General features: G+C 70.5%; 55 protein-coding genes and 3 pseudogenes (1 of these 58 running past the window's edge). 29 read left to right on the top strand and 29 right to left on the bottom strand.

Features of this window, described 5'->3' with window-relative positions:
• The 5 genes from ABZT93_RS23450 to ABZT93_RS23430 all read right to left on the bottom strand — a co-directional run.
• Positions 1-503: the 5' portion of a hypothetical protein gene (locus ABZT93_RS23450; protein WP_356107529.1), read on the bottom strand. The gene continues 121 nt to the left of window position 1, outside the view; the window shows 503 of its 624 coding nt (coding positions 1-503); its start codon is at positions 501-503; its stop codon lies off the left edge, out of view.
• A 70-nt stretch (positions 504-573) separates the two neighbouring features.
• Positions 574-1,173, bottom strand: a complete 600-nt coding sequence (locus tag ABZT93_RS23445) for a histidine phosphatase family protein (RefSeq protein WP_356107526.1) — start codon at positions 1,171-1,173, stop codon at positions 574-576.
• A 111-nt stretch (positions 1,174-1,284) separates the two neighbouring features.
• Complete coding sequence (locus tag ABZT93_RS23440; protein WP_356107523.1) at positions 1,285-1,680, bottom strand: hypothetical protein; 396 nt, start codon at positions 1,678-1,680, stop codon at positions 1,285-1,287.
• Positions 1,681-1,689: 9 nt separating this feature from the next.
• A complete protein-coding gene (locus tag ABZT93_RS23435; RefSeq protein ID WP_356107520.1) occupies positions 1,690-3,993 on the bottom strand; it encodes a hypothetical protein in 2,304 nt (767 codons plus the stop codon).
• A gap of 102 nt (positions 3,994-4,095) precedes the next feature.
• Positions 4,096-5,304, bottom strand: coding sequence for a pyridoxal phosphate-dependent aminotransferase (locus tag ABZT93_RS23430; protein ID WP_356107518.1), 1,209 nt, complete (start codon positions 5,302-5,304; stop codon positions 4,096-4,098).
• Between the two features lie 87 nt (positions 5,305-5,391).
• Here ABZT93_RS23430 and ABZT93_RS23425 point away from each other — a divergent pair, with 87 nt between their 5' ends.
• Positions 5,392-6,018 (top strand): winged helix-turn-helix transcriptional regulator, encoded by a 627-nt coding sequence (locus tag ABZT93_RS23425; protein WP_356107515.1) that lies wholly within the window; start codon positions 5,392-5,394, stop codon positions 6,016-6,018.
• A gap of 44 nt (positions 6,019-6,062) precedes the next feature.
• Here the strand turns inward: ABZT93_RS23425 and ABZT93_RS23420 are convergent, their stop codons facing one another.
• Genes ABZT93_RS23420 through ABZT93_RS23410 form a run of 3 tightly spaced genes read right to left on the bottom strand, consistent with a single transcriptional unit; the run spans position 6,063 to position 9,670 of the window.
• Positions 6,063-6,875: a hypothetical protein gene (locus ABZT93_RS23420; protein ID WP_356107513.1), complete on the bottom strand. Its 813-nt coding sequence runs from the start codon at positions 6,873-6,875 to the stop codon at positions 6,063-6,065.
• Positions 6,875-8,140 carry a VWA domain-containing protein gene (locus ABZT93_RS23415; RefSeq protein ID WP_356107510.1) on the bottom strand — a complete coding sequence of 422 codons (1,266 nt, stop codon included), beginning with the start codon at positions 8,138-8,140 and terminating at the stop codon, positions 6,875-6,877. Before ABZT93_RS23415 ends, ABZT93_RS23420 begins: the two co-directional genes overlap by 1 nt.
• 45 nt (positions 8,141-8,185) lie before the next feature.
• Positions 8,186-9,670 (bottom strand): IucA/IucC family protein, encoded by a 1,485-nt coding sequence (locus tag ABZT93_RS23410; protein ID WP_356107507.1) that lies wholly within the window; start codon positions 9,668-9,670, stop codon positions 8,186-8,188.
• 74 nt (positions 9,671-9,744) lie between these two features.
• On the opposite strand from ABZT93_RS23410, the gene ABZT93_RS23405 reads away from it, so the two are divergent.
• Positions 9,745-11,262, top strand: a complete 1,518-nt coding sequence (locus tag ABZT93_RS23405) for an IucA/IucC family protein (RefSeq protein ID WP_356107504.1) — start codon at positions 9,745-9,747, stop codon at positions 11,260-11,262.
• A gap of 27 nt (positions 11,263-11,289) precedes the next feature.
• On the opposite strand, the gene ABZT93_RS23400 is transcribed toward ABZT93_RS23405, so the two are convergent.
• Both ABZT93_RS23400 and ABZT93_RS23395 read right to left on the bottom strand, forming a co-directional pair.
• Positions 11,290-11,946 carry a hypothetical protein gene (locus ABZT93_RS23400; protein WP_356107502.1) on the bottom strand — a complete coding sequence of 219 codons (657 nt, stop codon included), beginning with the start codon at positions 11,944-11,946 and terminating at the stop codon, positions 11,290-11,292.
• Complete coding sequence (locus ABZT93_RS23395) at positions 11,943-12,821, bottom strand: ABC transporter ATP-binding protein (protein WP_356107500.1); 879 nt, start codon at positions 12,819-12,821, stop codon at positions 11,943-11,945. The genes ABZT93_RS23400 and ABZT93_RS23395 overlap by 4 nt, the downstream gene beginning before the upstream one ends.
• Before the next feature lie 199 nt (positions 12,822-13,020).
• On the opposite strand from ABZT93_RS23395, the gene ABZT93_RS23390 reads away from it, so the two are divergent.
• Both ABZT93_RS23390 and ABZT93_RS23385 read left to right on the top strand, forming a co-directional pair.
• On the top strand, positions 13,021-13,428 hold the full coding sequence (locus ABZT93_RS23390) for a hypothetical protein (RefSeq protein WP_356107498.1): 408 nt from the start codon (positions 13,021-13,023) through the stop codon (positions 13,426-13,428).
• A gap of 72 nt (positions 13,429-13,500) precedes the next feature.
• Entirely contained in the window at positions 13,501-15,129 is a 1,629-nt protein-coding gene (locus tag ABZT93_RS23385; protein ID WP_356107496.1) for a multicopper oxidase family protein, read from the top strand.
• Between the two features lie 197 nt (positions 15,130-15,326).
• Here ABZT93_RS23385 and ABZT93_RS23380 read toward each other — a convergent pair whose 3' ends face one another.
• The 11 genes and pseudogenes from ABZT93_RS23380 to ABZT93_RS23330 all read right to left on the bottom strand — a co-directional run bounded on the left by ABZT93_RS23380 (position 15,327) and on the right by ABZT93_RS23330 (position 26,911).
• A complete protein-coding gene (locus tag ABZT93_RS23380) occupies positions 15,327-15,722 on the bottom strand; it encodes a metalloregulator ArsR/SmtB family transcription factor (protein WP_356107494.1) in 396 nt (131 codons plus the stop codon).
• A gap of 34 nt (positions 15,723-15,756) precedes the next feature.
• Positions 15,757-16,485 carry a spermidine synthase gene (locus ABZT93_RS23375; RefSeq protein WP_356107492.1) on the bottom strand — a complete coding sequence of 243 codons (729 nt, stop codon included), beginning with the start codon at positions 16,483-16,485 and terminating at the stop codon, positions 15,757-15,759.
• 105 nt (positions 16,486-16,590) lie between these two features.
• Positions 16,591-18,276 (bottom strand): ribonuclease J, encoded by a 1,686-nt coding sequence (locus ABZT93_RS23370; protein WP_356107490.1) that lies wholly within the window; start codon positions 18,274-18,276, stop codon positions 16,591-16,593.
• A 351-nt stretch (positions 18,277-18,627) separates the two neighbouring features.
• A complete protein-coding gene (locus ABZT93_RS23365) occupies positions 18,628-20,022 on the bottom strand; it encodes a YibE/F family protein (RefSeq protein WP_356107488.1) in 1,395 nt (464 codons plus the stop codon).
• A 461-nt stretch (positions 20,023-20,483) separates the two neighbouring features.
• Complete coding sequence (locus ABZT93_RS23360) at positions 20,484-21,242, bottom strand: TIGR03943 family protein (RefSeq protein WP_356107486.1); 759 nt, start codon at positions 21,240-21,242, stop codon at positions 20,484-20,486.
• Positions 21,239-22,264, bottom strand: coding sequence for a permease (locus tag ABZT93_RS23355; protein WP_356107483.1), 1,026 nt, complete (start codon positions 22,262-22,264; stop codon positions 21,239-21,241). Before ABZT93_RS23355 ends, ABZT93_RS23360 begins: the two co-directional genes overlap by 4 nt.
• A gap of 175 nt (positions 22,265-22,439) precedes the next feature.
• Positions 22,440-23,612, bottom strand: coding sequence for a GTP-binding protein (locus tag ABZT93_RS23350; RefSeq protein ID WP_356107480.1), 1,173 nt, complete (start codon positions 23,610-23,612; stop codon positions 22,440-22,442).
• Positions 23,613-23,617: 5 nt separating this feature from the next.
• Positions 23,618-23,788, bottom strand: a complete 171-nt coding sequence (rpmF, locus tag ABZT93_RS23345) for a 50S ribosomal protein L32 (RefSeq protein WP_261708872.1) — start codon at positions 23,786-23,788, stop codon at positions 23,618-23,620.
• Positions 23,789-23,864: 76 nt separating this feature from the next.
• Positions 23,865-24,488 (bottom strand): annotated as a pseudogene (locus ABZT93_RS23340) (metal ABC transporter permease); the annotation flags it as partial.
• Between the two features lie 1,019 nt (positions 24,489-25,507).
• Entirely contained in the window at positions 25,508-25,900 is a 393-nt protein-coding gene (locus ABZT93_RS23335; RefSeq protein ID WP_356107475.1) for an SCO5389 family protein, read from the bottom strand.
• Positions 25,901-25,951: 51 nt separating this feature from the next.
• Complete coding sequence (locus tag ABZT93_RS23330) at positions 25,952-26,911, bottom strand: ATP-binding protein (protein WP_356107472.1); 960 nt, start codon at positions 26,909-26,911, stop codon at positions 25,952-25,954.
• Between the two features lie 294 nt (positions 26,912-27,205).
• Here ABZT93_RS23330 and ABZT93_RS23325 point away from each other — a divergent pair, with 294 nt between their 5' ends.
• The 7 genes and pseudogenes from ABZT93_RS23325 to ABZT93_RS23295 all read left to right on the top strand — a co-directional run bounded on the left by ABZT93_RS23325 (position 27,206) and on the right by ABZT93_RS23295 (position 32,953).
• Entirely contained in the window at positions 27,206-27,454 is a 249-nt protein-coding gene (locus tag ABZT93_RS23325; protein WP_356107470.1) for a hypothetical protein, read from the top strand.
• Between the two features lie 157 nt (positions 27,455-27,611).
• Positions 27,612-27,771: pseudogene (locus ABZT93_RS23320) on the top strand (peptide ABC transporter substrate-binding protein); the annotation flags it as partial.
• A 137-nt stretch (positions 27,772-27,908) separates the two neighbouring features.
• On the top strand, positions 27,909-28,331 hold the full coding sequence (locus ABZT93_RS23315) for a hypothetical protein (RefSeq protein ID WP_356107467.1): 423 nt from the start codon (positions 27,909-27,911) through the stop codon (positions 28,329-28,331).
• Between the two features lie 273 nt (positions 28,332-28,604).
• Complete coding sequence (locus ABZT93_RS23310; RefSeq protein WP_356107464.1) at positions 28,605-29,609, top strand: permease; 1,005 nt, start codon at positions 28,605-28,607, stop codon at positions 29,607-29,609.
• Positions 29,606-30,337 (top strand): TIGR03943 family protein, encoded by a 732-nt coding sequence (locus tag ABZT93_RS23305; protein WP_356107461.1) that lies wholly within the window; start codon positions 29,606-29,608, stop codon positions 30,335-30,337. The genes ABZT93_RS23310 and ABZT93_RS23305 overlap by 4 nt, the downstream gene beginning before the upstream one ends.
• A gap of 273 nt (positions 30,338-30,610) precedes the next feature.
• Positions 30,611-31,130: pseudogene (locus tag ABZT93_RS23300) on the top strand (FAD-dependent monooxygenase); the annotation flags it as partial.
• A 1,481-nt stretch (positions 31,131-32,611) separates the two neighbouring features.
• On the top strand, positions 32,612-32,953 hold the full coding sequence (locus ABZT93_RS23295; RefSeq protein ID WP_356107458.1) for a hypothetical protein: 342 nt from the start codon (positions 32,612-32,614) through the stop codon (positions 32,951-32,953).
• A 189-nt stretch (positions 32,954-33,142) separates the two neighbouring features.
• On the opposite strand, the gene ABZT93_RS23290 is transcribed toward ABZT93_RS23295, so the two are convergent.
• Complete coding sequence (locus ABZT93_RS23290) at positions 33,143-33,520, bottom strand: STAS domain-containing protein (protein ID WP_356107455.1); 378 nt, start codon at positions 33,518-33,520, stop codon at positions 33,143-33,145.
• 134 nt (positions 33,521-33,654) lie between these two features.
• Here ABZT93_RS23290 and ABZT93_RS23285 point away from each other — a divergent pair, with 134 nt between their 5' ends.
• Positions 33,655-34,134: an ATP-binding protein gene (locus ABZT93_RS23285; RefSeq protein ID WP_356107453.1), complete on the top strand. Its 480-nt coding sequence runs from the start codon at positions 33,655-33,657 to the stop codon at positions 34,132-34,134.
• A 112-nt stretch (positions 34,135-34,246) separates the two neighbouring features.
• Here ABZT93_RS23285 and ABZT93_RS23280 read toward each other — a convergent pair whose 3' ends face one another.
• The 3 genes from ABZT93_RS23280 to ABZT93_RS23270 all read right to left on the bottom strand — a co-directional run bounded on the left by ABZT93_RS23280 (position 34,247) and on the right by ABZT93_RS23270 (position 37,570).
• Positions 34,247-34,492: an ANTAR domain-containing protein gene (locus ABZT93_RS23280; RefSeq protein ID WP_356107450.1), complete on the bottom strand. Its 246-nt coding sequence runs from the start codon at positions 34,490-34,492 to the stop codon at positions 34,247-34,249.
• Positions 34,493-35,165: 673 nt separating this feature from the next.
• The gene (locus ABZT93_RS23275; protein ID WP_356107447.1) at positions 35,166-36,218 is read right to left on the bottom strand and encodes a nuclear transport factor 2 family protein; all 1,053 of its coding nucleotides are present in this window, start codon (positions 36,216-36,218) and stop codon (positions 35,166-35,168) included.
• Positions 36,219-36,301: 83 nt separating this feature from the next.
• Positions 36,302-37,570 carry a multidrug effflux MFS transporter gene (locus ABZT93_RS23270; RefSeq protein WP_356107443.1) on the bottom strand — a complete coding sequence of 423 codons (1,269 nt, stop codon included), beginning with the start codon at positions 37,568-37,570 and terminating at the stop codon, positions 36,302-36,304.
• A 138-nt stretch (positions 37,571-37,708) separates the two neighbouring features.
• Between ABZT93_RS23270 and ABZT93_RS23265 the strand changes: the two genes are divergently transcribed.
• The 14 genes from ABZT93_RS23265 to ABZT93_RS23200 all read left to right on the top strand — a co-directional run bounded on the left by ABZT93_RS23265 (position 37,709) and on the right by ABZT93_RS23200 (position 49,019).
• Complete coding sequence (locus ABZT93_RS23265; RefSeq protein ID WP_356107441.1) at positions 37,709-39,166, top strand: MFS transporter; 1,458 nt, start codon at positions 37,709-37,711, stop codon at positions 39,164-39,166.
• A 126-nt stretch (positions 39,167-39,292) separates the two neighbouring features.
• Positions 39,293-40,525: an ATP-binding cassette domain-containing protein gene (locus ABZT93_RS23260; RefSeq protein WP_356107796.1), complete on the top strand. Its 1,233-nt coding sequence runs from the start codon at positions 39,293-39,295 to the stop codon at positions 40,523-40,525.
• Positions 40,522-41,745: an ATP-binding cassette domain-containing protein gene (locus tag ABZT93_RS23255; protein WP_356107438.1), complete on the top strand. Its 1,224-nt coding sequence runs from the start codon at positions 40,522-40,524 to the stop codon at positions 41,743-41,745. The genes ABZT93_RS23260 and ABZT93_RS23255 overlap by 4 nt, the downstream gene beginning before the upstream one ends.
• A complete protein-coding gene (locus ABZT93_RS23250; RefSeq protein WP_356107435.1) occupies positions 41,628-42,035 on the top strand; it encodes an ATP-binding cassette domain-containing protein in 408 nt (135 codons plus the stop codon). The genes ABZT93_RS23255 and ABZT93_RS23250 overlap by 118 nt, the downstream gene beginning before the upstream one ends.
• Before the next feature lie 9 nt (positions 42,036-42,044).
• Complete coding sequence (locus ABZT93_RS23245; RefSeq protein WP_356107431.1) at positions 42,045-42,503, top strand: MarR family transcriptional regulator; 459 nt, start codon at positions 42,045-42,047, stop codon at positions 42,501-42,503.
• A 2-nt stretch (positions 42,504-42,505) separates the two neighbouring features.
• Positions 42,506-42,721 carry a hypothetical protein gene (locus ABZT93_RS23240; protein WP_356107428.1) on the top strand — a complete coding sequence of 72 codons (216 nt, stop codon included), beginning with the start codon at positions 42,506-42,508 and terminating at the stop codon, positions 42,719-42,721.
• 9 nt (positions 42,722-42,730) lie between these two features.
• Positions 42,731-43,177, top strand: a complete 447-nt coding sequence (locus ABZT93_RS23235) for an ATP-binding protein (RefSeq protein WP_356107426.1) — start codon at positions 42,731-42,733, stop codon at positions 43,175-43,177.
• Positions 43,178-43,384: 207 nt separating this feature from the next.
• Entirely contained in the window at positions 43,385-43,741 is a 357-nt protein-coding gene (locus ABZT93_RS23230) for an STAS domain-containing protein (protein ID WP_356107424.1), read from the top strand.
• The gene (locus ABZT93_RS23225; protein ID WP_356107421.1) at positions 43,741-44,673 is read left to right on the top strand and encodes an anti-sigma factor RsbA family regulatory protein; all 933 of its coding nucleotides are present in this window, start codon (positions 43,741-43,743) and stop codon (positions 44,671-44,673) included. Before ABZT93_RS23230 ends, ABZT93_RS23225 begins: the two co-directional genes overlap by 1 nt.
• Positions 44,674-44,783: 110 nt before the next feature.
• Positions 44,784-45,632, top strand: coding sequence for an RNA polymerase sigma factor SigF (locus ABZT93_RS23220; protein WP_356107418.1), 849 nt, complete (start codon positions 44,784-44,786; stop codon positions 45,630-45,632).
• Positions 45,633-46,755: 1,123 nt separating this feature from the next.
• Complete coding sequence (locus tag ABZT93_RS23215; RefSeq protein ID WP_356107416.1) at positions 46,756-47,583, top strand: hypothetical protein; 828 nt, start codon at positions 46,756-46,758, stop codon at positions 47,581-47,583.
• Positions 47,556-47,750 (top strand): integrase, encoded by a 195-nt coding sequence (locus tag ABZT93_RS23210; protein ID WP_356107413.1) that lies wholly within the window; start codon positions 47,556-47,558, stop codon positions 47,748-47,750. Before ABZT93_RS23215 ends, ABZT93_RS23210 begins: the two co-directional genes overlap by 28 nt.
• Before the next feature lie 79 nt (positions 47,751-47,829).
• Entirely contained in the window at positions 47,830-48,735 is a 906-nt protein-coding gene (locus ABZT93_RS23205; RefSeq protein WP_356107411.1) for a HipA family kinase, read from the top strand.
• Positions 48,732-49,019: a SelT/SelW/SelH family protein gene (locus ABZT93_RS23200; RefSeq protein ID WP_356107408.1), complete on the top strand. Its 288-nt coding sequence runs from the start codon at positions 48,732-48,734 to the stop codon at positions 49,017-49,019. Before ABZT93_RS23205 ends, ABZT93_RS23200 begins: the two co-directional genes overlap by 4 nt.
• Before the next feature lie 12 nt (positions 49,020-49,031).
• Here the strand turns inward: ABZT93_RS23200 and aceB are convergent, their stop codons facing one another.
• A complete protein-coding gene (aceB, locus tag ABZT93_RS23195) occupies positions 49,032-50,666 on the bottom strand; it encodes a malate synthase A (protein WP_356107405.1) in 1,635 nt (544 codons plus the stop codon).
• A gap of 184 nt (positions 50,667-50,850) precedes the next feature.
• Positions 50,851-51,450, bottom strand: a complete 600-nt coding sequence (locus ABZT93_RS23190; protein WP_356107403.1) for a nucleotidyltransferase family protein — start codon at positions 51,448-51,450, stop codon at positions 50,851-50,853.
• A gap of 206 nt (positions 51,451-51,656) precedes the next feature.
• On the opposite strand from ABZT93_RS23190, the gene ABZT93_RS23185 reads away from it, so the two are divergent.
• Entirely contained in the window at positions 51,657-51,941 is a 285-nt protein-coding gene (locus ABZT93_RS23185; RefSeq protein WP_356107399.1) for a DUF5955 family protein, read from the top strand.
• Here ABZT93_RS23185 and ABZT93_RS23180 read toward each other — a convergent pair.
• Both ABZT93_RS23180 and ABZT93_RS23175 read right to left on the bottom strand, forming a co-directional pair.
• Positions 51,938-52,642 (bottom strand): DUF6304 family protein, encoded by a 705-nt coding sequence (locus ABZT93_RS23180; RefSeq protein ID WP_356107396.1) that lies wholly within the window; start codon positions 52,640-52,642, stop codon positions 51,938-51,940. The two genes, ABZT93_RS23185 and ABZT93_RS23180, sit on opposite strands and share 4 nt — an antisense overlap.
• A complete protein-coding gene (locus ABZT93_RS23175) occupies positions 52,639-53,433 on the bottom strand; it encodes an IclR family transcriptional regulator (RefSeq protein ID WP_356107394.1) in 795 nt (264 codons plus the stop codon). The genes ABZT93_RS23180 and ABZT93_RS23175 overlap by 4 nt, the downstream gene beginning before the upstream one ends.
• 263 nt (positions 53,434-53,696) lie before the next feature.
• On the opposite strand from ABZT93_RS23175, the gene allB reads away from it, so the two are divergent.
• Complete coding sequence (gene allB, locus ABZT93_RS23170; protein ID WP_356107391.1) at positions 53,697-55,034, top strand: allantoinase AllB; 1,338 nt, start codon at positions 53,697-53,699, stop codon at positions 55,032-55,034.
• Positions 55,035-55,065: 31 nt separating this feature from the next.
• A complete protein-coding gene (gene alc, locus ABZT93_RS23165) occupies positions 55,066-56,217 on the top strand; it encodes an allantoicase (RefSeq protein ID WP_356107389.1) in 1,152 nt (383 codons plus the stop codon).
• Positions 56,218-56,237: the final 20 nt, after the last annotated feature.

The raw sequence follows: 56,237 nt of genomic DNA, 5'->3' as shown, positions 1-56,237 counted from the left end.
GGCGCGTGCACGGCCACGGCCTCGGGCTGCGGGGTCGCGCGCACCCGGTAGCCGGGCGAGCCCCCCGCTTCGGGCCGGTGTCCGGCCGCCTCCAGTGCCAGCGCGGCCGCCTGCACCAGATGGGCGCGCTCCCAGCCGCAGGGCCGGTCCGTGGCCCCGTCGGGGTTGGTCATCCGGCGCAGCTCCAACAGCCCCTGCCAGGCGCTGTGCACCTCACGCACCCGGGCCGGACCGGCGTCCGCGGCTTCCTGGGTACCGCCGATGTGCGCCGCGAACACACCGGTGGGCGGGTCGGCGGCCTGCTCGGGCTTCTCCTCGACCGTCTCCCGTACGCGGTGCCCGACCGGTGTCAGGAAGTGATCGTGCGGCGGCCGCGGATGCCGGAAGGCCAGCCCGCGCTTCACCAGCGCGTCCAGCTGGGCCTCCGTGCCCCTCAGCCGCCCGGTGACGGGATCGGCGGCGTCGATGACACGCCGCTGCGCGGCGGTGGGCGGTCGCGTCACGGCGTGCTCCTTCCACGGAAGGGGCCCCTACGACGACCGTACGGATCACCGACCCCATCCGCTTCGAAGGCTACGACGAGGGTCTGACATTCCACCCGGCGATCACCGGCCGCCCGTGCTCGGTCCCCAGCCGGCACAGCGTCCCCGTCGCCAGCTGGAACAAGGCCCCCGCCGACGCGGGCAGCCCGAGCCGGCGGGCGGTGAGCACTCGCAGGAAATGGCCGTGCGCCACCAGCACCACGCACCCCTCGGTGTTCGCGTGCGCCGCGTCCACCTTGGCCAGCACGCGGTCGGCCCGTTCGCCGACCTGCTCCGGGCTCTCCCCGGGGTGGTCGGACGGGCCGGGTGCCACGCCGTCCGTGAACAGGAACCAGCCCGGACGCTCCCGCTGGATGTCGACGGTGGTGACGCCCTCGTAGCCGCCGTAGTCCCACTCGCGCAGATCGACGTCGACCCGCAGGTCGTGCAGCCCGATGAGTTCCGCGGTCTCCCGGGCCCGCTGGAGGGGGCTGACGAAGGCGGCGCCGATGCGGTGGGAGCGGATCAGCGGAACCAGGCGGCGCGCCTCCTCCCGGCCTCGCTCGGTCAGCGGTACGTCCGTCCAGCCGGTGTGCCGCCCGGACCGCGACCACTCGGTCTCACCGTGCCGGACCAGAAAGAGATCACCCATGCGCGCAGCCTTCCCGCTCGCCTCCCAGCACCGTGCCACACGGCTCCCGGGCCCCGCAGAACGGACTGGGCCGGACGGTCGCCTCCTGGACCCGCGGACCCGCAGGACCGCTCAGAGCCCGGGCAGGCCCTGGACCGACTGCGCCAGCTGCCCCACCGCGACCACGAGCGGTGTCACCGGCTGCACGAACTCGTTGAGGCGGTCGAGGGCCCGTCGCAGGACCGTCGGCTGCGGCTCGGCCTCGTCGAGTTCCTCGCGCAGGCGGCGCAGCTCCCTGCCGGTCGCGTCGGGATCGGCGAGGGCCGCCCGGTGCTCCTCCAGCAACCGCTCGACGTGGGCGAGGAGTTCGGCCGTACGCTCGGCGTCCTGCGGCTGGAAGGAGACCGACCCGGAGAAGGCCTGGGCGCGGTGTCCCACGGCCTGGTTGCCGACGTAGTGGGTGCCACCGCTGATCATGAGGCCGTTGTTGACGGGAGGGTCCTGGCGACCGTCGTCGTTGCCCGTCATGAGGACCTCCTACTTGCCGGGGCCGGAACCGGCGACGGGCGCCGCCGCGCCGGACTGCTGCGGGACGTGCTGGGTGGCGGTCGCGCCCGTGCCGATCGCCTGGTTGCCGATGATGCTCATGCCGCCCTGCTGGATGAGGCCCTGGTTGAGAATGGTCTGCTGCTGGGCGCGGAAGTCGGCGATGTCGTAGCCGCGCGCGTCGAGGAACTCGCGGATCGCGGCGAGGGTGTGGCGTTCCACCAGCGACGTGATCCGCGCGGCGTCCACGACCTGGAAGTAGTTCTGGTAGTTCGGGCTCACCGCCAGCTCCCGGACGCTGAGGCGGGCGCCGAAGTCGTAGACCGGGTCCTGCTCCAGGGCCTTCAGCTCGTCGGCCATGCGTCTGCTGTGCCGTTCCTCGAAGCGGGACTGGCGCAGCGCCCGGAACGGGGCGGCGAAGAAGGCCCTGGCGGTGCCGGGGACGGCGTCCAGCAGCAGCCCACGCCGTGCGGCGGGGGAGAGGGGCCCGCGCAGCCCGTCCACGACGTGGAAGTCGGCTCTCACCGGGCCGAGCACATGGTTGCTGCAGTGCAGATGGAGCGTTCTGCCCTCGGTCGAGAAGTGCAGGAACACCGTCGGCACCACGTCCCCGCCCCACAGTGGCACGTGGATCGCCAGACAGTGCCGGACGGCACCGGTAGGACGCTCCATGATCCGCTCGACCTGGTCGGCCGACAGCCGGGCGACCGGGGCGAGGCTCGTGGCCCTGATGAACCGCTCGTCGTCGCCGACGGCCGTACCGACGGCGAAGACCCGGTCCTCCACGACGAGGGAGCCGAGGGGCGCCTCACCGTCCACCGCCGCGTCGGCCACGCCACGCGTGGCGGTCGCCCGCAACCGCGCGCGTGCGTGGTCGACGAGTTCGGTCACGGTGAACGGCTGCGGCCCGGCGGCCCGCGCCCTTCGGGCAGGATCCTCGGCGGGCAGCAGCGGCACGGCGATCGACCACTGCGAGGCGGCCGGCGCATAGCCGAGGAAGGGCGTGTACCCGCTGTACACCGTGACGTTCCCGTCCTGCGCCTCCCGGATGGCCGCCAGCCGCTCGGCCATCCACTTGCGTGGCGGCACGGTCGGGCGCGGCTGCCGGCGGAACGCCTCGCGGGTCATGGTCGTGCGCAGCAGCCGGTCGACGGCGAGCTCATGGCGTACGACCGTCACGTACGCGAGCGCCACCGCAGTGACGGACACCAGGGCGGCCGGCACCCCGGCCAGGTAGGAGCCCAGCAGCCAGCTCACGAACGTGGGGGCGGGCAGCGACGAGAGGGCGACGCCGAAGGAGAACGCGAAGAGCACCGCGATGCCCGCCGCGACAGCCGTGCCCATCAGCACCCTGCCCCCGGGCTGGTGCCGGCCGCGGGTGGCCAGGCTGGGCCGGCCGCCCGCCTGCCGGGTGATCGACAGGAACAGGGAGACGAACAGCAGCCACAGCGGCGCGAACACCGCCACGAGGGCGAACGCGCCGGTCAGCCGCTGGTCCCGGCGGTGCCGCAGCTCCTGTGCCGTCAGACAGTGCCCTACGACCGCCACCAGGTCGACGTCGGGCGAGGGGGCCACCGCGCCGGCTTCGTCGGCCAGGACCTCCTCCACCACGCGGTCGGCGAATCCTTCGTCCACGTAGGCGGCGGCGCACAGGTACCGGGTGACGTCACCCGGCGCGTTCCCGACCGGCATGTGGACCGGCGCGGTGGTCATGGCGATCCCTCCCTCTCTCCAGCGGCGCAACGGCGCCGTCACGGCGCCCTTGACTGTTCTCGGCTGACCGACGGTCAGGAGTGCGAGCAGGGTGCCGACCGCGAGGCCGAAGAGGAGGGCGCCGCGCAGCAGTTCCTTCACCAGGATGTCGGCCGGTGGGAGCGGCACGTCGTCGGCGAACGCCTTGTGCATGCCCCACCAGGCCAGGTTGGCCAGCGCCGACGCCAGCACCCCCGCGAAGAGGCAGCGGAGCGGGCCCGACGCCCCGCCGGCCCACAGCCGCCTGGCGAGGAACACGAGCGCCACGAGCAGGAACAGGACGGCGAGATCGTTGACGACCAGCGAGGACGTGCCGCCGTACCGGTCGGCGGACACCTCCCAGCGGGGCAGGAACGCGGCCTCCACGAGCCAGCGCAGGATCTTGTTGTCGGACAGCTCTATGTAGAACTTCTCGGTGTAGTAGTCCGAGAGCGGCCGCTGCACCCACGGGCTGCCCGCGAGGACCACGAGCAGGGTGAGCAGTGTGAGACGGCCGCGTAAGCCCGAGGGCGTGCCGGAAGCACGCCGACGTGACAAGAACATCTGGGGTTCCCCCATCCCCGATCCCCCCGGCCCCCGGGATCAGCGGCCGCACTCCATGGCATCCCCGCTCTCACCGACCGTGAATCCCATCCACACCACCAGCTACTGCCGGTACCCGCTCAGGAACCGCCCGATCCGCCCGATGGCCGCCTCCAGGTCCTGTGCGTGAGGCAGCGTCAGGATGCGGAAGTGGTCCGGGGTCGGCCAGTTGAAACCGGTGCCCTGGACGACCTGGATCTTCTCCCGCAGCAGCAGGTCCAGGACGAACTTCTCGTCGTCGTGGATCTTGTGGACCTTGGGGTCGAGCCGCGGGAAGGCGTACAGCGAGCCTTTCGGCTTCACACACGACACCCCGGGGATCTCGTTGAGCTTCTCCCAGGCCACGGTGCGCTGTTCGTACAGCCGGCCGCCTGGCGCGGTCAGTTCGTGGATGGACTGGCGGCCGCCGAGCGCGGCCTGGATGGCGTACTGCGCGGGCGCGTTGGCGCACAGCCGCATGGAGGCCAGCATGGTCAGACCCTCCAGGTAGTTCCTGGCGTGCTGCTTGGGCCCGGTGATCACCAGCCAGCCGGAGCGGAAGCCCGCCACCCGGTACGTCTTCGACAGGCCGCAGAAGGTCAGGACGACCAGGTCGGGGGCGAGCGCGGCGACCGAGTGGTGCACGGCGTCGTCGTACAGGATCTGGTCGTAGATCTCGTCGGCGAAGACCATCAGGCCGTGCCGGCGGGCGAGGTCGAGGATGCCCTCGATGATCTCCTTCGGGTAGACCGCGCCGGTGGGGTTGTTCGGGTTGATGATGACGACGGCCTTGGTGCGGTCGGTGATCTTCGAGGCCATGTCGTCCAGGTCCGGGTACCAGTCGGCCTGTTCGTCGCAGAGGTAGTGCACCGCCTTGCCGCCCGCGAGGGTCGTGACCGCCGTCCAGAGGGGGAAGTCGGGGGCGGGGATGAGGATCTCGTCGCCGTCCTCGACCAGCGCCTGTACGGCCATCGAGATCAGCTCGGAGATGCCGTTGCCGAGGTAGACGTCGTCGACGTCGACCTCCAGGCCCAGGGTCTGGTAGCGCCCCGCCACGGCCCGGCGGGCGGAGAGGACGCCCCGGGAGTCCGTGTAGCCGTGCGCCTGCGGGAGCATCCGGATCATGTCCTGGAGGATCTCCTCCGGCGCCTCGAAGCCGAACAGCGCGGGGTTGCCGGTGTTGAGGCGCAGCACGCTGTGGCCGGCCTCCTCCAGTGCGTCGGCGTGCTCGATCACCGGGCCGCGGATCTCGTAACAGACCTCGCTGAGCTTGCTCGACTGCCGGAACTCCATGCGCTGCTGCCTCTCCGGATACCTGTGTTGCTTGGTTTTACCAAGTAGGAGCTTGGAAAGTCCAACAACTTGTCTAGACTGCGTCGCATGTCACCTCGCCGAAGCTACGACCAGTACTGTTCCACGGCCCGCGCTCTCGATGCCGTGGGCGACCGCTGGACCCTGCTGATCGTCCGGGAACTGCTGGCCGGTCCGCGCCGCTACACGGACCTGCACGCCGACCTGCCCGGCGTGAGCACCGACGTACTCGCCTCACGGCTGAAGGACATGGAGCGCGACAACCTGACCACCCGGCGTCGGCTGCCCCCGCCCGGCGCGGCCTACGTGTACGAACTCACCGCGCGCGGACGCGAGTTGCTGCCCGTACTCCAGGCTCTCGGCGCCTGGGGCGGGCCCGAACTCGGCGAACGACGGCCCACCGACGCCGTACGCGCGCACTGGTTCGCGCTGCCGCTCCTGCGCTCGCTGGAGGGGGAGGGGCTCGTCGAAGTGCGGCTGGAGGAGGGGGACTTCCATGTGTACGTCGGCGCGCAGGAGGGTCCCGCGTACGGCGACGGGCCGGCCCCCGGGGAGCCCGACGCCCGGCTCGTCCTGGACGTCGAGACCTGCGGGGCCCTGAGCCGCGGGGAGTTGAGCCTGCCGGACGCGGTGCGGGGCGGGCGGGTCGAGGTGACCGGGGACGGCACGATCGCCAAGGCGCTGCGGGAGGCGTGAGAAAGGCCCGCCGTACCTGAGTACGGCGGGCCTCGGACGGAGCGTCAGGCGCTCGGCGGCACCCGGTGCGGACGTCCCGCCCCGCGCGTCAGCGCATACCCGCCGACCCCCGCCAGTGCGGCGAGCGCACCGCCGATCGCGGTCCACACCCACCGGTCGGACCACCAGCCGGAGGACCAGCCGTCCTCGGGTTCGATGGCGGACAGGACGGCGGAGGAGTCCTCGGAACCGCCGTCCTCCGCCTGGGGCTTCGCCGCGATGCCCGGCACCAGCGGCTCGGCCAGCGAACCGTCCACCGCGGCCGAACCGCCGATGTCCTTGGAGTCGACCCGGACCTCGGTGCTCACCGGCAGACCCAGGTCGGCCGTGGTGAGACCGACGGCCGTCAGCCGGACGTAGTACGTGCCCGGCAGCGGGTCGTTGGCCCAGGTCTCCGACCAGGCGCGGACCGTGCGCAGCGTGCAGGCCAGCTCCACCGAGGAGGTGCCCTCGGCGGCGGTGCGGGTCTGGGCGCCGTACTGGCACGACTGGCGGCGGCGCAGGCCGTCGTACACGTCGATCTGCCAGGTCTGCGCGGCATGGCTCTCGGGCAGCTTCACCGTGGACTTCACGGTGGGCCGCTGGCCGGCGTCCGCGGGGAACGACCAGTACAGGTAGTCGCCCGTGGAGCCGCTCGCCGTGGCGGTCTGTCCCTGCTCGACCTCGGTCGCCGTACGGAAGGACGTGCCCGCCTGGGTGGGCACGTCATCGTCCGCCGACGCCGAATCCGTGGGCGTCGGCGAGGAGTCGGCCACGGCCGGTGCGACGGCCAGCCCGAGCATCAGCAGGGAAACGCTCAACGCGCGTGTGATCCGCATCAGTTGGTCCTCCAGACCGCGACCCGCCAGCGTGACAGCCAGCCCCACAGCAGACCGGCGACGAAGCCGGCGAGGATCAGCGTGCCGAGCAGCCACCAGCCGCGCCCGAGGCCGAAGGAGGCCACGTCGCTCGCCTTCGACGGCCCGTCCACGACGTCGACCGTCAGCTCGAGAGGCAGACCCGGGGTGGTCTTCACCCCGGAGGCCGCCGAGAAGGAGTTGGTGACCTGGAGACACACGGTCTCGGCCGGGGCGTCCTCGTCGTCGCTCGCCGCCTTCGGATACCTGAGCCCCGTCGACAGCACGTCCGTACGGCCGTTGCCCGCGCCCTCGCCACGCACGATCTCGCGCCCGTGCACGGTGACCGCCCGCAGCAGCACCCCGTACGAGGGGTTCACGGCCCGGTCGGCTCCCACACTCACCGAGGCCCGCAGCTCCTGGCCCGGGTCGACGTCCACCCGGTACCAGCGCTGCTGGGTGAACTCCTCGCGGTCGGTGTACAGCCCGGACTTCAGCGTGGGTGCCGTGGCGCAGGAGCCGGCCCCCTCGGTGGCCACCGGCGTCACCACCGGGTCGGCCGCGCGGTCCACCAACTGGTTGACCTTGTCTGTCAGTTCGTCGGCGTGTTCGACGGAGGTGTAGGTGCCGCCGGTCGCCTCCGCGATGCAGCTCAGCTGCTGCCGCATCTTGGTGTTGGGGACCAGGCCGAGCGTGTCGATGGTCAGCCCGATGCCCTTGGCGGCGATCTCGCGGGCCACCTCGCACGGGTCGAGCGGGGCGCAGGTGTCCTCGCCGTCGCTGATCAGCACGATCCGCTTGGAGGAGGCGCTGTCGGTGAAGTCGCCGGCGGACTTCAGCAGTGCGGGACCTATCGGTGTCCAGCCGGTGGGCGAGAGGGTCGCCACCTGCGTCTTGGCCTCCGTGCGGTCGAGGGTGCTGACCGGGTAGAGCTGCGCGGTGTCCTTGCAGCCCGTCTTCTGGTTGTCGCCCGGGTAGTTGGCGCCGAGGGTCCGGATGCCCAGCTGGACCTCCTCGGGCGTCGCGTCCAGCACCTCGTTGAAGGCCCGCTTCGCCGCCGCCATCCGGGTGCCGCCGTCGATGTCCGCCGTCCGCATCGAGCCGCTCACGTCGAGGACGAGATCGACCTGGGGCGCGGTGCCGCCCGTGGGTTCACCGGCTGCCGCCGCGACCGGGAAGGCGATCCCGGCCGTCAGGGCGGCGAGCAGGGCGCACACTCCTGCCGCCAGCCGTTTTCTTGTGATCATCGCCGGATCCTATTGATCAGGTGCGCCGGGCTCCAAAACGGCCGCTCAGAGAAGGGGGTTGGGTAGTTCCGTCCACTGGTCGCCCGGCGTCGTCGGCGAGAGCCGCATCAGCGTCAACGCCTTCGCGGGCAGCGGCTGTTCGAGCAGCCCGGCCAGATCGGGGGTGCGTGGAAGATCCCGTACGGCCGTCTCCAGTGCCCCGCGCAACGCGGTCGCCGAACCCGCCGTACCCGCGAGGGCCCCGGCCACCAGGGAGCCGAACAGCTTGCGCCGCAGGGTCGTCACGTCGTCCGTGACGACCCGCCCGGACAGCGCCGGGACCGGGATGCCGTGCCGTGCCAGCCTGGCCGGGCTGACCCGGATGTCCGCGAGGTCCCGGTAGACCAGCCTGAGCGGTGCGCCGGACTCGGACAGGACGACGAGGAGGTTCTGGCCGTGCGCCTCCAGGGCGACGCCGAGTTCCAGCAGCCGCAGTCCCACCGTGAGGGCCAGTCGGGCGAACTCGGCCAGCCATGCCGGGGATTCGGGCAGCTCGGTGGTGGCGAGGGCCGCCACCGGAAGGACCCGGTCGCCGTACACCTGCGGTGACTCCCGCAACACCGCTGCCAGGTCAGGAGAGTTGGCCGTGGCCGCCCCCAGCGTGCGGGTGAAGTGGAGGCTGCCGTCCAAACGTTCTGCCAGTGTCTCCGCGAACTGTGAGAGCGTCGCCGACATGCTGATCGAGTAGACGGAGATGTCCCGCACCGAGGACGTGAGCCGGGCACTCAACGCGGTCTTCACATGCGGTCCGCCGCCCAGGGCGAGCGTGCGCAGCGACATCAACGGGTGCGCGTCGAGGCCCTCCGTCGCGGGCCGCTTCAGCACATGCTCCGCCTGCCACGGATGCACGGGCAGCAGCAGCCGCCCCCCGTCCCGCATCTCCGCCGGCCACGCACCCGTCACCAGACACTCCTCGGCCTGCACCGGCACGAACCCCAGCCGTACCGACGGTCGGTGCTCGGGACCGTAGGCCAGCTGCTCGGCGACCGAGAAGCCGGGCCGGGAACGGCAGTTGGGGTGGTAGGGGTGCCCGTCGACGATCCGCTGCTCCCACTCCCAGTCCCGCTCCGGCCACTCCCGCGAGCGGGCCGGCTGTCCCGCCCTCGACAGCGCCAACGAAGCGACACTGTCGGCGAGTTCGGCCGCGAAGTCCGCTCCGTGCGGCACGCCGAGGTCCGTCATCAGGCGTGCCGGATCGTCGTGGGCGACCTCGTCGAGCCGTACGACGGTGACCTGGGCGGCGGTGGCGAACGGGTCCGGGTGCGGGCCGTGCAGCCGGCGGCCGTCCCCCAGGCGCAGGGTGAGGCCCTCCCGGCCGGCCTCGCGCGCGGTGACCCAGGGCAGCGGCTCGTGGGTGAGCCCCCGCCACAGCCGGGACAGCACGGCCGCGCGGGCGCCGGGCAGCTCGGCCGTGTACCGCGCCACGAGCTCGGGGCGCAGGACGGCCAGCTCTTCGGCGAACTCGGCCTCGGCGGCACGGGGACGGTGCACGGGGGGACTCCTCGGGTACGACTGGTGTCACTGTGGGGCGGTGACGGCAGACATACTGATCGTCATCGCACCAGATGAACCGTAGAGAACGAGTGAACCGCGTGGATCTCCCACCCCCGCCGACCGCCACCGCCGTCGCCCACCGCGCCGACGCGTACGCGGCAGCGCCCCTGCTCAACTGCCTGCTGCGCGAGGTGGCCGTGCCGCTCCCGGAACCCGGCGAGCGCCCGGTGTACCGGTTGCCCGGCGGGCGACTGCTCAGGGTGCGGGGCCACCGGCGGCCCACCGAGCCCGAGGTGCACACGAAGGGCGGCTGGCGGCGGGTCGGTCACACCGAACTCGTGAAGCTCGTCGCCGAGGAACTGACCCGGCACACCGGAGTGTCCAACCACGAACTGCCCGCCGAGATGATCGACAGCCGGGACGCCGTGGCCGCCCTGCTCACGGCCCGGCACCGGGCGATGCCGCCCGGCGACCCGTATCTGCGCTCCGAGCAGTGCCTCGTCACCGGCCACCCGTACCACCCCGCTCCCAAGGCCCGCGGCGGCGGCCCCGTCGCCACCTGGCTGCCGTACGCCCCCGAGGCCCACGCCCGGTTCCCGCTGGTCCTGCTCGGGGTGCGCGAGGACGCCGTCGTCGAGGAGGGCGACACCACGGCCCTCGACGCCCTCGGCGAGACCCCGCCCGGCTACCGGCTGCTGCCCGCCCACCCCTGGCAGCTCGACCTGGCGCCCTGCGCGGAGGCCTTCGAGGACGGCCGCCTGGTCCGGCTCGGCACGACCGGCTTCGAGACCTGGCCGACGGCGGCGATCCGCACGGTGTACGCCCCCTCGCGCGATCTCTTCCTCAAGTTCAGTCTCGACGTCCGCATCACGAACGACATCCGGCGGCTCTGGCGCCACGACCTGCTCAAACTCCGCCGTACGGATGAAGCGGTCGCGAACGCCTTCGCCGCGAGTCCCGGCTCCGCCGCCTGGCTGAGCGACCGCGGCTACCGCACCGCCGACTTCGCCTTCGAGGAACTCGCCGTACTGGTCCGCGACGGACTGCGCGACCATGTGCGGCCCGGGGCGACCCCGCTGCTCGCCGCTGCCCTGGTGGAGGGCTTCGAGGGCAACCCGCTCGACACCGTCGAGGATCCGGCGGCCTGGTGGCAGGCGTACCTGAGGGCGGTCGTCCCGCCCGCCCTCACCGCCTTCGCCGACCACGGAGTCGTACTCGAGGCGCATCTCCAGAACACCCTGGTCGCCGTGGACGCCGACGGTACGCCCGTACAGGCTCTGTTCCGGGACGCGGAGGGTGTGAAGCTGCTGCCGGACATCCCGCGCGCGGCCGGGTGGGAACGGCTGGTGTACTGCCTGGTCGTGAACCACCTGTGCGAGGTCGCCGCGGCCCTGGCCGAACGCCGGCCCGGCTTCGACCCCTGGCCCGCCGCGCGCCGCGAACTGTCCCGCCACGACCTCCCCGAAGCCACCACCCTCCTCGCCGCGCCCACCCTCCCCGGCAAGACGAACCTGCTCCTGAGGTGGACGGGGGCGGACGGGGCGGACGCCCGCTACCTGCCGCTGCCGAATCCACTGGCCGGCACATGATCCGAGGCGCCCGCCGACGGATCCGCCTCAGCTCAGTCTGACGCTGACGGCCTGGGTGATCGCCACCGCGCCTGCCAGCACTCCGGCGGCGACGGTGAGCAGGACGCCCGTGGACCCGAGCAGGTGCGCGGAGTCCGAGGCGTTCTGGAGATCGCCGAGCATGATGTTGACCGGGGAGACGCCCCTGCCCAGCAGGGCCGCCAGCAGCAGGAGCAGGGCGGCCACCAGGGCGTGACCCGGGCGCCGGAAGAGCAGACGCGAGCACAGCACGCCGATCGCGATGCCGGTCAGAGCACAGGTGAGCTGCGCCTCGACGCCCAGCACCGCGTCGGCCGCCGTGAACGTGTGGGACCCGAACAGCAGCGGCAGGAACAGACCGGCGGCCGTCAGCGGTAGGCACCACAGCAGGGCCGTGCAGACCGACCCGAGCAGCACCCGCAGTCCGCTGCCCGCGGCGACGACGACGACCGAGCGGTGCGTCCGGTCCTCCAGGCCGATCAGGGCCATGGTCGACCACAGCGAACACACCAGCATGGCCCCGGCCACCGAGCCGTAGGTGGCCGCGAGCGGACCCGAGTCGCTGCTGGTCAGCACCGCCAGCAGACCGACGAACAGCAGCAGCGGCGCGAGTTGGCGCTGGGAGAGCAGAAGCACCGTGAACAGGTAGCGGATCAGGGCGATCACAGGGCGGCCCTCCTCGCGGCCGGGCGGGACGCGCGCGCGTCGTCGGCCCTCGCGACACCCTCCACCGACCACCCGTGCCCAAGTGCCGTGAGCAGCACGGTGTCCGAGTGCTCGCGCCTCACCCGCAGGACGAACGCCTCACCCCGGCGCGCCGCGTCCAGTACGCCGGGCAGGCCGTGCCAGTGCACCTCGGTGGGCGGGACACCGGTGAGCGGCGCTGCCAGGACCAGTTCGACCTCCGGCGCCCGCGCGCCGGTGCGTGCCCCGCTCCGCCATGTGACCCGGCCGCCGCCGATGGCGTAGACGCCGGTGGCGTGCGTCTCGGTGATCGCCTCGCGGTGGTCGGTGAAGACCACGGCCCCGCCCCGGGCGGCCACCTCCTCGATGAACTCGGCCAGCACGCCGTGGGCCGAGGTGTCCAGACCCGACCAGGGCTCGTCGAGGACCAGCAGATCGGGTTCGACGAGCAGGGCCTGGGCCAGTGCCACCTTCTGCGCGTTGCCCTTGGACAGCGTGCCCAGCGAGGCGTCCTGGCCGCCCACCAGCGCCAGTTGCTCCAGCAGTCGGGCGGCCCGGGCCCGGGCCGTCGTACCCGACAGACCTCGGACACGTCCCATGTGCGTGAGGTAGGAGAGCGCCGACATCCGGTCGTGGGCGGTGAAACGGTCGGGTACGTAACCGATGGTCGCTGGGCGGCCCGAGACGGTCCCCGAGGTGGGCCGCGACACGCCCACGAGGATGCGCAACAGGGTCGACTTCCCTGAGCCGTTGCCGCCCACCACCGCGAGGACGTCCTCCGCCGAGATCTCCATGTCCACGTCCCTGAGGACCCAACGCCCCCTGCCGTAGCGCTTGGTGAGCCCTTCACACCGCATTGCGGACCGTAACAAAGTCCACTCCTCATTCGCTGTCCGGTGAGCCGCCGAACGGCATTCTCCTCCGCCCCCTCCGACTCCTCAGGGTTGTCCGACGACGGGATCGGAGTTGCTCGACCGGTGGTGGCGCAGACGCATCGGTACCCCCTGGGGGTAGGGTGCTGAGTCATTGAACGGCGAGAACGGCACAGGTGATCTCATGGCGAGGCGAGCAGGACGCGACGGCGGAGCCGTCCGCTCGGCGTACCTGGTGGTCTTCGCCTTGTGTGCCGTCCTGGCCGTGCTCGTCCACCACGAGGTGTCCGCGGCCGGGGTTTCCCCGATCTCCGGCATGTCGCACGGCGCCATGTCCGCCACGCCTGCCCTGTCCGCCACGGGAGGCTCCTCGGCGCGCGACCTCGGCGCCGGGGCGTGCACGGGGGCCGGCATGGAGCACTGCAGCGCGGCCGGTGTCTCCTCGGTGCACCTCGTCGCCCAGGATCGCAGCGGCATCCCCTCGCCCGCCTCGCCCGCGCAGCTGTCTCCGACGCCGTCCGGGCATGCGCCCGGCGCGGTGGTGAGCCGGGCCCCGCCCGATCTGTCCGTCCTGTCACGTCTGCGCATATAGGCCGCCCGGCACGGCGCTCGATGCGCCGTGCCTCCGCGCCCCCATCGCAGTCGCACAGCAGAGGACAACGAAATGGACAGCATCAACCGCCGCTCCATCCTGTTCGCCGGACTGGGAGCCGTCGGCGCGCTCGCCGCCTGCGGCAGCAGCTCCGGTGCCGACAACAACACGCTGGTCAGCCCTTCCGGGCCCGCGGTGGCCGCCACCGAGAAGAAGCGCGTCGGCACCGGACGCCAGCGGAATCTCACCCTGACCGCCGCACCCGCGATGATCGACCTGGGCGGCGGGGTCACGCCCCAGACCTGGGCCTTCGACGGACGCCCCCTGGGCAAGGAGGTCCGGCTGTCCGTCGGCGACACCCTGGTCGCCGAGCTGTCCAGCCGGCTCCCGAGCGGAACCACCACGTCGGTCCACTTTCACGGCATCGCCCTGCGCAACGACATGGACGGCGTACCGCCCGTCACCCAGCCCTTCGTTCAGGCCGGCTCCGCCTTCACCTACAGGTTCGTCGCCGACACCCCGGGCACCTACTTCCTCCACCCGCACGTCGGAGTCCAACTCGACCGCGGCCTCTACGCCCCGCTGATCGTCGAGGATCCCGACGAGAGCCTCGGTTACGACGACGAGTGGGTCGTCCTCCTCGACGACTGGCTCGACGGTGTCACCGGCACGCCGGACGAGGTCTACGCGGAACTCCGGCACGGCATGTCCGGCATGGGGACGGGCAGCGCGGGGATGGGAGACATGGGCGGCATGGGGGACATGGGCGGGAGGGGCATGGGGAGCGACTCCGCGTCCCCCTCCGCCTCGGCCTCCTCCAACGTCTCGCCCTCCGCGTCGGCCTCCTCCGGCGGCATGCCGACGAAGTTCATGCTCATGGGCGGCTCCAGCGCCCTGCTCGGCGGCGACGCCGGTGACGTGAAGTACCCGTACCACCTGATCAACGGCCGCGTCGCGACCGACCCGGACGTCTACACGAGCAGGCCGGGCAAGACGGTGCGACTGAGGATCGTCAACGCCGGCTCGGACACCGCCTACCGCGTCGCCCTCGGCGGTCACAAGCTGACCATCACCCACACGGACGGCTTCCCGGTCCAGCACCAGGAGGTGGACGCCCTGCTGGTCGGCATGGGCGAGCGGTACGACGTCCTGGTCACCCTCGCCGACGGCGTCTTCCCGCTCGTCGCGCTCGCCGAGGGCAAGGAGGCGAACGGCCTCGCCCTGGTGCGTACCGGTTCCGGGGACAAGCCCTCGGAGACCGTCCGCCCCACGGAACTCGACGGCATGGTCGTGACGGCGTCCGAGCTGCGCGCCGTCGACGACGTGCGCCTGAAGTCCGCCGAGGTCGACGTCACGCACCGGATCAGGCTGACCGGCAACATGACGGAGTACAACTGGGCCATCAACGGCACGCCCTTCGACATGAACGATCCCGGGGCGCATCCCGTCGTCGTCCAGGAGGGGCAGCGCGTACGGCTCGACTTCATCAACAGCACCGACATGTGGCATCCGGTACACCTGCACGGCCACACGTACCAGATCGGCGATTCCGGGCCCCGCAAGGACACCGCGATCGTGCTTCCCAGGCGGAAGGTGTCCGTCTACTTCGACGCCGACAACCCGGGCCAGTGGATGCTGCACTGCCACAACGCCTACCACGGTGAGGCCGGGATGATGGCGAACCTGGCCTACCAGGCCTGACCGCCCCTCGCGCGCCCTCGGGGCTGCCCGGCCCGTCAAGGGCGCGCACCGACGCGGTTTTCTTCCGGGGCCGGACCCTGCTGCCCAGCAGGTGCCGGTCCTGGTCGCGCTCGTCCCTGTGTCGCCGGCCTGGCGGCGGAGGTTCACGGCCCACGCCGCCGAGCCACTGGAGGCGCGGCGGTGAACGGCCTGGACGGTCAGCCCGCGGTCGGCACCACGGTGAGCAGCCTGCCCATGGCGGCCAGCACGGCGGGCTCGACGCGGTAGTACACCCAGGTCCCGCGCCGCTCGGACGTCAGCAGCCCGGCCTCCTTGAGCTTCTTCAAGTGGTGGGACACCGTCGGCTGGGACACGCCGACGTCGGAGATGTCGCACACGCACGCCTCGCCGCCCTCGTGCGAGGCGACCGCCGAGAACAGTCGCAGCCGCACCGGATCGCCCAGCGCCTTGAACATCCGCGCGGCCGTCTCGGCCTCCTCCGCGCTGAACGGCCGCTCGGTCAACGGCGGACAGCACGGCGCCACGGCCTCGGGTGTCTCGGGCATCCCGGGCGTCTCTGGTTCGAGCAGCGGCAGCACCTTCGTATTCGACATACGTCTATGTTGACATACGTCGAACCAGTTGGCCCTAAGGCGTGACCGATGCCTTCCCGGCCAGGTAGACGGTGTTGGACGCGGTGCGGTCTTGCAGCGGGTTGTCGAACTCGACGACCTGTGCCGCCACTTCGGCGAAGACCTCCGAGAGCGCGGACGTGAACTGGTCGTCGGGCGGATCGTTCGACCACAGGGCGAACAGGCCGCCTGGGTGGAGGTGTGCGGCCAGGGCGCGGAGTCCGGCGGGCTGGTAGAGCGCCGCGTGGCGTGGGTGGAGAACATGGCGCGGTGAGTGGTCGACATCCAGCAGGATGGCGTGGAAGCGGCGCCCGGGTTCGTCGGGGTCCAGGCCACGCGGATCGGCAGCCATGGCGAAGAAGTCGCCGTGCACCAGGCGGCAGCGGGTGTCCGACGTCAGCCGGTTGCCGAGCGGGACCAGGCCACGGCGGTGCCAGTCGATGACTTCGGCGAGCGTGTCGATCACCGTCAGCGAGCGGACCCGGGGGTCGTCCAGTGCCGCCCGGGCGGTGTAGCCGAGTCCCAGGCCGCCGACCACGACGTCCGGTTCGGCGTCCGGGAGCCTGGCCAGGGCGAGTTCCGCCAGCGCGATCTCGCCGGCGGTGAAGAGGCTGGACATGAGGAACTCCTCGCCCAGCTTCACCTCGTACACGTCCTCGCCCGACTCCGGATGGCGGCGCCGCCGCAGGCTGATGTCGCCGATCGGCGTCGGTCGCCAGTCGAGCTCCTCGAAACGCAGGCCCATCCGTTCACCTCTCCGGCGTTGACGTCATGCTGCTGGTGCCGGCATCCGGCGGCAGGGCCCCTGGCCGTCCCTGCGGGCGCAGTGACGGCCAGGGGCGTGGTCCGGTCAGGCGTCGATGATGACGGGGATGATCAGGGGCCTGCGGCGGTGGGTGCGGAACGCCCAGTTCGCCACGGCCCGGGCGAGGAGCTGTTCGAGCTGGTGCGCGTCCCCGACACCCTCCTCGGCCGCGGTGGCCAGGGTCTTCTCGATGACGGGGACGACCGGCTCGAAGGTGGTGTCGTCGTGGACGAACCCGCGGGCCAGGAAGTCGGGGGCCTCGGCGAGCGCGCCGGTGTCCGCGTCGACGATCGCCACCACCGTGACCACGCCCTCGGAAGCCAGGGTGAGTCGGTCCTTGAGGGAGGCCTCGGTGGCGCCGCCGACTTCCATGCCGTCCACGTAGACGTTTCCGGCGGGAACCTTGCCGGTGATGGAGGCGCGCCCGTCGACGAGGTCCACGACGACACCGTCCTCGGCGATGACGACCCGGTCCGGGTCGACACCGGTACGGATGGCGAGGTCGCCGTTGGCCCGCAGGTGGCGCCATTCGCCGTGCACGGGCATGACGTTGCGGGGCTTGACGATGTTGTAGCAGTAGACGAGTTCGCCGGCGCTGGCGTGCCCGGAGACGTGCACCTTGGCGTTGCCCTTGTGGACGACGTGGGCGCCCCAGCGGGTGAGTCCGTTGATCACCCGGTAGATGGCGTTCTCGTTGCCGGGGATGAGGGAGCTGGCGAGCAGGACGGTGTCGCCCTTGCCGATGCGGATCTGGTGGTCGCGGGTGGCCATCCGCGACAGAGCGGCCATCGGTTCGCCCTGGGAGCCGGTGCACACCAGAGTGATCTTGTGGTCCGGGAGCTTCTCCAGCTCCTTGGTGCTCACGACCAGACCGGACGGGACCTTCAGATAGCCCAGGTCACGGGCGATGCCCATGTTGCGGACCATGGAACGGCCGACGAAGGCGACCTTGCGGCCGTGCTGGTGGGCGGCGTCCAGGACCTGCTGGATGCGGTGCACATGGCTGGCGAAGCTGGAGACGATGACCCGGCGCGGCGCGGTACGCATCACCTGCTCGATCGCCGGGTTCAACTCACGCTCGGAGGTGGTGAAGCCGGGTACCTCGGCGTTGGTGGAGTCGGTGAGGAACAGGTCCACGCCCTCCTCGCCCAGGCGGGCGAAGGCGCGCAGATCGGTGATGCGGTCGTCGAGCGGGAACTGGTCCATCTTGAAGTCGCCGGTGTGCAGCACCATCCCGGCACCGGTGCGGATCGCGACCGCGAGGCTGTCCGGGATGGAGTGGTTGACCGCCACGAACTCGCAGTCGAACGGCCCGAAACCGCGCCGGTCGCCCTCCCGCACCCGCACCGTGCGCGGCCGGATGCCGTGTTCCTTGAGCTTGGCCTCCAGGAACGCCAGTGTCAGCTTGGAGCCGACGACGGGAATGTCGGACCGCTCGCGCAGCAGGTACGGCACGGCGCCGATGTGGTCCTCGTGCCCGTGGGTGAGCACTACGGCCACAACGTCGTCCAGCCGGTCCCGGATCGAGGTGAAGTCCGGCAGGATCACGTCCACGCCGGGCTGGGTCTCCTCGGGGAACAGCACGCCGCAGTCGACGATCAGCAGTTTGCCGGCGTACTCGAAGACGGTCATGTTGCGGCCGATCTCCCCCAGACCGCCCAGGGCGACGACGCGCAGTCCTCCCTCGGGAAGAGGCGGGGCGGCTTTCAGTTCGGGGTGCGGATGGCTCATACCCTGACGTTACCCGGAGAGTGGGGCCGGGTGATCCACTGCCTGTGTGATCCGGAACCGAAAGACGACGTTGGCCGCTGATCACCCTCGGTTCCTGTGCTCACTTCATGCCGGAGAACTGCGAGGTCAATGAATTGGGTGGCCTGAGACAATGCTGAGAGAGGTCACCGCGACCCGTTACGTCGAGCCCCTGCGCACCGGGGCTCCGTCCCCGGCGTCGTCGAGGCCGACGACCTGGGCACCTACGTCGTGAAGTTGTCTACGCAGGGGCGCTGACCTGCGGTGATGTGGCAATGCCCATGGCTGGCCTGCGGCGATGGCTCTTTCTGCGTCTTTCATAGGCGTGCCGTCCTATGCGGCCGATCCTCCCCGGTGAGGCTTCCGTCGACGCCTTCTCCCGCTCCGGCCTGCAGCCGTTCCGCCGGCCGCCACCGCTCCCACTGGCGCCGTTGCCGTCTGCGGACCGGGTCGGTCGGCGGAGACCACCAGGGCGGCGAGGGCGGTGGTGACCGGTACCGCGGCGACCAGGCCGATCGAACCCACCAGGGTGCGCACGATCTCCTCAGCCACCAGCTCGCTGTTGGCCACCGTCCCGACGCTGCTCTGGGCGATGGAGAACAGCAGCAGCAGCGGGAGCGCGGCACCGGCGTAGGCGAGGACGAGGGTGTTGACCACGGACGCGATGTGGTCGCGGCCGATGCGGATGCCCGCCCGGTACAGCCCGCGCCAGCCCATCGACGGGTTGGCCTCGTGCAGCTCCCATACCGCCGACGTCTGCGTCACCGTCACATCGTCCAGGACACCGAGCGAGCCGATGATGACGCCTGCGAGCAGCAGACCGCTCATGTCGATCGTCGGATACAGGCCGTGGATCAGACCGGTGTTGTCATCCGTGTTGCCGGTGAGCGCGGCCCAGCCGATGAACTCCGAGCCGAGGATGCCGATCAGCAGCAGCGAGACCAGCGTGCCGAGCACGGCGACCGACGTACGTGCCGACAGCCCATGGCACATGTACAGCGCGATGAGCATGATCGCGCTCGCCCCGACGACGGCTACCAGGAGGGGATTTGATCCCTGTAGGATCGCGGGCAGGATGAAGAAGGTCAGCACCATGAAGCTGACGGCCAGCGCGACCAGGGCCATGACACCGCGCAGCCGGCCCACCACGACGACGGCGAGGGCGAAGATCCCCGCGAGCAGCGCCATGGGGAACTTCCGGTTGACGTCGGCTACCGAGTACTGCAGGTCCCTGGGGGCCGAGGGCTCGTAGGCGACCACGACCTTCTCGCCCTCGTGCAGCTGCCGTGACTGGTCCGGCTGCACGATCTCAGTGAAGGTGCGGCCCTTGTCCTTGCCGGTGTCGACCCGGATGGTCGCCTTCTTGCAGGTGCCGCCCGCCTCCTGCACCGCGGAGCTGCCCTCGGCGGTGGAGGTGTCGCCGGTCGGGGTTTCGCCGGAGGCGTGCACCGACGCGCAGCTCACCTCGACGACCCGGGTGACCGTGGCCTGCTGCCGCTGCTGGTCGAAGCCGACGCCCGTGCGCTTGTGCGGCGGTGCCCCGCCGGGCCAGAGCACCACCAGACCGACCAGGACCGCCACGGTGAACGGGACCAGGATCGCCGCGATGACCTTACGCAGATGCTTCGAGACCGGCGCGGCGGGCCCGTGGCTGTGAGTGTGCGTGTGTCCGTGACCACCAGCGCCCCCTCCGGGGCCGTGGTCGGGGCCGTGTCCGGTGCCCGTCACTGTGGCGCGTCCGTTGCCGTCACGGGGGTGGTGTGCCTGGTGACTGTGGCCGGAGAGGGAATGTGGCGCGCGTCAGGGTCGGCTCCGTAGCCGGGGTGAGGCGTCGGCTTGGGAGGATTCCCGTACGGGTAGTGGTGGCCGTACTTGCTCTCGTGACCACCCCTGGCTCGGGGCCGGTTGCCGACCCTGCTCCAGTCGGCGGCACACTGCCGGTCAGCGGCTCTCATGCCGTCTCCCTCGCGGTCGTCCGTGCCCCCTCCAGCCGGGCCTGCGCAGCGGCTCTGGGAAAGGGTACGTGAGCGGCTGTGGCATGTTCTCAGCCGATCATCGCGAGAACGCCCGGGTCCTCTCGTCCGCGCGGGCCAGGGTCTGTTCCGGCCGGCGGGCCGCAGCGGACGGCATAGGCACTCCCGGCGCCCTCGCCGCGGGTCGTCTGCGGGCGGCCTGTGCCGCGTCTTGCGTCAGCGCTTCTCGTACGGGTCCGACGGCTCGGCGACCTGTCTGACCGTTGTGGCGTCCAGCAGAGGGGGCCAGGCCGCTGACGATCCCAACCTGCCCTTGGGATGCCAGGTGCCCGTCACCGTCACCCAGGTGTCCGTCTCGGGTGCGTCCGTGCCGCGGACCTGCACCTTGCTCGTCGTGGCGTCGGCCGCGCAGCAGGAGACCAGGAGCCGGGTCACGTACCAGGTGCCGTCGTCTCCGTGGGTGACGAAGCCGGTCAGCCGGACCGTGCGGCCCTTCAGCGAATGCCCGCTGTCGTAGATCGCGCGGGAGGTGAAGGCGGCCACGCTCAGATCCACCAGGTTGCCTGCCGGCAGTGCAGGAAAGGTGCCGACACCCTGCGCCGCGCGCTGGGCGTCTTCGCGGGCGGCGCTGTAGGAGCCGAGCGCGGGCGGCGGGAAGAGGAGCAGGGCGGCGGCGGGGAGCGTGAGCAGCCAGGCCAAGCGCGGCCCGACCGGGTGGGAGTGGCCGTGGCCGTGCGCGTCCTCGTTCTCGTCCGGGTGCGCATGCCCGTCCGCGGAGACGGCGCCTTCCCGAGCCGCGCGCGCTTCCATCCCCGCCCTCACCAGGGCGAGCAGCCCCAGCAGCACCCCGGACGCGATCAGGTACGGCCGCAGCCCGGACTGCACGTAGCGCAGGTACAGGTCGCTGAACAGCGAGATCCGCAGTACCGCGGCGCCCACCAGCAGCAACAGCACGGCCGGCCCGTATCGCCTCACAGCAGCCACCACCCCACGAGCACACTGCTCACGAGCGCGACGGCCCAGGTCGCGGAGGAGAACCGGACGGCGAAGGTGCGCCCGAACGTGCCCGCCTGCAGGGCGATCAGCTTCAGGTCGACCATCGGCCCGACCACCATGAACGCCAGCCTCGCGGTCGGCGAGAAGCCGCTCAGGGACGCGGCGACGAACGCATCGGCCTCGCTGCACACGCACAGCACCACGGAGAGCAGCGCCAGCAGGGGCACCGACAGCCAGGCGGATCCCGTGAAGACGTCCAGGAGTGAGCGCGGCACCGTGATGCTGAAGGTCGCCGCGGCCGCCGAGCCGAGCACGAGGAAGCCCCCGGCGTGCAGGAAGTCGTGCTGCAGCCCGTCTGTGAAGGCACGTCCGCGTGAAGTGGCCGGCTGGGCCGTACGCGTCCTGGGCAGCCTCAGCCACTTCTCCCGCCCGAAGCGGGCCCTCAGCCAGCCCATGACGACGGCCGTGGTGAGGGAGGCGACGAGCCTGGCCACCACCATCCGTGGCTGTCCCGGAAAGGCGATGGAGGTGGCGACAAGTACGACGGGGTTGATCGCGGGCGCGGAGAGCAGGAACGCGAGCGCGGCAGCCGGGGCCACCCCGCGCCGCATGAGGCTTCCGGCCACCGGTACGGACGCACACTCGCACCCCGGCAGTACGGCACCGGCCACGCCCGCGACGGGCACGGCGAGCGCCGGGCTGCGCGGCAGCAGCCGGCTGAACACGCGCTCGGGTACCAGGACACCGATGGCCGCGGAGACGACTGTGCCGAGCAGCAGGAAGGGAACACCCTGGACGACGACGGCGGCGAAGACCGTCCACCAGGCGGCGACAGGCGGGGTGTAGAGGTCGAGGGCGACCAGCGGGCCGAGGACCTGTACGACCGTGGCGATGGCGACGAGCGCGCAACCGCCGAGGACGACATGTACGAGCCCCCGGACACAGAGGCGCGCGAAGTCGAACAGCCCGTACCGGGGCTCGGTGTATTCCTGATCGCTCACGCCACTCGCTTGCCGTCCGACGCCAACAATGTACTCACGGTAGCGAGGTGACCTGTGTGCCTGCCGGGTTCTTCCTCATCGCGAGCTGTCAGAACAACGGCCGGCGGCGCTCCTTGCGGAGCGGTGTCCGAACCGGGCGGCGCCGTGGCTGCGTTCGCCGCCCGGCCCGGGGCCTTCAGGTACCCGCCACGAGTTCAGGAAGCTCGTGGTCGCAGGTGTCGCCGATGCCGTAGGTGTCCCAGGCGGGGAACGGGTCGACGGGCGGCAGACTCTCGCCGTCGGCCATGAGACAGTCGGTCAGTGCCGCGTGCAGTGCGTCCGCGTGCAGGTGCGTGCCGATGAAGACCAGTTCCTGGCCGGCGGGGCTGTCGGTGTCGCGGGCTGCGGAGGGCTCGAAGCGTGCGACGGAGCCGGCCTGTGACCACAGGCCCGTTACGTGCGGGCGGCCGGCCAGGGTGAAGAAACCCTTGGAGCGCAGGATCCGCCCGTAGGCGCCGCTGTCGAGTTCCTTGGTCACGTACGTCCACAGCCGGCCGGGGTGGAAGGGCAGTTCGGCCCGGAAGACGGTCGAGGAGATCCCGTACTCCTCCGTCTCGGGCACGTGATCGCCGTTGAGTTCCATCACCCAGCCGGGGGCCTGTTGGGCGCGTTCCAGGTCGAACAGCCTGGTGCCCAGTACCTCGCCGACCTGCACGCGACCGTGGACGGCCGGGACGATACGTGCGGCTGGGTTGAGGCGGGTGAGCGTCGCCCGCAACCGGTCGGCCGATTCCTCGTCGACGAGATCGAGTTTGTTGAGCACGATGACATCAGCGAACTCGATCTGGTCCATCAGCAGGTCGCTGACGGTGCGTTCGTCGTCCTCGTACTGGTCCAGGCCGCGCTCGGCCAGTTCGTCGCCGCTTGCCAGTTCGGGCAGGAAGTTGGCGGCGTCGACGACCGTCACCATGGTGTCCAGGCGGGCGATCTCCCCGAGGGTGGCGCCGTCGTCGCGGGCGAAGGCGAACGTCGCGGCCACCGGCATGGGTTCGGAGATGCCGGACGACTCGATGAGCAGGTAGTCGAAGCGGCCCTCGCGGGCGAGCCGGTCGACCTCTTCGAGCAGGTCGTCGCGCAGGGTGCAGCAGATGCAGCCGTTGGTCATCTCGACCAGGCGTTCCTCGGTGCGCGACAGCGCTGCCTCGCCGCCGCGCACGAGGGCGGCGTCGATGTTGACCTCGCTCATGTCGTTGACGATGACCGCGACGCGCAGTCCCTCGCGGTTGCCGAGGACGTGGTTGAGGAGGGTGGTCTTGCCCGCGCCGAGGAAGCCGGACAGGACGGTGACGGGCAGTCGGTCGTGAGGCATGAACGTCAGTCCTCGGGGCGCAGCAGTCCGCGCTCGTACGCCTTGACCAGCCGCTGTGGCACGAGGTACGGGACGCCGTCGACGGTGATCGGTACGAGCGTGGGCGTGGCCGCCTTCCACTGGGCGCGGCGGTGGCGGGTGTTGCTGCGGGACATCTTCCGCTTGGGGACGGCCATGGCTCCTCCTCGATGGGTGAACGGCGCGACACCAAACGTTACATGAAAATGGATCTCATTATCAATCCGCCTCCGCTCATGCAGGTTGCGGGGCGGACCTGCGGGAGCCCCAGCGACGGGTGCGGTAGCCGCCCGCCAGTCGGCAGGCGAGGTAGATGCTGAAGGAGATCGTCGTCACGTACGGGCTGATGGGGATGCTGCTGCCCAGGGCGAGCAGGATGCCGCCCTCGATCGAGACGACTGCGAAGACCGCGCTGAGCAGGGGCAGCAGTACCGGCGAGGCGGTGACGCGGGCGGCGGCCGCCGCGGGCGTGACGACCAGGGTCAGGACCAGCAGCGCGTCGACGACCTGCACCGACAGGGCTACCGCGAGCCCGAGCACGATCATGAAGACGAACGACAGCCCGCGCACCGGCACCCCGCGGGCCTCGGCGACGTCCGGGTCGGCACTGGCGAAGGTCAGCGGCCGCCACATCACCGCCAGCGCGACGAGTACGACGGCGGAGGTGCCCAGCAGCCATGCCATCTGTGGGGTGTCCACGGCGACGATCTGGCCGGTAAGGAGGCCGAACTTGTTCGCCGCCCGGCCTTTGTAAAGCGCCAGGAGGAGCACCCCGAGGCCCAGGCCGAACGGCATGAGGATGCCGATGGCGGAGTTGCGGTCGCGGGCCCGTGTCCCGAGGACGCCGATCGCGCCGCTCCCGCGCGGAGACGAAGTCGGAGGAGCTGTGCAGTACGCGCAGCACAGCGCTTCGCTGCCAGGTCGAACGCCAGGCCGGCGGTCGCTCGTTGGCCGACGAACCGTCCACGACGCATGCCTACCGTGATGCTGGGACCGACTTGCGCCCCGCCAGATTAGTTGAACACGATTTCCATGACTACTGTCATCGGATTCTTGGGACCCTCGCTCGCCGCCTTCCGTGGGTGCCCGCCCGGTGGCGAGGCAGGTGTCGATCGCCTCCGCCAGACAGGGGTACTGATCGGTGGGGTAGTCCCAGGGGCAGGACAGCAGATCGGCGCGGGCGGTGGTCGGGCGAGCGAGCTGGGCCTCGCCTCGCACCCGTGCCTTCACCGCCGTACGCCAGTCCCGGTCCTTACCGGAGCCGGCCAGCAGGGCGGAGATCTCCGGCAGGCTCATCGTCGCGGTGTTCTGTAGCAGCTGGACGGCCGCACCCGTACCTGACCGGCAGCTGCCGTTGGGCCTCATGCTTGGGCGCGTGTGTCACTCTGCGCGCCGTCTCCATCGTCACCGTCGCCCTGCCCGACATGGGCTCTGACCTGAGCACCGACGCCTCGGCCATGCTGGGGGTACCCCCTCTGGGGATGATGCCTGCACGCTGGCCCTGTCCGCGCTGCTGCTGTGCGGGAATGGGCGCGGCGATCGGCCCCACCCCGCTGGCCGGGTGGCCGCCCAGCTGTGCGGCGCTCGGGGCTGGCCGCCGCGATCGTCAGCACCACCCGCAAGGCCGGTACGCCCTGGGGGCGGCCGTCCTGGGACTGATCCTCGCCATTGCTCCGGCACCCGGATCGGCACCGCCGACTTCGTGGAGGGATTCGTGCACGGACTGCACGTGTCGGGTGTGGTCACGGCGAGCGCGACGTTGGCGGCGTCCGTGCTGCTCGCCGCGTATGTGCGTGCCGACCGGAGTCGGTCCGGGGTGCGGGCGCCGCTGTCCCGGCGGCGCCGCCCGACGGCGGGAAGGCGTGAGGCATCCGGCCTCAGCAGTCGCGGAACTCCGGTGACTGGTTGAGGATCTGGGACCGCAGCGAGGTGAAGCGTGCGTGTGTCTCGCCGCCACGTGCCTCGGGGTGGAAAGCGGCGACGCGGTGGCAGTTCTGGAAGGCGAGGGCGATGCCGAAGTGGCGTTCCAGGCTGCTGCGGATGGCGTCGCTGGACAGCGCCCGCAGTAGCTGGCCGCGCTCCTTCTCGGAGGGCGGAGGGGTCTGGTTGTCGGCGAACTCCGCGGTACCGGAACGCAGTTCGGCGGCCAGGCGGGCGACGAGGTCGTAGGCGTACGGCAGGGACGTACGGACCGTTTCCACGAAGTCCTGTTCCCGCACCCGACCGTTCTCGGCTTCGGCGAGCAGCTGCGGGGAGACGTCGAGCGACATGAAGGGTTGTCCTGTTCTGTGGTGCTGAATGTGAGACGGACGGGGCGGGGCTCAGGCCAGAGCGGCCAGTGCTGTGGGGCCGTGCTGGAAGTCCGGGTCGACCTGAGTGGCGAGGTCCTGGCCGGTGGCCTCGTTGGCCCAGGCGGCGGCGTTGCGCAGGTGGAACTCGACGGCATGCTTCTGGAAGGCGGCCCAGTCCTTGGGGCGGGCGTCCACGGCCGCGCGCAGCCGGTCCAGCGTGCGCATGTTGTGCACCTCCAGCTCGCCGTGTTCGCGGCCCTGTTCCTGGGCGCGGACGTAGGGGGACTGCACGCAGTGGGCGAGCAGGTCGTCGCCGACGTGGGTGCGGAGGAAGTCGAGGTCGTCCTCGCCGGTGACTTTGTTGCCGACGACGGCGACCGGGATGCCGAACTCGGCGGCGTGGTCGCGGTACTGGCGGTAGACGGAGACGCTCTTGCGGGTCGGTTCGGCGACCAGGAACGTCATGTCGAAGCGGGTGAACAGGCCGGAGGCGAAGGCGTCGGCGCCGGCGGTCATGTCGACGACGACGTATTCGCCCGCCTCGTCGACCAGGTGATTGAGATAGAGCTCCACCGCGCCGAGCTTGGAGTGGTAGCAGGCCACTCCGAGATCGCTCTCGTCGAAGGCGCCGGTGACCATCAGCGGGACGCCGGCCACTTCCTGCACGTGAGGGGAGTGGACCTCGTCCTCGCCCAGCAGCCGCAGCAGACGGGAGCCGCGCCCGGGCGGCGTCGTCTTGACCATCGCCTCACGGGACGGGATCCGCGGGTTGCTGCCCCGCAAGTAGTCCTTGATCTCACCGGTGCGCGCGCTGAGCGGTGGGGCGGTGATCAGCTCGTCCTCGTCGAGGCCGAGGGCGTAGGCCAGGTGCTGGTTGATGTCGCCGTCGATCGCGACGACCGGCGCGCCCGAGCGCGCGAGGTGGCGGGAGAAGAGCGCGGACAGGGTGGTCTTGCCGCTGCCGCCCTTGCCCACGAAGGCAACACGCATCGCTAACCACCCCTATTGGAAATGGATGTCATGAGCATAGGCTGATGGTGCGTGGAACGGGTGTCAAATCACCCACGCTCCAACTCACCCGTCTGCCAGGCGACTTGGGTCACCCATGGCGCAAACAGGGGCTCTCTTTGACCATCACGGAGGAGACGCGGAGATGAGCGATGCCGCACGCGACCCTCGGGGTCGTCCATTCACCCTCGTCGTCTGCGGGGCCTGTGGCGCCGCCCCGACCGGACGGGTGAGAGAGGCGTTGCGCCGGGTGGTCCGGGGCTGTCCGCACGCGTCATGGTCTCCACGGGCTGCCTGGAGACGGTGCTGCACTGCCGGAGCAGGCTCGGTCTGTACGCCGTCGTGCAGCCGTGCGGGGTCGACCGCAGGCCCACCGGGGCCGTCGTACGCCTCGGGCCGCTCGCCACCGACGCCGACGCGGAGGTGGTCGGGGCGTGGCTGCGGGCGGGGATGCCGGACGACGGCACGCTGCCCGAGCGGCTCCGTGCGGCCCCTGCGCCGCGGCGGGTCGCTCACCTCAACTGAGGCTCGGCAGGCGGATCGGGTTGAGCCGGTACTCCTCGACCTGGGGCAGGCGTTGCTCGGCAAGTCCGGAGAGCATGTCCCGGTATGTGAGCGGCAGTTCGTCGTACATCCCGACGAGGGGCCGCTGAGCGTGTGGGAGGCGAGGGCCTGAACAAGGGGCGACGGCACACCGAAGCGCGGCGGGCGGTTGCGTGCCGCGTTCGCGGGCGGCGGCGCTGGCGAGACCCTCGACCCGCACCTGGACAAACCTCTTCGCCGACGTCGCCCGGGCCAAGGCCCTCGTCGACAAGTTCGCCGACTACGGCGCCGACCAGAGCCGGGCCTGCTGCGTCGGCGCGACACGTTCTTCGCCTGGACCGCAGCCCCTCGGGGCCGCTTCGCCCTGGGTGGCAGTGTTCCGACGGTATGCCGCGCCTACCCCCGCGTCCGTGACGGGCTCACCGCCCGCCCGGTCGTGGGCTTCGGTCCGACGGAGTTCGATCGCGCCGTCTACCGCCCACTGGGCCGCACCGAACGCTGGGCGGGCCTCGCCGACGAGCTGTGCACCTGCCTGCGCGACCGCGGCCCGGGCGCCCTGCGCCCTGCCATCGCCTTCGACGGCTCACGCAACTACGAAGCCGCCAACCGCATCGTCAAGTGCGCCGACGGCCCCGGGCCGAGCGACCGTGAGATTGTGCCGGACGGCCGCCGCACCCGTCGTCTGGACCCGCAGCCGGTCCTCATCGGCGTGGAGGACCCGCAGCCGGTCCTCACCGGCGTGGAGGCGTCCGCCTGTGCACCACCGCCCCACCCGCCGCGCTCCCCTCGGCAGTCCGGACGCCCCGCCAGGCCGTCTACCACATCGAGCACCTGCGCCTCGGACTCGGCGAGGCAGTAGAGACGAGGAAGAGGCCACGCTCGGCGTCACTCCCTGACCGGGGTCACGGTTGGTGCCTCCTGCGAAGGGGCGGGCGCTGCGTGCGGCGTACGGCGGGTGCCTTCTCGGATGCCGCTTTCCGGCCCTCCTTCACCTCGTCGGGAGGGGGCGACTCGTCCGGAATTTCGTCTCGGTGGCGGCGTGTGCGCGCGGCCGTAGCCGGGGTCCTCGCTTATCTTCGGCCAGACACCGACATCCGGAGTAAAAATGCAAAAAACGGATGAACTGGTTGATGTGGCTGAGGAAGCGGTGGTCGTGGCCCTCGGACCGCCCGTGCGTCGCACCGGCTCGTGGCCGTTCGCCGCCACGATCTCGATCGCGGTGGCCGCGGCGGCCGTACTCCTCCTCACGGGCACGCCATGGCTCGACCACCCGGCCGTCCAAGCCTGGCGCACCGTCTGCCTGGCCATCACCGTCCAGGCGTTCCCCTTCCTCCTCCTGGGCACGTTCCTGTCCGGCGCGATCAACGCGTTCGTGCCCGCCGACCTGGTCACCAGAGCGCTGCCGAAGCGGGCTGCCCTCGCCGTACCGGTGGCCGGAGCGGCCGGCGCGATCCTGCCCGGCTGCGAGTGCGCATCCGTACCCGTCGCGAGCAGCCTGATCCGCACAGGCGTCACCCCAGCCGCGGCCTTCGCCTTCCTGCTCTCGGCACCCGCCATCAACCCGATCGTGCTGACCGCCACCGCCGTCGCCTTCACGGGCAACGCCGCGATGGTCGTCGCACGGCTGCTCGCCTCGCTCGCCACCGCCGCGGTGATGGGCTGGCTGTGGCTGTGGAGGGGCAGAGAGGAGTGGCTGCGCCCGGCCGCCCGGCATGTCGGCCACCGACACGGTCACAGCCGCTGGAGCGAATTCCGCCTCGGCTTCCAGCACGACTTTCTGCACGCCGGCGGGTTTCTGGTGTTGGGCGCGATGGCCGCGGCCACCTTCAACGTCTCGATGCCGCGCTCCGTCCTCGACACCTTCTCCGGCACTCCTTGGCTGTCAGTGCTCTTCCTCGCAGCCCTCGCCGTGCTCCTGGCGGTCTGCTCCGAAGCTGACGCCTTCGTTGCCGCCTCGCTCACCGGCTTCTCGGCGACAGCCCGACTCGCGTTCATGGTGGTCGGCCCCATGGTGGACCTGAAACTGATCGCCCTTCAGGCGGGCACCTTCGGGCGGGCCTTCGCCTGGCGCTTCTCCACGGCCACCGTCGTCGTGGCGGTTGCCTCAAGCGTCCTGATCGGAGGCGCGCTGCTGTGAAACGCCCCGTACAGGTCCTGCTCCTGGCCCTCAGCGGCATCGGCCTGCTGCACGCGGCCCTCTTCACCGACCTCTATCTGCGCTACGTCAAGGAAGGGCTGCGCCCGCTGCTGATCGTCTCAGGGGTGCTGCTGTTGCTGCTCGCCCTGACGGGGGCGGCGCTGGACGGCGGGCGTACGACGGGGGAGTCCGACCACGCACACGGACACGACCACTCCACCGCACCCCGTATCGCCTGGCTGCTGTTCCTCCCCGCGTTGAGCCTGCTCTGCTACGCCCCACCGGCCCTGGGCGCCTACACCGCGGCGCACTCGAACAACAAGGCCATCAAGGAACGGAAGGAGTTCGATCGACTGCCCGCGGCCTCGCCGCTGCCCATGACACTCACGGACTTCACCAGCCGCGTCCAGCGGGACCGCGGGCTGGCCATCAAGGGCCGTACCGTCCAGATGACCGGCTTCGCCACCCCGACCGGACAGGGCGGCGGCTGGTATCTGACCCGCATCATCTTCACCTGCTGCGCCGCGGACTCACAGTCCGTCAAGGTGCGGATGTACGGGACCGAGACGCCGCCCGCCAACACCTGGCTGGCGGTGACCGGCACCTGGCACCCCAAGGGCGCCCTCGGCACGCCGACGGCCGAAGCCGCCCTCGACATCCGCAACACCAAGCGCATCCCCCCACCGGTCAACGCCTACACCGACGACCTGCCACTCACTCCCTCCTGACGGTTGTCCAGGTGTCAGGGCAGCGCCTGCCCCGCGAAGGCGACCGCCCCCACCCCGGCCCGCGCAGGTCTCGCCTACCAGCGGCTTCGTCGTTCGCCATCTGGTGCTCCTTGGGCGGGGGAGGGGTGTGCGGTGGCTGAACAAGCCGGCTCGGGCGCCGAACGAACCACCCCTCGCGCTGAGCCGCCAGGCATCTTCCACCGCATCTGATTGAACAGGTGACGAACATGGACGAGCTGCGACGCCTCGCCAACCAGGGCAACACCACAATCAATCGCGTTCGCCGACGGCCGGGCCGAGTGGCACGCGGTGCTCAACTCGCCGCCTAAGGTGCGGCATGCGGACGCCCTTGAAGCAATGCGCCGCCGCTTCGGGGAATGGCATGTTCCGATGCCCGAGCTGCTGAGTGCGACCCGGTCCGGCGCCGTCCTGCACCATGACATTCACGAACTGGTGACGCCCTTGCCCGCCTTCACCGCAGGTCGGATCGTGCTGCTCGGTGACGCGGCCCACGCCATGACACCGAACCTCGGCCAGGGCGCCTGCCAGGCACTGGAGGACGCCGCCGTGCTGGCCGCCCGCCTCGTCGCCGAACCCACCGTCGAATCAGCGCTGGCCCGTTACGACACCGAGCGCCGCGCGCGCCGCCCGCCAGGCCGGCCGGATGGGCCAACAACTGACGCACCCCCTGGCCGTCGCCCTGCGCAACACCGCTCTCCGGCTGGCCCCCTCCCGCGCGATGGTCCGCAGCACCCTGCGGCATGCCGACCGGACACCGCCGGGCCTGGGCTGACAGCACCGGACCCGCTCCACGGCCGGCCAACGGCACTCTTCGAGCGTCGCTTCGCGATGGCCTGCCGCCCCCGTAGCAGTCCGTGACGCTCCCAGATCCGGACGGTTGTCAGGTGGCCCGCCCCCTGGATGAGCCCGCAACCACATTCAAGGAGCGTCAACACCGCACGGCCCCCCCCCACAGCGTTGCTACTTCACATCAACATTTTCGGACCCGGTGATCGCTGAGTGCTGCCCAAAGCCGTCGACAATCGTTCCCCGCTCCCACTTGCAGAACCACGGGTGGGCGGAGCTTCTGGAGCGGTACTTCCCGCCGGAGCTCCCCGACCCCGACCACACCACCGAGTAGACCGTCCACGGCGCCGACCACGCTGCCGCCGCCCTCGTCCATCACTTCGACCACGGATGGTCAGTGCGGCGGTGGTGTCCAGAGGCGGACGTCGGCGGGGGAGCGGTCGGGGCGGGCGCGGTGCCGGCGTGCGGGGTGGCACCACCGGCCAGCAGCGTCGCGGGCGACGTCGACGCCGACTTCCACCAGCTCGGGTCCCACCAGGGTGATGTTCAGTGTCTCGCGGCTGCCCCACTCGGCGCGGCACGACCAGCCCCTCCAGGGCCGGCCGTGCCGGTCGGAGCTGGCAGGCGGCGAACGTGCTCTGGCCGTCCGGGCAGGTTGATTAGGCGGCCGGTGTACTGCGGGCGCCCGTCGTCGTACCTGCCGAGCACGGTCCACGGGGAGCGGTCAAGGAGCCGGTGACAGTACCGACGATCGCCTCCGTGGTTTCGTGCGTTTTGTACTTCTGCCAGCCCCTTGAGGGCCGGTAGGAATCGTCCAGCCGCTTGAAGAGGTCACCCTCGATTCCGGCTGAGGTCCACCGCAGTCACTCGCTCACGGGGTCCGGGCGGGTGGTCGACGGACACAGCACCAACGGCGGGATGAGCCCGCGGGCGTCGAACACGGACTCGGGGGGCGGCTCAGTGCCGCCGGTGGGGCCATCCGGTCGTGTCTGTCCTGGACAGCCGCAGGACGTCGAACGTGACGAAGTGGGCCATCCACTCTGTACCGCCCGGGCCACCCCGGCTCTGTGCTGGGCAAGTCTGTTCCGCAGCCGCTCGAACGCGAGGCGGCCCGCGGCATCCCATACGACCGGCTCGTCGTTCATGTGAGCTACTACGGGTGCCTGACCAGCGGCCGCCTCCGGCTGCGGGCCGCTCCTGCGTCGGCCGGGGCAGCGGCCTGGACCGATCGAACAGCGGCTTCGGTTGGCGTACGTGCCGATCACGGCCGCCTCGGTACGGGGTCACGTGGGTCTCGCTGTGCGACGATGGGTGGACACGAGACCGGCCGGCGCTGCGGGTGCCGGTCTTCGGGTTCTGGGCGTTGCCCCCTTCCAGGGCATCCAGCTCCCGCCATCGCCGGTCCGCCCTTCTTGAGGGGCGCTTCGCCGTTGGGCTCCTCACCCCCTAGAAGGGGGCTGGCCCACCATGCACTTCACCAAGCGGATCGACGGCACTGCCGCCCACATCACCGTGCACGGAGAGATCGACTACACCACCCTGCCCCTACTCCGTGCCGCCGCTGCCGGGCTGCCGCCTAATGTGACCGAGCTGGTCTGGGACCTGCACGATGCGTGCTTCATGGATGTCGCGGGCCTCCACCTGCTCTTCGAACAGCCGTCACCACAGGGGCCGCCCCTCAAGACGACAGTCACGAACCTCGCGCCTCAGCCGCTGCGGCTGCTGCTTCTGGCCGCCGAGGTGAACCCGGCCCTGGAATTCGCCCAACTGCTCCCCGACACACTCCCGGCCGCCCTGCTCGATGACTGACAAGGGCACAGTCGTCGCCGGATGAGGCGGCGACCCGGGCGGCGCCGGGCGACCCGGGTGCGCGTGGACTCCAGTTCAGCGAGGTCCGCGGGGGCACCGGGGGAGAGAACCTGGTCGACGTCGGTCCGAGCGGCGGGCAGAAAGCAAGGACGAGGCAGAGACCACCTGAGCTGTCCTCGCTGGATTCCGTCAGTGGCTGAGCGCCTGGCGGAGAGTGGGATGGCAGTCGATGACGGTGTCGACGCCGACGATGTGCAGCGTGCGCATCACGGAGTCGGCGGGCGCTGCCAGGCGTAGCCAGCCACCGGCGCCGGTGGCGGTGCGGTGGGCGGCGATGAGGATGTTGATGCCGGTGGAGTCCATGAAGGTGATCCGTCGCATGTCGACCACGACCCGCGGCCGCGCGGTGTCGGCGACGGCCAGGGCCTGACGGAGCGTCTCGCCGGTGTCGTGGTCGATCTCGCCGGCGAGCGTGAGTACGCGGATGCCGTCAGTAGCGGTGGCCACGACCGACAACTGGCCCGGCTGCGCCGTCGGTTCGGTGTCCGGCATCTCTTCTCGAGCCATGTCGGTGATACTGGCACACCAGCACTCACCTGCAGTACTGCCCCTGCACCGTACGGGTAATGCCTTGGTGCCGAAGGCGTAAAGCGTGTGCCGCGGGTACGCGTGGGGAGTGGACGAGGCAGAGACGGGCCGCGATGGAACCGATTCGAGTGGGTGAGGACATTCCTTCGCCGGGCGAGCAGGCCATACAGACCACGGTGGCCCTGGAAGGCGACGGCGCGAGCATCGCCCACGCCCGCCACCTCGCTGCGGACTTCCTCACCCTTGTCCAGGCCGAGCACGGCTTGCCGATCTCGCAGCGCGCCGTGGATGTGACCCGGCTGGTGGTCAGCGAACTGGTCACCAACGCCCTCAAGTACGCGCCGGGACCGGTCCTGCTGGATTTGCGGATCGTCGGCGATGCGGTCGAGGTGGTGGTGTGGGACAGCGATCCGGTACTGCCGATGGCCCGGGCCGCCGACGTAGGCCGGGTAGGCCAGCACGGCCTGGAGATCGTGATGGCAGTCACCCAGAGCTTTAACGCGCAGCGCGCCTCGGTGGGCAAACGCATCACCGCCCGCATTGCGCTCCTGGATGACTCCGGCGGCGCCATCACCGGACACCCGCTCCGGTAGGACGGCGCGGCCGCCCCGGTCAGACGGGGTGTGAGCCTGCGGTCCAACGGGCAGCAGGAAAGGGCGGTTTCTCCCCTGGTGTCACGGCCCTTCCCTGTCAGGCACCGTCCCGCTACCCGGATGTACCGTTTTCACGCCCGGCCTGCCATGCCTTGATGGCCGCTGCGAGGTGTTCTTGAAGATGCTCGGGTATGGGGGTGCCGGTGGCGGCCTGGGTGATGGCTTCGGCGACCGTGTGGAGTTTGGTGTTGGTGTGCTGGGAGACGGTCACCAGGATCTCCCAGGCTTCTCGCGGCGGGCAGCCGTAGCCGGCCGCCAGCCCGCCGCGGGCCATGTCGATGACCGGTCGGGTTTTCATGGCCCGCTTGAGTTACTCACGTTCTTGCCGCAGCTCGTCAGCGGTATCGAGCTGCTGCTCGTTTCCGTCCGTGGGCGCGGAGTTGGTCAGCGAGAGGTCCTGTCGTGGGGAAGGCCGCATGACCCTCGCCTGCCCTCCGCTCTCGACCGGCACACGCACGTATGCCCGTAACGCTTCCTCTGGCCGGAATGATCAGCCTGTCGATGGGAGAGCGTCGTCCACACCGAGCGGGGTGATGGCTCTGGTGGCTTCCAGCATCCGCAGCGGGGGCTTACCTCATGATCTCGGGATACTCCCCGGATTCTCCCCAGGGGTGTCGACATCCCGGGCGGCGGTGACAAGCGGAATCACCGCTGCCAGGGACACGTTGAGTGCCTGCAGTTCAGGCTGGGCGAGGCACCGAGCCCGTCCTGTTCTGGTCAGTTGTCCGGAAGAGACCAGGTTCTCGGCATAGACGCCGGAGAGGTCGTTCTCCGGACGCATGCGGCTGGGGGCTGGGGGCCATGGCGCTCAGGTTGCCCGCTGCACCCGGGGGAGGGGGACCGGGCAACCGACCTGATCCGAGCCTCGGACACCGCAGCCCGTTACGGCTGAGGCGTCTCGCTGTCGGAGGCCGACCGAACCGGCGCTGTTTCGATCGGCCTCCCAGGCGCTCATGGCCGGGCAGTCGGTGTCACTGTTCGATGGCCTTGGCGGCGAGGTCGGTGAGCATGGCGGTGTCGGCGTAGGCGCCGTTCCAGACGGTGGTGAGGCGTTCGATTTTGCCCCAGGGGTCGAGTTCGAGGGCGGTGATGCCGCGCGGGACCGGACCGTCGGCGGCGGTCCACTCGTAGCCGCCGCCGGTGTCGTTGCCCAGGACATGGTGCAGGCCGGTGTCGGCGCCGATGTACGGCAGTGCCGAGGCTGCCTTCGTCAGGAAGGTCTGGATGCTGGCGCGGCTGGTGATCTGGAGGTGCGCCGGTACGTCCTCGTAGACGGCGTCCGTGGAGAACAGGCGCATGGCGGCGGATATGTCGCCGGCCCGCAGGGCGTTCGCGAGGCTGGTGGCGACGTGCCGCATCAGGGGTGAGGCGGTCTCGCCGACGGTCGACTGGCGGAAGTCCGTGGGCCACTGGGCCGGGGGTTCCTGCTCCTTCTGCCAGCCGGTGACGCCGAACTGGCGGGCGTCCCAGTAGTCGACCCAGCGTTCGATCCTGCCGTCGCGGCCGAAGTTGACCGCGCCGAAGTTGCGGACCTGACCGGGGCCGAACATGCCGGGGGTGTCGGTGAAGACGAGGATGGCGCTGGTGGTGTCGCCCAGGAGCCGGGTCGGGTAGGACCTGCTGTTCGTCGGCCAGGTGCGGTACCAGCCGGCCAGCGCGGTGCGCATGTCCTTCCACGCGTACCAGTGCCAGCCGAGGATCGCGTCGATGTAGGTGAACCGGGTGCGGGAGAAGTAGGACATCTGCCAGTCGAGGTTCTTGTCGCTCTTGGCCTGGAAGTAGCCGCGGATGTGGGCGGCGAGGGCCGGGGTGGCGTGGGAGGTGTCGGGGAGCACGTCGACTCCCTTCACGTACTGGAAGCCCCCGTGCTCGTCGTTCGCGGAGCCGCCGAGTTCGCGCGGGTCCGCCCACGCGTCGACGGCCGGCAGCAGGGCGGTCGCGGCGAGCGCGGTGGTGCCGACGGCGGCGCCGCGCAGGAGCCCGCGCCGCGTGGTCCCGCGGGTGGCCTCGGAGTTGTCCTTCATCGGGATCTCGATTCTTTCGTGTGTGCGTGTGGGGGAAATCCGGCGCGGAGTGGATCGTGAGGTGCGCCGGAAGCTGTGAGCGGTCAGCGGGCGGCCGTGACCTCGCCCTGGAACTGCCAGGGGCGGACCAGGACGACGAGCGCGACCGCGCCGAGGATGAGCGCGCCGAGCATGATCGAGGCCATCGGGAGCGAGCCGGCCTCCCCGAAGATTCCGACCAGCGAGGAGGCGAGCGCGCCGAGGGCGAACTGGAGGCCGCCCAGGAGGGCGGATGCCGCTCCCGGCGAGGTGCGGCCCAGGTTCTGGCCGAGGGTGAGGGCGGCCGGGACAACCGCACCGAACGCGGACATGATGACGAACTGGGTGACCCAGGAAGCGGCGAGGTTCTCGCCCGCGACGGCCGTGATCACGACCTGGGCGAGCGCTCCCGCCGTCGCAACCGCCACGGAGACCGTCAGCAGGGTGTTCATCTGTATGCGACGGGCCAGCCGGGAGAAGACGGCACCGGCGGCGAGCTGACCGGCAGAGTTGACGGCGAAGACCAGCGCGTACATGCCGGCGGACAGGTGGTGGACACGTTCGAAGACGAAGCTGGAGCCGCCGATGTAGGCGAAGAGCGCCGCCGAGGAGAAGCCGAGCACCAGCGTGTTGCCCAGAAAGGCCCGGTGGCGCGCGAGGCGGCCCATCGCGCGGCACGTACCGCCCAGCCCGCCGGGGTGCCGACGCTCCGGCGGCAGCGTCTCCCGGACCTTGACGATCACCCCGGCGGCGAGCAGCACGCCGATCACGCCCAGGGTCAGGAAGACGGCCCGCCACGACCAGGCCGACGTGATCCCGCTGCCGATGATCGGTGCGACGACGGGGGCCACGGACATGATCTGGCCGAGCAGCGCGATGTACCGGGCCACGTCATGCCCGCGGAAGCGGTCCAGGATCACCGCCCGTGCGAGCACCATCCCCGCGGCGCCGGCCACCCCCTGCACGAAACGGGCGACCAGGAGCGCCGCGATGCCGGGTGCGAGCGCGCAGGCCAGGGCCGTGAGGGCGAATCCCACGCAGCCCGCGATCAGCGGTCGGCGCCGGCCGACACCGTCGCTGAGCGGGCCGATGACGAGCTGGCCCACGACCACGCCGGCCAGGAAGGCCGTCAGGGTGAGCTGGACGGCCGAGCCACCCGTGTGCAGCGAGGCGCTCATCGCGGGGAAGCCCGGCACGTACATGTCGATGGCCAGCGGGCCGACGGCGGTCAGCAGGGCCAGTACGAGGAGCAGCCCCGCTCTCGGTTCGCCACGCTCTCGCCCGGCACCTCGCACCGCCACGACGAGCGGTCCGCATGCGTCGCTGTGAGTCATGTCTACAGCTCTACAGGTTGATTGCTGGCGCACGCAAGTAAAAAGTTACGTACGCAAGTAAATAATCTCTTGTTTAGTTACGCGCGCAAGTTTTATAGTTACCTGCGCAAGTAACTTTTCGTCCTGGGAAGGCTGATCATGACCACCACACGCGTACGCGCCGCCCGGCATCACACCCGGGACCGCGCCGACGAGCTGCCCCCGTTCGGCGTGCTGGTCCTGCTGGCGGGCGCATTCCTGCCGATCATGGACTTCTTCATCACCAACGTCGCCCTGCCCAGCATCGACACCTCCCTGCACGCGTCGACGTCCTCGTTGCAGCTGGTGATAGCCGGATACGGCGTCGCCTACGCGGCGCTGCTGGTCCTCGGTGGCAGGCTCGGCGACCGTTACGGCCGCCACCGGCTCTTCATCGGTGCCCTCGTCGGCTTCGTCCTGGCCTCGCTGGCCTGCGGCCTCGCGCCGGACGTCGACCTGCTGATCGCGGCCCGGATCGTCCAGGGAGCCACCGCCGCAGTGCTGGTGCCGCAGGTGCTCGCGACCTTCCACCACACCCTGGACGGCGAGCGCAAGGCGCGCGCCCTGGCCCTGTACGGGGCGACCTCGGGCATCGCCGCGGTGGTCGGCCAGCTGGTGGGCGGGCTGCTGGTCAGCGCGGACGTCGCCGGCACCGGCTGGCGGCCGATCTTCCTGGTCAACGTGCCCATCGGACTGGTCGTCCTGGTGGTCGCGGCCCGGATCGTGCCCGCGACCAAGTCCCCTCACCCGGTCGGCGTCGACCTGCCCGGCACCGTCCTGTTCGCCGCCACCCTCGTTGCCCTGCTCGTGCCGCTGACCGAGGGGCATGCGCTGGGCCGGCCCTGGTGGTCGTGGGCGCTGCTCGGCCTGGCAGTGGTCCTCGGCGCCGTGACCTACCTGGTGGAGCGGCGGGCCGAGCGGCGCGGGGAGGTGCCGCTGCTGCCGCCGTCACTGCTGCGGCTGCCGTCGATGTCCCGGGGCCTGCTGATGGTGCTGGCCTTCAGCATCGGATTCGGCGCGTTCATGTTCGTCTTCGCCCTGACCGTCCAGAACGGGCTGCACGAAGACGCCCTCCACGGCGGTCTCGCGATCCTCCCCATGGCCCTGCTGTTCTTCGCGGGATCCGTGCTGGCTCCGCGCCTGATCAGCCGCTTCGGCCGGGCCGCGCTGGCCGCGGGAGCCGTCGTACAACTGGCCGGTCTGGCCTGGCTGGTGGCGGTGCTCGTGACCGGCTGGCCGCACGTCGGCGTGTGGGCCATGGCCGCGCCCCTGGCCCTGGCCGGAGCCGGCCAGTCGATGCTGTTCGCGGGGTTGTTCCGCAGCGTCCTCGCCGACGTGCCCACCCACCTCGGCGGCATCGGCAGCGGAGCGCTCATCACTCTCCAGCAGAGCGGCCTCGCCCTCGGGGTCGCCACCCTCGGCACCCTCTACATCAGCCTCGCCCCCCACGGCGTCCCGCACGCCTTCGCCACCGTGGAGTACGTCCACATCGGCATCGTCGCCTTCCTCGCCCTCGGCGCCGCCGCGCTGCCCCGCTTCACCCCGGGCGCCGTCAGCACTCCCGTGACCGACGCCTGACACCAGGCCGTACCCAGTGAAGAGCAACCATGACCACCATCGAACCCGACCCGGAAGCAGACCGCCGGTCCTGCTTCGAGCCCGCCCTGGAGCTGCTCGGCCGGATGTACTCGGCGGCCCTTGAACATGCGCCTCGCCGGACTGCTCGCCGAGGCGGGCGCCATGGAACGGCAGGCGGCGGCCACGTATCTCGGAGCCGTCGTCCTGGACAGCTTCCGCGGCATGCGCACCCTCCGCGGCGTCGGCGCGCTGACCCGCCGAAGGGCCGAACTCGCCGACGCGGACTCCGACTTGAACGACACGACGATGGCGATCGTGCGACGCGCCTTCGTCTCCGGCGCGGTGACCGACGTCGTGATCACCTTCTCCGTCGCGGTCAACGCCACCTACATCGGACTGTCCCTGCTGGGCTACGTCCACATCGCGGCAGCACCCCATGTGAGCCTGTTCGGCGGGCTGTTGGCACTGCTGCTCTGCCCGATGTACTTCCAGCCGATGCGTGCGCTCGCGGCGACCCACCACAGCCGGGAACGCGCAGCCGCGGCGGCACCCGCGCTGATGCCCCTGCTCGCCGAACCACACCCGCTCCGGCAGCCCAACCCGCGGGCCACGACGGGGCCCTGCGACATCCGCCTGGACGGCGTCACCCTCCGTTTCCCGCACACGGACCCGCCGGTCCTGGCACAGGTGGACCTGACGATCCCCAGCGGACGGTGGACGGCCGTCACCGGACCGTCCGGCGCCGGGAAGACCACTCTCCTGTCGCTGATCGCCGGTGCCCGGGAGCCGAGTTCGGGAACCGTGCGATGGCAGTCGCCCGCCGGGGCGTCCCGGCCGCATCTCGGTGCCTGCGTGTGGATCGGCCAGCAGACTGTCCTCCTGCCGGGATCCATCGCGGACAACCTCCGCATCGCCCGGCCGTCCGCCACCCCGGCCGACATCGAGCACGCCGTCGCGGCGGCCGGCCTGACCGATGTCGTCGCCCGGCCGTCCGCCACCCCGGCCGACATCGAGCACGCCGTCGCGGCGGCCGGCCTGACCGATGTCGTCGCACGGCTCCCGCACGGCCTGGACACCAGGCTGGGGGAGGGCGGCGCGGGCCTGTCCATCGGCGAAGCCCGCCGAATAGCCGTCGCCCGGGCATTCCTGCGCGACACCGGCTTGTGGATCCTCGACGAACCGACCGCCCACCTGGACCCCGCCGCCGAGGCCCGAATCATCGACGTGCTGCGCACCGCCACACAGGGCCGGACCGTCGTCGTCGCCACGCACTCAGCCGCCTTGGCCCGCCGCGCCGACGCCGTGTTCAGCCTGGCCGACGGCACCCTCCACGCCGTACGGGAGGCGACCCCCGTATGAATGACACCCGCCGCCTGCGACTGGTCCCCCTCTGGGGGCTGCTGATCGCCGTGCTTGCGGAGAGCTGCTCGATCGGACTCGTCGGACTGTCGGGATGGTTCATAGCCGGCTCGGCCGTGGCCGGCGCCACCGCCTACAGCACCTTCTCCTACCTCGCCCCCAGCGGCGGGGTAGGCGGCCGGGCCCTGAGCGGAATCGCCACCCACTACACGAGCCGCGTCGTGCTGCACTCCGCCGCACTGCACCGGACCGGCGCCGCCAGGCTCGCCTTCTACGACCGCGCGGCCGAGGACTCCAGCGCCCACCGCCAGTGGTCCGGGCAGGCCCTCGACCGGGTCATGGCCGACGCGGACACCGAGGGCATGGCCCTCATCCAGGCGACCACACCCATGACCGTGACGGCCTGCCTCACCGCGGGCGGCTGCCTGGCCGTCGCGATCGTCGGCTACCCGGCCGTCGCAGTGGTCGTCGCCGCGGCCTTCTGCGCCATCCTCGCCACGGTCACCGCCCGCGGCCGAACCGATCCCGGCACCACGCGCGCCACCCTGCGCACCGAACTCGCCGCCGCCTATGACAACCAGCAGGTCCGGCGTACGGCCGCCACCGCCCGCGCCCTCGGCGCCACCCGCGCGGTCAGCGCGATCACGCTGCTCCTCACCGTCCTGCTCGCCGAGGCACACGGCGCCGATGTCACCACCCTCGTCTTCCTCGCCCTGCTCGTCACGGGCGTGGCGGCCAACGCCGAACGCCTCGTCGCGGCGGCGGAGGCACGCGCGCTGGCCCGCACAGCCGCGGAGCGGCTCTCGTCGACCGACTCCGCCGCGATCGGCTCCCACCTCAACGCCCTGTCCATCCAGGGCACTTACGGCCACCGCGGCCTGACGGTGACCGGGGGCCGGGTCCCGGCCGCTCCGGCGAGGCAAGGCCGTCGGATCGAGGTCACGGTCCCGGCCGGCCAAACCCTGTTGGTCACGGGTGCCTCCGGAAGCGGCAAGACCACCCTCCTGGAGGCCGTTGCGGCGGCCCTGCACCAGACCTCCAGTACCTGCGGGCAGCCCACGGTGACCAGCGTGTCGGCGGATGACCATGTGTTCACCGCACCGTGGCCACCAACATCCGGCTCGCCGACCCCCGGGCCTCGGACGACGAGATCGAGGAACTCCTCGCCGCCATGGGACTCGACCGCAGCGGACTCACCCAGGGAACGAAGGTCGGCGTAGGCGGACGTGGCCTGTCCGGCGGCGAACAACGCCGCCTGCATCTCGCGCGTGCCCTCGCCACCCGCCCTGACGTGCTGCTCGTCGACGAACCCACCACCGGTCTCGACGCCGACACCGCCACCTGGGTACTCGCCGCCCTGCGCCGCAGACTGCCCGACGCCGTACTGGTCCTGGCTATGCATCGAGCCACCGGCGTTGCCAGAACCTCCGGCAGCACCCTGGATCACGGTCAGCTTCGACGCATGAGGGCGAACGAAACGTTGCGTGCACACGTAAGTAAACCAAGCTAAGGTAGAGGCATGACCGACAGCGACGAGAACGCCCCGCTCACCGCCGAGGAGAAGGCCGTGATACGGGCGCTCCGGCCGGCCATGGCCGCACTGATGCGCGCCTTTGACGAGGACCTGAGGCGGGCACAAAACCTGAGTCATACGGAGTACATCACCCTGATGTTCCTGTCCGAGGCCCCCGACCGGACCATGCGTCTGAGCGATCTGGCCGAGCTCGTCCAGCAGTCGGCCTCGGCGCTCGGGCGCACCGTGCGCCGTCTGGAGGCCGACGGTCTGGTCTCGCGCGAACAGTCCACCGAGGACGCTCGCTCCTTCAACGCCGTCCTCACCGACGCGGGAAGTGCCCGCCTGGAGCAGGCGGTGCCGGTGCACGTCGCCAGCGTCCGCCGTCATCTCTTCGACCACCTCGAAGGCGTCGACCTCGCCAAGCTGGCCACCGCGTTCCAGCACATCACCGGGACTCGCTGAGCGTGTCGCGCTGCACTTCCGGAGTCGACCTGCGCCGATCTCCGCCCCGGTACTCAGAAGCGGCAGGCGCACCCGGCGACCCGTCGGCAGGCGTCCGCCGCTCCGGACTCCTCGTCGTCCTGACACTGTTCGCCGCCGACGACAGCCTGTTGGCGCCGGCGGCCGCGGGTATGGCGGTCTTCGAGGAGACAGCAGGCTTCGTGTGCGGTCATCCCTGATCGAGCGATGTGCACGACGGCTCCGCGAAATTCGTGAACGGCGAACCGACCATCCCATCCTGCGAGTCGCGTTTCTCCGCTGTCACGGCGAGCATCGCGGCTGCCCGGCGCTGGGTCCGCGACTGCGTGGAAGGGTTCGGCGGCCCGCTGCACCAACACCGGGTGATCCAGACCGCCGAACTGCTCGTCTCGGAACTGATCACCAACGCCATCCGTCACGGCGTCGGCCCACCCCTGATCCGGCTCACCTGGAACGGCCGACTGCTGCGCATCGCGGTCAGTGATGACAGCGAGCGCTGGCCGCGCATGCGTGTCACCAAGGACACCGAGCCCGGCGGCTTCGGCATGCAACTCCTCGAACGGCTCGCGCACCGCTGGGGCGTCACACCGCGCCACCCCCGGCAAAACGGTCTGGGCCGAACTCAGCCTCGCTCCCTGAGCTCGCCCTCCCGCTGAGCGTGAGTCGGCATGGGCGCCATCACGGGAGGACACCTACTCGGTCGCATGAGCTCCACCAGCTCGCCTCATCGGGACCCGTGCAGGTCAGGCCCGCCCGATTCTCTCGCTTGGTCGGGCTGGGCCTCCGCGGTGCCTGACCGGGTATTGTGCAGGGCGATCGATATGAGCTGCCGTACGGCCGAGCCCGGGGGGACTGGGGACGGCGTGGATATCGCACCTGGCGCGGGCGGTCCCTCTGCCGCGCCGCCACGTGAGGCGGTACTGCAGATCGATCCGTTGCCCGACAGTTCGGGGCTGGGGGTGATCGGGGAGATCAGCATGAACACACGGACGGTCTGGCAGCAGGCGCTGCAGCAACTGGTCGAACGCGGCACGGATGTGCATCACGTGGATCTGTCCCAGGTGCGATTCGTGGATGTGGCCGGCGTGACGGACCTGGCGGTCACCGCCCAGCGTCTCCCCGAGGGACAGCGGATCGTACTTCACCGACCTCCGGCGCAGCTGCCGCGCATCCTCGAACTCTTCTGGCCCGGGCTTGCTGTGATCGAGGTGGCTGCGTGATGACCACAGTCACCTCGTACGAGCCATTCGTGCACCCGGCGCTCTTCTACGAGGGGACCGACCAGTACGTCGCGGCAACGGTTCCCTTCCTGCGGGAAGGGCTGGACGCCGGTGAGCCCGCTGCCGTCGCAGTTCCGCCGGATCGTTTGAAGCTGATCCGCGAGGGGCTCGGTGATCGAGCCGCACTGGTCCGTTTCATCGACATGACCGAGGCCGGCCGCAACCCAGGCCGCATCATCGCCAACGTGCTGCGCAAGTTCGCCGACGCCCAACCCGGCGCTTGCCGGGTCCGCATCATCGGGGAGCCGATCTGGCAGGGCCGTTCCGCTGACGAGTACCCGGCGTGCGTCCAGCACGAGGCGCTGATCAATGCCGCTTTCACCGGGCGCGCGGTGACCATCCTCTGTCCCTACGACGCTGGGCAACTAAGCCAGCAGGCACTCTGTGACGCCCTGGCGACCCACCCGGTCGTCATCGACGCCGACGGTGAGAGGCAATCCACCGCCTACAGCCCCGAAGAGATCACTGCTCGCTACAACCAGCCCCTGCTCGCTCCACTCGACGCTGCGGCCTGTACCTTCGCCGCACCGACGTTGCCCGAGGCCCGCGACTTCGCGGTGTCCCGGGCGCGGTCCCTGGGCGTGTCCGGCGTGAGCCTGGGAGACCTGGAACTCGCGGTGGCGGAGCTGACCACCAACAGCGTCGTCCACGGCGCCGGCTCGGGGACACTGCGGATCTGGACCGAGAGCGACCGGATCGTCTGCGAGGTCCACGACGGCGGACAGCTGACCGATCCGCTGGCCGGCCGCCGCCCGCCGAATCCCACGCAGCCCGGCGGCCGTGGACTTCTGCTGGTCCACCAACTCGCCGACCTCGTCCGTGTCCACACCGGCCCTGACGGCACCACCATTCGCTGCTACCTCCCCAGCTGACCACGGACCCGCTCGACACGGCACAGGTATACGTGCGGGAAGACGGGGTAGCAGCTGCGTCGTCGGCTGCAGGAGGTACCGGTCGGCTCGAACTTTGGGAGGGGCACAGCATGGCGCTCATGAGTATTCCGGCGGCAGTGGACGCACGAACGAGCGAGCTGCCGGAGGTCACCGATCCCTCCCGGGTTGCGCCCAAGGACGCCCGTGAGCTCTCCCGGCTGTTCTTCGACCAGCTGGCGGTCCTGGAAGAGGGCACGCCCGAGTACAGCTACGCCCGCAACACGCTGATCGAGATGAACATGTCCCTCGTCCGCTACGCGGCCGGCCGCTTCCGCAGCCGCGGCGCGGAAGAAATGGAGGACATTGTCCAGGTCGGCATGATCGGCCTGATCAAGGCCATCGACCGGTTCGAGCTGACGCGCGAAGTGGAGTTCACCTCCTTCGCGATCCCCTACATCGTGGGCGAGATCAAGCGGTTCTTCCGCGATACCACCTGGGCCGTACACGTGCCGCGCCGGCTGCAGGAAGCCCGCGTCCAGCTCGCCCGCGCCACCGAGGAACTGCGCAGCCGGCTCGGCCGCACCCCCACGGTCAAGGAACTGTCGGAGCTGATGAGCCTGCCCGAGGAAGAGGTGCGGGAAGCCCGGCTTGCCGCCAACGGCTACAACTCCTCCTCCCTGGACGCCGCGATCGGCGGCAGCGAAGACGGCGAGAGCGCTCTGCAGGACTTCATCGGCGCCGAGGACCAGGCGCTGGAACTGGTGGAGGACTTCCACACCCTCGCACCGCTGCTCGCCGAACTCGGCGAGCGCGACCGGCAGATCATCCACATGCGGTTCGTGGAAGAACTCACCCAGGCCCAGATCGGCGAACACCTGGGCGTGTCCCAGATGCATGTCTCCCGACTCCTGTCACGGACCCTGGGGCGCCTGCGTGAAGGCATGCTCACCCAGCGCTGAGGCCACCGGCAAAGCGGTGCCAGGTCCAGGTCCGCAAAGTCCGCCGACGGACTTTGGAGAGAACCGGGCGAGGACTGGTCGACCGGCGGCGCCGCCATCGACCCCGAAAAAACCCTGGACGTGTGTCGCCGTGCGGCCCACCTGTCGCCGTACGACCCGATCCCCTGGGTGATCAGACTCGGACTGCTCCGCCTTCACGGGCGACCGCGTGAGGCCGTACTCCCCATCTGGGAGGAGATCCGTAAGCGCGACGCCTGGAACCGGGAAGCATGCCTTCAAGTACTGGGCTATCTGTCCCCGGAGGAACAGGGCTCCCTCACGGAACTCCTCGACTTCGTCGACAGCGTGCGGGCGGTGATGCCACCAGGAGCCCCGGTGGCAGCCATGCCTCTGCTCACCAGCGTGAGGGACTACCACAGACGTGTTGCCGCCGGCGGAGCGCTGTCGGGTCTGGAAGCAGCCCGGTACCGGACCCAGCCCCAGGCGGCGCGCGTCCTGGACCGTGCCCTACGCGACCTGCTGTCGCCGGACTTCCTGGGGACAGCGGCCGCCCTCGCCGACCTCAACCTCTTTGCCTATGCGCTCGTCAAGGCCAACCGTGCAGACCAAGCGGCACCGGTGTTCCTCAAGATCGACGAGATCGTCACTCCCTGGCCATGGGGCATGGATGGCGATCCGATGGAGCGGTTCACCTACTGGCAGCGGCGTTCACTCGACGGACGATGTCTGGGGCGGGATGGTGGACAAGAACTGCCACGTACGCCTGGGCGGTTATCGGGTGCTTTCCGGGGGATGAGCCGCTTCCCTCTCACGAGGCGGTGTGGACTGGAGGGCGTGACTCCAACGGCGACCGGTGAAGCAGCGCGGGACATGATGTGCGAGGTGGCCTCCGGCGTGAGCAGGACGAAGCTCGCGGGCAACTGGTCGTGGCAGTCCGGGCTGCCCAAAAGTGGGCGGGTCGGGTTGTCGGCCGTGACGCTCGTTTTCGACGTCCTGGAGGACGCCAAGGCGTGGCTCCGTCGGGCAGCCACCGACGAGGAGCGCGGCGAGTTCGTGGATCCGCGCGATGGGTCCATCACGCTGGCCGACTACATTGCGTTGCACTGGGCGCCGGGTAGGGGAGATGTTCCGAAGCCAGGGCCACCAGGAGCGGAGAGCGCGCCTTCTCATCGTCCCGCATCTGGGCGAGCTCCCGCTCAGGAACATCACGGCGGCGGAACTCCGCACGTACATCGCCACGTTGGAGACGACAGTCTCCTCGGTCGACTACCGGCGCGGCATCCTGTCCGAGCTCTCCAGCGTTCTGGAGGCGGCCGTCGATGACAAACGGCTCCTCACAAACCCCATGCACGCGAAGTCGGTCCGGTGGCCGAAGGCGCCGAAGGAGCGACGCGAAGCGTGGTTGCTGGAGAGGGCACTCCACGTCCGGGACGTGATCAGCCCTCAGCACCGGATATCCGTCGTATTCGGACTGGGGTGCGGACTTCGGCAGGGTGAAGTCTTCGGACTGAGTCCGGCGGACATCGACTACGGCCGAGGTGTCCTCCATGTTCGTCGCCAAGTTCAGGCGATCAAGGGGAGGCTGTACTTCGCCTTGCCGAAGGGTGCCAAGACACGCATCGTCGACATGCCTCTCTCGGTGGCTGACGAGCTGAAGTGTCACGTCGAAGCGTTCCCGCCGGTGGAGGTGGAGCTTCCGTGGGGAAAGCCGGACGCGGACAAGCAGCGGAAGAAGTTCTCCCTCCTGCTCACTACGCGATTCGGCAACGCCGGGGCGGTCAACACGTGGAACACCTACACCTGGAAGCCGGCACTGGCCAAGGCCGGCATCATCCGCCGCGCGCCAAGGGCGCGAAGGACTGGCAGTGGGAGGCCGCGCCGAAGGACGGCTTCCATGTGCTGCGGCACACCTATGCCTCGATCATGCTGGAAGCGGGAGAGTCCGTGGTGACGCTGGCGCGATGGCTTGGGCACTCCTCCCCGGCTGTCACGCTTGGTTACTATGCTCACTTCATGCCGGAGGCGGGAAGCAAGGGCCGCACCGCCATCGACGGACTGCTGGGGAGGCAGGGTGATGAGCATGCCAGCCGAAACTCCCCAGATTCTCCCCAGGGCTGATCGAGGAGGTTTTCCTGGATCGCACCTGGTTGGAGCTCGCTATGACATCTAAGGAAAACAAGATGCGGAGCCTTGGAAGATGCTGAGAGAGGTTACCGCGACCCGCTACATCGAGCCCCTGCGCACCGGCGGCTCCGTCCCCGGCGTCGTCGAGGCCGACGACCTGGGCACCTACGTCGTGAAGTTCACCGGCTCCGCCCAGGGTCGCAAGGCGCTGGTCGCCGAGGTGATCGTCGGTGAGCTGGCTCGGGCATTGGGGCTGCGCTTCCCCGAGCTGGTCCTGGTGCACTTCGACCCGGCGATCGCCGACAGCGAGCCGCACCAGGAGGTGCGGGACCTCCACGCGGCGAGCGCGGGAGCGAACCTCGGCATGGACTACCTGCCGGGCGCGCGTGACTTCACCCCCGAGATCGCCAGGACCTTCCCCGTGGACCCGCTGGAGGCCGGCCGGATCGTCTGGCTCGACGCGCTGACCGTCAACGTCGACCGTACGGTCCACAGCTCGAACCTGATGGTCTGGCCGACGCTCGGCATCGCGCCCCCGCGGCTGTGGCTGATCGACCACGGTGCCGCCCTCGTCTTCCACCACCGCTGGGAGGGCACGGACCCCGCGAAGTCCTACGACTTCCGCCATCACGCCCTCGGCCACTACGGCCCCGACGTCCGCGCCGCCGACGCGGAGCTGGCGCCCAGGGTCACCCTCGACCTCCTGCGCGAGGTCACCGCGGCCGTACCCGACGCCTGGCTCACCGACTTCACGACCCCGGCAGAGGCACGCGAGGCCTATGTGACGTACCTCCACGCGCGTGTGCGGGCGTCCGGGTCATGGCTGCCCACCGACTTCCCCTCCCGGGAGGAACTCGCCGCCGAGGAGGCACAACGGGCGGCGAGGACACAGGAAGGCCGGCCCCAGTGGCTGAAGCGGGTCCCCGACCTGCACGGCAAACCGGCCGCGGAACAGGATTGGTCGGTGCACCTCGGATGACGGAGCTTTCCTCGGACTCCCGGCGGGTCGAGATCGAGTACTGCACCCAGTGCCGCTGGCTGCCGCGCGCGGCCTGGCTGGCGCAGGAACTGCTCACGACCTTCGAGACCGAGTTGACGGAACTGGTGCTCAAGCCAGGCAAGGGCGGGATCTTCGTCGTGCGCGTCGGCGGCGAGGTGGTCTGGGACCGGCGGGAGCAGGGCTTCCCCGAGCCCACGGCGGTCAAGCAGGCCGTACGCGACCGAGTGGCCCCGGGGAAGTCCCTGGGCCACTCGGACAAGTGAGCCTCTTGAAGATCAGCCGCGCAGCTGCTCGTACGCCGGCAGGGTCAGGAAGTCCGCGTAGTCGGCGTCGAGGGAGACCTGGAGCAGCAGGTCGTGGGCCTGCTGCCAGTGTCCGGCCGCGAAGGCCTCCTCGCCGATCTCCCGGCGGATGTTCGCGAGCTCCTCGGCGGCGACCTCGCGGGCCAGTTCCGGGGTGGCCTTCACCGTGTTTCCCGCGTGCTCGAACTCGACGCCCGCGTTGATCCACTGCCAGATCTGCGAGCGGGAGATCTCGGCGGTGGCCGCGTCCTCCATGAGGTTGAAGATGGCCACCGCGCCGAGTCCGCGCAGCCAGGCCTCGATGTAACGGATGCCGACCTGCACGGCGTTGACCAGGCCGTTGTACGTCGGCTTGGCCTCCAGCGAGTCGATCGCGATCAGGTCGGCCCCCTCCACGTGGACGTCCTCGCGCAGCCGGTCCTTCTGGTTGGGCTTGTCGCCGAGGACCTTGTCGAAGGACTCCATGGCGATCGGGACCAGGTCGGGGTGGGCCACCCAGGAGCCGTCGAAACCGTCGCCGGCCTCGCGGTCCTTGTCGGCGCGGACCTTCTCGAAGGCCACCTTGTTGACCTCGGCGTCCCGGCGCGACGGGATGAACGCCGCCATGCCGCCGATCGCGTGCGCGCCCCGCTTGTGGCAGGTGCGGACGAGGAGTTCGGTGTACGCGCGCATGAACGGGGCGGTCATCGTCACCGCGTTGCGGTCCGGGAGCACGAACTTGGCGCCGCCGTCACGGAAGTTCTTGACGATGGAGAACAGGTAGTCCCAGCGGCCCGCGTTCAACCCGGAGGCGTGGTCGCGGAGTTCGTAGAGGATCTCCTCCATCTCGTACGCGGCCGTGATCGTCTCGATCAGGACGGTCGCGCGGATGGTGCCGTGCGGGATGCCGGTGTACTCCTGGGCGAAGACGAACACGTCGTTCCACAGCCGTGCTTCGAGGTGCGACTCGGTCTTCGGGAGGTAGAAGTACGGCCCCTTGCCGAGGTCCAGCAGCCGCTGGGCGTTGTGGAAGAAGTACAGACCGAAGTCGACGAGCGCGCCCGGGACCTGGGAGCCGTCCGCGTCGACCAGGTGCCGCTCGTTCAGGTGCCAGCCGCGCGGGCGCATGACGACGGTGGCGAGCTCCGCGTCGGCCTTGAGCGCGTACGACTTGCCGGACCTCTCGTCCGTGAAGTCGATGTTCCGGGTGTACGCGTCGACCAGGTTGACCTGCCCGAGGATGACGTTCTCCCACGTCGGGGCCGAAGCGTCCTCGAAGTCCGCGAGCCACACCTTCGCCCCGGAGTTCAGGGCGTTGATGGTCATCTTGCGGTCGGTGGGGCCGGTGATCTCGACCCGGCGGTCGTCCAGGGCCGCGGGGGAGGGGGCCACCTTCCAGGAGTCGTCCGCGCGGATCGCGGCCGTCTCCGGGAGGAAGTCGAGCGTGGAGGTGCGGGCGATCTCGGCGCGGCGTTCGGCGCGGCGGGCGAGGAGCTCGTCACGCCGGGGCGTGAACCGGCGGTGCAGCTCGGCCACGAAGGCGAGGGCCGCCTCGGTGAGGACCTCCCCCTGCCGCGGCAGGGGCTCGGCGTCGACGATGGCCAGCGGGGACGGCGCTGGTGCGGACATGAGCTGTCACTTCCTTCAGCGGTGGCACCGGGTGCCAGTCGAACCGGGTACGCGAGCGGCGCCCCTCGCAGGGGCAGGGCGCTTCTGAACAGTGGATACTAGTTTCCTCATCGTGGAAGTTCAATCGTTTGTTGATGTCGAGATTCTCCGGGTCGAGCAATGGTGGCTCTGCGTGCCACCGCGTTCACTCAAGGTGTGCCAGATCCGCCGGCGTGTCGATGTCGTAAGGCTCGGCCACGTCCCGGCACTCGACGAGCGTGAGGGCGTGCTGGTGCTCCTTCAGATAGGCGCGTGCCCCCCGGTCGCCGGTAGCAGTCGCCGCGATCCCGGCCCAGTGCGCGGCACCGAGGAGGACGGGATGGCCGCGTACGCCGTCGTAGGCGGCCGAGACGAGCGAGGTCTCGTCCTCGTAGGCGGCGAGCACCCGGCGTACGGCCTCCGCCCCGATGCCGGGCTGGTCGACGAGCGAGACCAGCGCGGCCCGCGCTTCCGTCCCGGCGAGCGAGTCGAGCCCGGCCCGCAGTGACGACCCCATGCCGTCGGCCCACTCCGGGTTCTCCACGAGCACACAGTCACTGAGCTCGGCCCCCTGCCGTACGGCCGCCGCGGCCGCCCCCACGACCACGTGCACCCGGGTGCAGCCGGCCGCGCGCAGGACACCGACCGCGTGTTCGACCAGTGGGCGGCCCCGGTGTTCGAGCAATGCCTTGGGTCGCCCGCCGAGCCGCCGCCCACCGCCCGCCGCCAGCAGCACTCCGGCGACCTGCTGTTCGTTCTCCGTCATGCGTCCTGCATACCTGACGCGCCGGCGTGCGCCGGGTTTCCAAGGGCTGAATTTCGGTCCGTACGGTGGCGCGCTTCGCCTTGCGTGGCGTTTACTGACCCGCGTCCCTCGGGGCCTGACCGCCGCCGCAGGGGCTTCACGACGGTGGGGCGCACGTGGGAGTGCGAGGGGGGAGAGCTGTGTTGCGGATCTTGGGGCAGAGGCCAGTGACCGGCAGCGACAACGATCAGAGAGTGGTGGAGCTGCGGACCGCCGTGTCCCGGCTGCGCCGCGAACTCGCCGCGCACCCGGCCGAGTTCCCCGACCGCGGCATCGCCGAGGACGAACTCGCCGCACTCGCCGCCATGACGATCGACGGCACGCCCGAAGTCCCGCGTCTGCGACGGTCGTTACTGCTGATCGCCGGGGCGATCGGCTCGGTGAGCGCGCTGTCGCGGGGGCTGACCGACGTGCGCAGGGCGGTGGAGCTGTTCGGGGAGCCGCGGCGCTAGGTCGCGTGCGGCCCGCGGTAGGGGAACGGTCCCCGGTACCCCCGGTCGCCGATCCGGTGCTCGAACTCCTCGCACAGCCAGGTCTCCTGGACGAACTCGGTGCGCTCGTCCCAGACGTCGACGATGCTTCCCGGACTCCGCTTGCCCTTGACCAGGCGGTAGCGGTCCTTGATGTCCCGGAAGCAGGCCAGCCCGGCCATCAGCCCGTTGCCGTAGGGGCTGTAGTCGGACCACGCGCAGGCGATGCAGGCCTTCATCCGGGCCGCCCGCGGCAGTTTGCGCTGGATGTCGTGCAGCGCGCTCTCGAAGTCGTCCTGCCCCTCGGCGTTGCGGAACTCGTACCCGTCGAGGAGCAGCGTGGTGGTCAGGGTCTCCGCGTCCAGGCCGCGGCCCGGGCCCGCCGGGTCCCCGAGCCGCAGCGCACAGCGCAGCACCCCCGGCCGGACACCGCTTCCCCGGACCTCGACGGGGATCGGCACCTCCCACTCCAGGAGGCAGGAGCACAGCGCCCCGTCGAAGAACGAGAACATCTGCTCGGGCGGCTCGCCGCCCACCGCGCCGAGGTCCTCCATGGAGTCGCTCTCGAAGCGGACACCTCTGATCGTCGTACGGATCAGCTCCCGGCCGTCCGACTCGAAGACGACGTCCTCGGTGCCGTGCCGGTCGGTGTACCGCCCCGGCCAGCGCTCCAAGGCCGTCACACCGGGCTCTGGCTGGCCAGTGCCTCCGAGAGTTCCGCCGCCACCTGCTGCAGCACCGGCACGATCTTCTCGGTGGCCGCCTCGGTGACCCGCCCCGCCGGGCCGGAGATCGAAATCGCCGCCGCCGTGGGGGAGTTGGGCACCGACACCGCCAGGCAGCGGACGCCGATCTCCTGCTCGTTGTCGTCGACCGCGTAGCCCTGGCCGCGCACGTCCTTCAGGGCGGCCAGGAAGCCGTCCGGCGTGGTGATCGTCTTCTCCGTCGCGGCCGGCATGCCGGTCCGGGCGAGCAGGGCGCGCACCTCGTCGTCCGGGGTGTTGGCGAGCAGGGCCTTGCCGACGCCCGTGGAGTGCGGCAGGACACGCCGGCCGACCTCGGTGAACATCCGCATCGAGTGCTTCGACGGCACCTGCGCGACGTAGACGATCTCGTCCCCGTCGAGCAGGGCCATGTTGGCCGTCTCGCCGGTCTCCTCGACCAGACGGGCGAGGTAGGGGCGGGCCCAGGTGCCGAGCAGCCGGGAGGCCGACTCGCCGAGGCGGATCAGACGCGGACCGAGGGCGTAGCGCCGGTTGGGCTGCTGACGGACGTATCCGCAGGTCACGAGTGTCCGCATCAGGCGATGGATGGTGGGCAGCGGCAGTCCGCTGCTCGCGGACAGTTCGCTCAGTCCGACTTCTCCGCCCGCGTCCGCCATCCGCTCCAGCAGATCGAAGGCGCGCTCGAGGGACTGGACCCCGCCACCGGCGGACTTGGCGGAGTCGGTGGTGCTGGCGCTGGACGTCGGCACGGCGCGTTCCTTTCGGGGCTGCCTGTCGGGTCTGGGCAGGAGGGCAGAAGCCTACCCGGCAGTCGGTTGACTCCCCGCTGGTGCATGGCTACGTTCTGCTTGCTGGAATCTTAATTCCGCTTTGTGGAAACGTCTAGAGTGTCGACGCGAGGCGCCCCTTGAGGAAGTGTGCCCTTGACGACGCTCGACCGGGAGTGAAGACTCCTTCAACAGAAAGTTGAATTCCGTTACGCGGAAGTTAACGGCGGCAGAGAGGGGTCCGGGTGTCCGACACTGAACTGGTGCTGCGCTCGACGCGCGTCATCACACCCGAGGGGACGCGGCCCGCGTCTGTCGCGGTCGCCGGCGGCCGAATCGCGGCGGTACTGCCGTACGAGGCCCCCGTGGCCGGGAACGCCCGGCTGGAGGACCTCGGCGACGACGTCCTGCTGCCCGGCCTGGTCGACACCCATGTGCACGTCAACGACCCCGGGCGCACCGAGTGGGAGGGATTCTGGACCGCCACGCGCGCCGCGGCGGCCGGCGGCATCACCACCCTCGTAGACATGCCGCTCAACTCCCTCCCGCCCACCACGACGGTCGGCAACCTCCGTACGAAGCAGGAGGTCGCCGCCGACAAGGCCCACATCGACGTCGGATTCTGGGGCGGCGCCCTGCCCGACAACGTCAAGGACCTGCGTCCGCTGCACGAGTCGGGTGTTTTCGGCTTCAAGGCGTTCCTGTCGCCGTCGGGAGTGGACGAGTTCCCGCATCTCGACCAGGACGGGCTCGCCCGGTCCCTGGCCGAGATCGCCTCCTTCGGCGGCCTGCTGATCGTGCACGCCGAGGACCCGCACCATCTGGAAGCCGCCCCGCAGCAGGCCGGACCCAGGTACGCGGACTTCCTGGCATCCCGTCCGCGTGACGCCGAGGACACGGCGATCGCCCAACTCATCGCCCAGGCGAAGCGGCTGGACGCGCGCGTGCACGTGCTGCACCTCTCGTCGAGCGACGCGCTCCCGCTGATCGCCCAGGCCAAGGCGGACGGTGTCCGGATCACCGTGGAGACCTGCCCGCACTACCTCACCCTCACCGCGGAGGAAGTCCCGGACGGCGCGAGCGAGTTCAAGTGCTGCCCGCCCATCCGGGAGTCCGCCAACCAGGACCTGCTGTGGCAGGCGCTGGCCGACGGCACCATCGACTGCGTGGTCACCGACCACTCACCGTCCACGGCCGACCTCAAGACGGACGACTTCGCCACCGCGTGGGGCGGCATCTCGGGCCTCCAGCTGAGCCTGGCCGCGGTCTGGACGGAGGCCCGCAAACGCGGCCACTCCCTGGACGACGTCGTCCGCTGGATGTCGGCGCGGACGTCCCAACTGGTGGGCCTGGACCGGAAGGGCGCCATCGAGGCCGGCCGCGACGCCGACTTCGCGGTCCTCGCACCCGACCAGACCTTCACCGTGGACCCGGCGGCCCTCCAGCACCGCAACCGCGTGACGGCCTACGCGGGCAAGACCCTGTACGGGGTGGTGAAGTCGACCTGGCTGCGCGGCGAACGCATCGTGACGGACGGCGAGTTCACGGCCCCCAGGGGCCGACTGCTCACCCGTACGCCCTGATCCACCCGCACCGGCAACTCCAGAAAGGCACATGTACGTGACGGCGATTCCCAGCTTCACCGGCGACGCGAACCCGTACGGCGGCGGTGACCCGTACGCGGACTACCGCACCGCCGACTTCCCCTTCACCCAGTACGCCAACCTCGCCGCACGGACGCTCGGCGCCGGAGTCATCGCCGCCAACGACGAGTTCTTCGCCCAGCGCGAGAACCTGCTGATGCCCGAGCGGGCCGAGTTCGACCCCGAACACTTCGGGCACAAGGGCAAGATCATGGACGGCTGGGAGACGCGGCGCCGCCGGGGCGCCTCGGCCGAGCACCCCTGGCCGACGGCCGAGTACCACGACTGGGCGCTGGTGCGCCTCGGCGCGCCCGGGGTCATCCGGGGGATCGTGGTCGACACGGCGCACTTCCGCGGCAACTACCCGCAGGCGGTGTCGGTCGAGGGTACGAGCGTCGCGGGTTCCCCGGCACCGGAGGAACTGCTGGGCGACGACGTGAAATGGACGACGCTCGTCCCGCGGACGCCGGTCGGCGGCCACGCTGCGAACGGCTTCGAGGTGTCGCTGGAACAGCGCTTCACCCACCTGCGGGTCAACCAGCACCCCGACGGCGGCATCGCCCGCCTGCGCGTGTACGGCGAGGTCGTCCCCGACCCGGCGTGGCTGGAGGTCCTCGGCACCTTCGACGTGGTCGCCCTGGAGAACGGCGGCCAGGCGGAGGACGCGTCCAACCTCTTCTACTCGCCGGCGTCGAACACCATCCAGCCGGGCCGCTCCCGCAAGATGGACGACGGCTGGGAGACCCGACGCCGCCGTGACCGGGGCAACGACTGGATCCGCTACCGCCTCGTGGCCCAGTCGCAGATCCGCGCGATCGAGATCGACACGGCGTACCTGAAGGGGAACAGCGCGGGCTGGGCCTCGGTGTCGGTCCGCGACGGCGAGGACTGCGACTGGCGGGAGATCCTCCCGCGCACCCGTCTCCAGCCCGACACCAACCACCGTTTCGTGCTGCCGGCCCCGGCGGTGGGCACGCACGCGCGCGTGGACATCTTCCCGGACGGCGGCATCTCCCGCCTGCGGCTGTTCGGTTCACTGACGGAGGCGGGTGCGGCGGTCCTGTCGGCGAGGCGGTGCCCTTGTCGTCCTGGCCTCGCTGGCTGCCGCAGGCGGTCGCGGTGAGCAGGGCGGCGGGCGCGGGC

Origin of the sequence: Streptomyces sp. NPDC005303, from assembly GCF_040607335.1 — a bacterium.
Classification (GTDB): domain Bacteria; phylum Actinomycetota; class Actinomycetes; order Streptomycetales; family Streptomycetaceae; genus Streptomyces.
This window is presented reverse-complemented; position numbering and strand designations above follow the sequence as displayed.

Bases quoted from the DNA above. Each gene is read 5' to 3' on its own strand.
- ABZT93_RS23445 (WP_356107526.1), bottom strand. From the start codon at position 1,173: ATGGGTGATCTCTTTCTGGTCCGGCACGGTGAGACCGAGTGGTCGCGG.
- ABZT93_RS23440 (WP_356107523.1), bottom strand. From the start codon at position 1,680: ATGACGGGCAACGACGACGGTCGCCAGGACCCTCCCGTCAACAACGGC.
- ABZT93_RS23435 (WP_356107520.1), bottom strand. From the start codon at position 3,993: ATGTTCTTGTCACGTCGGCGTGCTTCCGGCACGCCCTCGGGCTTACGC.
- ABZT93_RS23430 (WP_356107518.1), bottom strand. From the start codon at position 5,304: ATGGAGTTCCGGCAGTCGAGCAAGCTCAGCGAGGTCTGTTACGAGATC.
- ABZT93_RS23425 (WP_356107515.1), top strand. From the start codon at position 5,392: ATGTCACCTCGCCGAAGCTACGACCAGTACTGTTCCACGGCCCGCGCT.
- ABZT93_RS23420 (WP_356107513.1), bottom strand. From the start codon at position 6,875: ATGCGGATCACACGCGCGTTGAGCGTTTCCCTGCTGATGCTCGGGCTG.
- ABZT93_RS23415 (WP_356107510.1), bottom strand. From the start codon at position 8,140: ATGATCACAAGAAAACGGCTGGCGGCAGGAGTGTGCGCCCTGCTCGCC.
- ABZT93_RS23405 (WP_356107504.1), top strand. From the start codon at position 9,745: ATGAACCGTAGAGAACGAGTGAACCGCGTGGATCTCCCACCCCCGCCG.
- ABZT93_RS23395 (WP_356107500.1), bottom strand. From the start codon at position 12,821: ATGCGGTGTGAAGGGCTCACCAAGCGCTACGGCAGGGGGCGTTGGGTC.
- ABZT93_RS23390 (WP_356107498.1), top strand. From the start codon at position 13,021: ATGGCGAGGCGAGCAGGACGCGACGGCGGAGCCGTCCGCTCGGCGTAC.
- ABZT93_RS23385 (WP_356107496.1), top strand. From the start codon at position 13,501: ATGGACAGCATCAACCGCCGCTCCATCCTGTTCGCCGGACTGGGAGCC.
- ABZT93_RS23380 (WP_356107494.1), bottom strand. From the start codon at position 15,722: ATGTCGAATACGAAGGTGCTGCCGCTGCTCGAACCAGAGACGCCCGGG.
- ABZT93_RS23375 (WP_356107492.1), bottom strand. From the start codon at position 16,485: ATGGGCCTGCGTTTCGAGGAGCTCGACTGGCGACCGACGCCGATCGGC.
- ABZT93_RS23370 (WP_356107490.1), bottom strand. From the start codon at position 18,276: ATGAGCCATCCGCACCCCGAACTGAAAGCCGCCCCGCCTCTTCCCGAG.
- ABZT93_RS23350 (WP_356107480.1), bottom strand. From the start codon at position 23,612: ATGCCTCACGACCGACTGCCCGTCACCGTCCTGTCCGGCTTCCTCGGC.
- rpmF (WP_261708872.1), bottom strand. From the start codon at position 23,788: ATGGCCGTCCCCAAGCGGAAGATGTCCCGCAGCAACACCCGCCACCGC.
- ABZT93_RS23335 (WP_356107475.1), bottom strand. From the start codon at position 25,900: ATGTCGCTCGACGTCTCCCCGCAGCTGCTCGCCGAAGCCGAGAACGGT.
- ABZT93_RS23330 (WP_356107472.1), bottom strand. From the start codon at position 26,911: ATGCGTGTTGCCTTCGTGGGCAAGGGCGGCAGCGGCAAGACCACCCTG.
- ABZT93_RS23325 (WP_356107470.1), top strand. From the start codon at position 27,206: ATGGTCTCCACGGGCTGCCTGGAGACGGTGCTGCACTGCCGGAGCAGG.
- ABZT93_RS23295 (WP_356107458.1), top strand. From the start codon at position 32,612: ATGCACTTCACCAAGCGGATCGACGGCACTGCCGCCCACATCACCGTG.
- ABZT93_RS23290 (WP_356107455.1), bottom strand. From the start codon at position 33,520: ATGGCTCGAGAAGAGATGCCGGACACCGAACCGACGGCGCAGCCGGGC.
- ABZT93_RS23285 (WP_356107453.1), top strand. From the start codon at position 33,655: ATGGAACCGATTCGAGTGGGTGAGGACATTCCTTCGCCGGGCGAGCAG.
- ABZT93_RS23280 (WP_356107450.1), bottom strand. From the start codon at position 34,492: ATGAAAACCCGACCGGTCATCGACATGGCCCGCGGCGGGCTGGCGGCC.
- ABZT93_RS23275 (WP_356107447.1), bottom strand. From the start codon at position 36,218: ATGAAGGACAACTCCGAGGCCACCCGCGGGACCACGCGGCGCGGGCTC.
- ABZT93_RS23270 (WP_356107443.1), bottom strand. From the start codon at position 37,570: ATGACTCACAGCGACGCATGCGGACCGCTCGTCGTGGCGGTGCGAGGT.
- ABZT93_RS23265 (WP_356107441.1), top strand. From the start codon at position 37,709: ATGACCACCACACGCGTACGCGCCGCCCGGCATCACACCCGGGACCGC.
- ABZT93_RS23260 (WP_356107796.1), top strand. From the start codon at position 39,293: ATGCGCCTCGCCGGACTGCTCGCCGAGGCGGGCGCCATGGAACGGCAG.
- ABZT93_RS23255 (WP_356107438.1), top strand. From the start codon at position 40,522: ATGAATGACACCCGCCGCCTGCGACTGGTCCCCCTCTGGGGGCTGCTG.
- ABZT93_RS23245 (WP_356107431.1), top strand. From the start codon at position 42,045: ATGACCGACAGCGACGAGAACGCCCCGCTCACCGCCGAGGAGAAGGCC.
- ABZT93_RS23225 (WP_356107421.1), top strand. From the start codon at position 43,741: ATGACCACAGTCACCTCGTACGAGCCATTCGTGCACCCGGCGCTCTTC.
- ABZT93_RS23220 (WP_356107418.1), top strand. From the start codon at position 44,784: ATGGCGCTCATGAGTATTCCGGCGGCAGTGGACGCACGAACGAGCGAG.
- ABZT93_RS23215 (WP_356107416.1), top strand. From the start codon at position 46,756: ATGTTCCGAAGCCAGGGCCACCAGGAGCGGAGAGCGCGCCTTCTCATC.
- ABZT93_RS23210 (WP_356107413.1), top strand. From the start codon at position 47,556: ATGCTGGAAGCGGGAGAGTCCGTGGTGACGCTGGCGCGATGGCTTGGG.
- ABZT93_RS23205 (WP_356107411.1), top strand. From the start codon at position 47,830: ATGCTGAGAGAGGTTACCGCGACCCGCTACATCGAGCCCCTGCGCACC.
- ABZT93_RS23200 (WP_356107408.1), top strand. From the start codon at position 48,732: ATGACGGAGCTTTCCTCGGACTCCCGGCGGGTCGAGATCGAGTACTGC.
- aceB (WP_356107405.1), bottom strand. From the start codon at position 50,666: ATGTCCGCACCAGCGCCGTCCCCGCTGGCCATCGTCGACGCCGAGCCC.
- ABZT93_RS23190 (WP_356107403.1), bottom strand. From the start codon at position 51,450: ATGACGGAGAACGAACAGCAGGTCGCCGGAGTGCTGCTGGCGGCGGGC.
- alc (WP_356107389.1), top strand. From the start codon at position 55,066: ATGTACGTGACGGCGATTCCCAGCTTCACCGGCGACGCGAACCCGTAC.